The 57671-nt window shown below is 68.1% G+C and carries 50 protein-coding genes and 1 pseudogene (1 of these 51 running past the window's edge); 20 read left to right on the top strand and 31 right to left on the bottom strand.

Features of this window, described 5'->3' with window-relative positions:
- A pseudogene (locus tag EPO52_RS13595) lies at positions 1–119 on the top strand (aquaporin); the annotation flags it as partial.
- 76 nt (positions 120–195) lie between these two features.
- Positions 196–1710 (top strand): glycerol kinase GlpK, encoded by a 1515-nt coding sequence (gene glpK / locus EPO52_RS13600; RefSeq protein ID WP_290807386.1) that lies wholly within the window; start codon positions 196–198, stop codon positions 1708–1710.
- Positions 1711–1786: 76 nt separating this feature from the next.
- Here glpK and trpD read toward each other — a convergent pair whose 3' ends face one another.
- On the bottom strand, positions 1787–2839 hold the full coding sequence (trpD, locus tag EPO52_RS13605; RefSeq protein ID WP_290807388.1) for an anthranilate phosphoribosyltransferase: 1053 nt from the start codon (positions 2837–2839) through the stop codon (positions 1787–1789).
- A 142-nt stretch (positions 2840–2981) separates the two neighbouring features.
- Between trpD and EPO52_RS13610 the strand changes: the two genes are divergently transcribed.
- The 4 genes from EPO52_RS13610 (at position 2982) to EPO52_RS13625 (ending at position 7224) form a co-directional block, all read left to right on the top strand.
- Complete coding sequence (locus EPO52_RS13610; protein WP_290807390.1) at positions 2982–3572, top strand: heme-copper oxidase subunit III; 591 nt, start codon at positions 2982–2984, stop codon at positions 3570–3572.
- 64 nt (positions 3573–3636) lie between these two features.
- On the top strand, positions 3637–4434 hold the full coding sequence (locus EPO52_RS13615) for a cytochrome c (RefSeq protein WP_290807392.1): 798 nt from the start codon (positions 3637–3639) through the stop codon (positions 4432–4434).
- 55 nt (positions 4435–4489) lie between these two features.
- Complete coding sequence (locus EPO52_RS13620; protein ID WP_290807394.1) at positions 4490–5560, top strand: Rieske 2Fe-2S domain-containing protein; 1071 nt, start codon at positions 4490–4492, stop codon at positions 5558–5560.
- Entirely contained in the window at positions 5557–7224 is a 1668-nt protein-coding gene (locus EPO52_RS13625) for a ubiquinol-cytochrome c reductase cytochrome b subunit (protein WP_290807395.1), read from the top strand. Before EPO52_RS13620 ends, EPO52_RS13625 begins: the two co-directional genes overlap by 4 nt.
- 1098 nt (positions 7225–8322) lie before the next feature.
- Here the strand turns inward: EPO52_RS13625 and EPO52_RS13630 are convergent.
- From EPO52_RS13630 to EPO52_RS13650, 5 genes are all read right to left on the bottom strand, one after another.
- Positions 8323–8742 (bottom strand): cytochrome c oxidase subunit 4, encoded by a 420-nt coding sequence (locus tag EPO52_RS13630; RefSeq protein WP_290807396.1) that lies wholly within the window; start codon positions 8740–8742, stop codon positions 8323–8325.
- Between the two features lie 3 nt (positions 8743–8745).
- Entirely contained in the window at positions 8746–10482 is a 1737-nt protein-coding gene (gene ctaD, locus EPO52_RS13635; RefSeq protein WP_290807397.1) for a cytochrome c oxidase subunit I, read from the bottom strand.
- Between the two features lie 9 nt (positions 10483–10491).
- Complete coding sequence (coxB, locus tag EPO52_RS13640) at positions 10492–11361, bottom strand: cytochrome c oxidase subunit II (protein WP_290807399.1); 870 nt, start codon at positions 11359–11361, stop codon at positions 10492–10494.
- A 160-nt stretch (positions 11362–11521) separates the two neighbouring features.
- Complete coding sequence (locus tag EPO52_RS13645; protein ID WP_290807401.1) at positions 11522–11908, bottom strand: iron-sulfur cluster assembly accessory protein; 387 nt, start codon at positions 11906–11908, stop codon at positions 11522–11524.
- Between the two features lie 68 nt (positions 11909–11976).
- A complete protein-coding gene (locus tag EPO52_RS13650) occupies positions 11977–13398 on the bottom strand; it encodes a dipeptidase (protein ID WP_290807402.1) in 1422 nt (473 codons plus the stop codon).
- A gap of 36 nt (positions 13399–13434) precedes the next feature.
- On the opposite strand from EPO52_RS13650, the gene EPO52_RS13655 reads away from it, so the two are divergent.
- A complete protein-coding gene (locus EPO52_RS13655) occupies positions 13435–14010 on the top strand; it encodes a DUF3043 domain-containing protein (RefSeq protein ID WP_290807404.1) in 576 nt (191 codons plus the stop codon).
- Between the two features lie 18 nt (positions 14011–14028).
- On the opposite strand, the gene EPO52_RS13660 is transcribed toward EPO52_RS13655, so the two are convergent.
- The 6 genes from EPO52_RS13660 to EPO52_RS13685 all read right to left on the bottom strand — a co-directional run bounded on the left by EPO52_RS13660 (position 14029) and on the right by EPO52_RS13685 (position 21345).
- On the bottom strand, positions 14029–15078 hold the full coding sequence (locus EPO52_RS13660) for a quinone-dependent dihydroorotate dehydrogenase (RefSeq protein WP_290807407.1): 1050 nt from the start codon (positions 15076–15078) through the stop codon (positions 14029–14031).
- Positions 15079–15084: 6 nt separating this feature from the next.
- Complete coding sequence (gene nrdR / locus EPO52_RS13665; RefSeq protein WP_290807408.1) at positions 15085–15591, bottom strand: transcriptional regulator NrdR; 507 nt, start codon at positions 15589–15591, stop codon at positions 15085–15087.
- A gap of 55 nt (positions 15592–15646) precedes the next feature.
- Positions 15647–17971 (bottom strand): penicillin acylase family protein, encoded by a 2325-nt coding sequence (locus EPO52_RS13670; protein WP_290807409.1) that lies wholly within the window; start codon positions 17969–17971, stop codon positions 15647–15649.
- Between the two features lie 82 nt (positions 17972–18053).
- The gene (locus tag EPO52_RS13675) at positions 18054–19538 is read right to left on the bottom strand and encodes a cryptochrome/photolyase family protein (protein ID WP_290807410.1); all 1485 of its coding nucleotides are present in this window, start codon (positions 19536–19538) and stop codon (positions 18054–18056) included.
- Positions 19535–20161 carry a response regulator transcription factor gene (locus tag EPO52_RS13680; protein ID WP_290807411.1) on the bottom strand — a complete coding sequence of 209 codons (627 nt, stop codon included), beginning with the start codon at positions 20159–20161 and terminating at the stop codon, positions 19535–19537. The genes EPO52_RS13675 and EPO52_RS13680 overlap by 4 nt, the downstream gene beginning before the upstream one ends.
- Positions 20158–21345 (bottom strand): sensor histidine kinase, encoded by a 1188-nt coding sequence (locus EPO52_RS13685; RefSeq protein WP_290807413.1) that lies wholly within the window; start codon positions 21343–21345, stop codon positions 20158–20160. Before EPO52_RS13685 ends, EPO52_RS13680 begins: the two co-directional genes overlap by 4 nt.
- Before the next feature lie 166 nt (positions 21346–21511).
- Between EPO52_RS13685 and EPO52_RS13690 the strand changes: the two genes are divergently transcribed.
- Both EPO52_RS13690 and EPO52_RS13695 read left to right on the top strand, forming a co-directional pair.
- Positions 21512–22582, top strand: a complete 1071-nt coding sequence (locus EPO52_RS13690) for an ABC transporter permease (RefSeq protein WP_290807415.1) — start codon at positions 21512–21514, stop codon at positions 22580–22582.
- Positions 22579–23256, top strand: coding sequence for an ABC transporter ATP-binding protein (locus EPO52_RS13695; RefSeq protein ID WP_290807417.1), 678 nt, complete (start codon positions 22579–22581; stop codon positions 23254–23256). The genes EPO52_RS13690 and EPO52_RS13695 overlap by 4 nt, the downstream gene beginning before the upstream one ends.
- Before the next feature lie 34 nt (positions 23257–23290).
- Here EPO52_RS13695 and hisD read toward each other — a convergent pair whose 3' ends face one another.
- The 10 genes from hisD to EPO52_RS13745 form a co-directional block, all read right to left on the bottom strand.
- Positions 23291–24607 carry a histidinol dehydrogenase gene (hisD, locus tag EPO52_RS13700; protein WP_290807419.1) on the bottom strand — a complete coding sequence of 439 codons (1317 nt, stop codon included), beginning with the start codon at positions 24605–24607 and terminating at the stop codon, positions 23291–23293.
- A 12-nt stretch (positions 24608–24619) separates the two neighbouring features.
- The gene (locus EPO52_RS13705) at positions 24620–25945 is read right to left on the bottom strand and encodes a glycosyltransferase (RefSeq protein WP_290807421.1); all 1326 of its coding nucleotides are present in this window, start codon (positions 25943–25945) and stop codon (positions 24620–24622) included.
- Entirely contained in the window at positions 25942–28098 is a 2157-nt protein-coding gene (locus tag EPO52_RS13710) for a glycosyltransferase (protein ID WP_290807423.1), read from the bottom strand. The genes EPO52_RS13705 and EPO52_RS13710 overlap by 4 nt, the downstream gene beginning before the upstream one ends.
- Before the next feature lie 106 nt (positions 28099–28204).
- Entirely contained in the window at positions 28205–28528 is a 324-nt protein-coding gene (locus EPO52_RS13715) for a hypothetical protein (RefSeq protein ID WP_290807425.1), read from the bottom strand.
- Positions 28525–29202 carry a hypothetical protein gene (locus EPO52_RS13720; protein ID WP_290807427.1) on the bottom strand — a complete coding sequence of 226 codons (678 nt, stop codon included), beginning with the start codon at positions 29200–29202 and terminating at the stop codon, positions 28525–28527. Before EPO52_RS13720 ends, EPO52_RS13715 begins: the two co-directional genes overlap by 4 nt.
- A gap of 52 nt (positions 29203–29254) precedes the next feature.
- Entirely contained in the window at positions 29255–30271 is a 1017-nt protein-coding gene (locus EPO52_RS13725) for a WXG100 family type VII secretion target (protein WP_290807429.1), read from the bottom strand.
- A gap of 100 nt (positions 30272–30371) precedes the next feature.
- Positions 30372–30893, bottom strand: coding sequence for a hypothetical protein (locus EPO52_RS13730; protein WP_290807431.1), 522 nt, complete (start codon positions 30891–30893; stop codon positions 30372–30374).
- 151 nt (positions 30894–31044) lie between these two features.
- On the bottom strand, positions 31045–31857 hold the full coding sequence (locus EPO52_RS13735) for a GNAT family N-acetyltransferase (RefSeq protein ID WP_290807433.1): 813 nt from the start codon (positions 31855–31857) through the stop codon (positions 31045–31047).
- Complete coding sequence (gene dnaE, locus EPO52_RS13740; RefSeq protein ID WP_290807435.1) at positions 31854–35369, bottom strand: DNA polymerase III subunit alpha; 3516 nt, start codon at positions 35367–35369, stop codon at positions 31854–31856. The genes EPO52_RS13735 and dnaE overlap by 4 nt, the downstream gene beginning before the upstream one ends.
- Before the next feature lie 125 nt (positions 35370–35494).
- The gene (locus EPO52_RS13745; RefSeq protein ID WP_290807437.1) at positions 35495–36451 is read right to left on the bottom strand and encodes an SDR family oxidoreductase; all 957 of its coding nucleotides are present in this window, start codon (positions 36449–36451) and stop codon (positions 35495–35497) included.
- Positions 36452–36577: 126 nt separating this feature from the next.
- Between EPO52_RS13745 and EPO52_RS13750 the strand changes: the two genes are divergently transcribed.
- From EPO52_RS13750 to EPO52_RS13780, 7 genes are all read left to right on the top strand, one after another.
- Complete coding sequence (locus EPO52_RS13750; protein WP_290807439.1) at positions 36578–37420, top strand: helix-turn-helix transcriptional regulator; 843 nt, start codon at positions 36578–36580, stop codon at positions 37418–37420.
- Between the two features lie 57 nt (positions 37421–37477).
- Complete coding sequence (locus EPO52_RS13755; protein ID WP_290807441.1) at positions 37478–37918, top strand: MerR family transcriptional regulator; 441 nt, start codon at positions 37478–37480, stop codon at positions 37916–37918.
- Complete coding sequence (locus EPO52_RS13760; RefSeq protein ID WP_290807443.1) at positions 37915–38886, top strand: NAD-dependent epimerase/dehydratase family protein; 972 nt, start codon at positions 37915–37917, stop codon at positions 38884–38886. Before EPO52_RS13755 ends, EPO52_RS13760 begins: the two co-directional genes overlap by 4 nt.
- Positions 38887–38949: 63 nt before the next feature.
- A complete protein-coding gene (locus tag EPO52_RS13765) occupies positions 38950–40383 on the top strand; it encodes a cytochrome ubiquinol oxidase subunit I (RefSeq protein WP_290807445.1) in 1434 nt (477 codons plus the stop codon).
- Positions 40384–40392: 9 nt separating this feature from the next.
- Positions 40393–41394, top strand: coding sequence for a cytochrome d ubiquinol oxidase subunit II (gene cydB, locus EPO52_RS13770; protein WP_290807447.1), 1002 nt, complete (start codon positions 40393–40395; stop codon positions 41392–41394).
- A gap of 59 nt (positions 41395–41453) precedes the next feature.
- A complete protein-coding gene (locus tag EPO52_RS13775; protein ID WP_290807449.1) occupies positions 41454–41693 on the top strand; it encodes a hypothetical protein in 240 nt (79 codons plus the stop codon).
- A gap of 3 nt (positions 41694–41696) precedes the next feature.
- The gene (locus tag EPO52_RS13780) at positions 41697–42047 is read left to right on the top strand and encodes a DUF1801 domain-containing protein (protein WP_290807450.1); all 351 of its coding nucleotides are present in this window, start codon (positions 41697–41699) and stop codon (positions 42045–42047) included.
- Between the two features lie 24 nt (positions 42048–42071).
- On the opposite strand, the gene EPO52_RS13785 is transcribed toward EPO52_RS13780, so the two are convergent.
- From EPO52_RS13785 to EPO52_RS13810, 6 genes are all read right to left on the bottom strand, one after another.
- Positions 42072–43079 carry an FAD-dependent oxidoreductase gene (locus tag EPO52_RS13785; protein WP_290807452.1) on the bottom strand — a complete coding sequence of 336 codons (1008 nt, stop codon included), beginning with the start codon at positions 43077–43079 and terminating at the stop codon, positions 42072–42074.
- 70 nt (positions 43080–43149) lie between these two features.
- Entirely contained in the window at positions 43150–45159 is a 2010-nt protein-coding gene (locus EPO52_RS13790; protein WP_290807453.1) for an AarF/UbiB family protein, read from the bottom strand.
- 6 nt (positions 45160–45165) lie between these two features.
- Positions 45166–47241 (bottom strand): DUF2156 domain-containing protein, encoded by a 2076-nt coding sequence (locus EPO52_RS13795; protein WP_290807454.1) that lies wholly within the window; start codon positions 47239–47241, stop codon positions 45166–45168.
- Entirely contained in the window at positions 47238–48869 is a 1632-nt protein-coding gene (locus tag EPO52_RS13800) for a bifunctional aspartate transaminase/aspartate 4-decarboxylase (RefSeq protein ID WP_290807456.1), read from the bottom strand. Before EPO52_RS13800 ends, EPO52_RS13795 begins: the two co-directional genes overlap by 4 nt.
- Before the next feature lie 14 nt (positions 48870–48883).
- The gene (locus EPO52_RS13805; protein WP_290807458.1) at positions 48884–50590 is read right to left on the bottom strand and encodes a hypothetical protein; all 1707 of its coding nucleotides are present in this window, start codon (positions 50588–50590) and stop codon (positions 48884–48886) included.
- A gap of 54 nt (positions 50591–50644) precedes the next feature.
- Positions 50645–51376 (bottom strand): hypothetical protein, encoded by a 732-nt coding sequence (locus tag EPO52_RS13810; RefSeq protein WP_290807460.1) that lies wholly within the window; start codon positions 51374–51376, stop codon positions 50645–50647.
- A gap of 80 nt (positions 51377–51456) precedes the next feature.
- Between EPO52_RS13810 and EPO52_RS13815 the strand changes: the two genes are divergently transcribed.
- The 3 genes from EPO52_RS13815 (at position 51457) to EPO52_RS13825 (ending at position 53532) form a co-directional block, all read left to right on the top strand.
- The gene (locus EPO52_RS13815) at positions 51457–51897 is read left to right on the top strand and encodes a VOC family protein (RefSeq protein WP_290807462.1); all 441 of its coding nucleotides are present in this window, start codon (positions 51457–51459) and stop codon (positions 51895–51897) included.
- A gap of 16 nt (positions 51898–51913) precedes the next feature.
- Positions 51914–52555 carry a winged helix-turn-helix transcriptional regulator gene (locus tag EPO52_RS13820; protein ID WP_290807464.1) on the top strand — a complete coding sequence of 214 codons (642 nt, stop codon included), beginning with the start codon at positions 51914–51916 and terminating at the stop codon, positions 52553–52555.
- A 155-nt stretch (positions 52556–52710) separates the two neighbouring features.
- The gene (locus tag EPO52_RS13825) at positions 52711–53532 is read left to right on the top strand and encodes a nucleotidyltransferase domain-containing protein (protein WP_290807466.1); all 822 of its coding nucleotides are present in this window, start codon (positions 52711–52713) and stop codon (positions 53530–53532) included.
- Positions 53533–53600: 68 nt separating this feature from the next.
- Here EPO52_RS13825 and EPO52_RS13830 read toward each other — a convergent pair whose 3' ends face one another.
- Positions 53601–53879, bottom strand: coding sequence for a GlsB/YeaQ/YmgE family stress response membrane protein (locus EPO52_RS13830; RefSeq protein WP_290807468.1), 279 nt, complete (start codon positions 53877–53879; stop codon positions 53601–53603).
- A gap of 149 nt (positions 53880–54028) precedes the next feature.
- Between EPO52_RS13830 and EPO52_RS13835 the strand changes: the two genes are divergently transcribed.
- On the top strand, positions 54029–54703 hold the full coding sequence (locus EPO52_RS13835; protein WP_290807470.1) for a response regulator transcription factor: 675 nt from the start codon (positions 54029–54031) through the stop codon (positions 54701–54703).
- A gap of 124 nt (positions 54704–54827) precedes the next feature.
- Here the strand turns inward: EPO52_RS13835 and EPO52_RS13840 are convergent, their stop codons facing one another.
- Entirely contained in the window at positions 54828–55865 is a 1038-nt protein-coding gene (locus EPO52_RS13840; RefSeq protein ID WP_290807472.1) for an LLM class flavin-dependent oxidoreductase, read from the bottom strand.
- Positions 55866–55968: 103 nt separating this feature from the next.
- A protein-coding gene (locus EPO52_RS13845; protein ID WP_290807474.1) for a glycogen debranching protein crosses the window boundary here: on the bottom strand, positions 55969–57671 show its 3' portion. The gene runs 22 nt beyond the window's last position; only the last 1703 of its 1725 coding nucleotides appear in the window; its start codon lies beyond the right edge, outside the window — the gene reads right to left on this strand; its stop codon occupies positions 55969–55971.

A 57671-nucleotide genomic window follows, 5' to 3' on the forward strand; every position in this document is an offset into this window, starting at 1 on the left:
CGATCAAGGGCAAGGGGTCTTCCGACTGGTCGTACTCGTGGGTTCCCGTGGTGGGCCCGATCATCGGTGGTGTGCTCGCGGGGCTGCTCGCCATCCCGCTGCTCCCCATCCTCACCTAGCACTCAGCGGGCCGGTCCACAGTGAAGTGGACCGGCCCGAATTCTTTTCACGCCGTCTCATAACGAAGGAGTTGCCATGACGGACTACGTAATCGCCATCGACCAGGGAACCACCAGCACCCGGGCCATCGTGTTCGACCACTCGGGGTCGATCGTCTCGCAGGGTCAGCTCGAGCACGACCAGATCTTCCCCAAGGCCGGCTGGGTCGAGCACGACCCTAAGCAGATCTGGGACAACACGCGCGAGGTCATCGGCCAGGCGCTCTCCAAGGCCAACATCACCCGGCACAACGTGAAGGCCGTGGGCATCACGAACCAGCGGGAGACCGCTGTCGTCTGGGACAAGAACACGGGCGAGCCCGTCTACAACGCCATCGTGTGGCAGGACACGCGCACCCAGGACATCGTCGACCGTCTTGCCGCGGATGGCGGCGTCGAGCGCTTCAAAGACATCGTGGGCCTCCCCCTCGCCACCTACTTCTCGGGCACCAAGATCGTGTGGATCCTGGAGAACGTCGAGGGCGCGCGCGAGAAGGCCGAGGCGGGCGACCTCCTGTTCGGCACCACCGACTCCTGGGTCCTCTGGAACCTCACCGGCGGCGTCGACGGAGGTGTGCACGCCACGGATGTCACGAACGCCTCACGCACGATGTTCATGGACCTCGAGACCCTCGAGTGGCGCGACGACATCCTCGAGGCCTTTGGGGTCCCGAAGTCGATGCTGCCCGAGATCCGCTCCTCCTCCGAGGTGTACGGCACGGTCCACACGTCCTCGCTTCTCCGCGAGGTACCCGTCGCGAGCATCCTGGGCGACCAGCAGGCGGCCACCTTCGGCCAGGCGGCGTTCGACGCCGGCGAGGCCAAGAACACCTACGGCACCGGCAACTTCCTGATCTTCAACACCGGCACGGAGATCGTGAAGTCGAAGAACGGGCTGCTCACCACCCTCGGCTACAAGATCGGCGACGAGGCACCGCACTACGCCCTCGAGGGGTCGATCGCCGTCACGGGTTCGCTCATCCAGTGGCTGCGCGACAACCTCGGCATCATCTCGTCCGCTCCCGAGGTCGAAGACCTCGCCAAGACGGTCGACGACAACGGCGGCGCCTACTTCGTGCCCGCGTTCTCGGGACTGTTCGCGCCGTACTGGCGATCGGATGCCCGTGGTGCGCTCGTGGGCCTCACCCGCTACGTGAACAAGGGCCACATCGCCCGCGCCGCGCTGGAGGCCACGGCTTTCCAGACCAAGGAGGTGCTGGATGCGGTCAACGCCGACTCCGGCGTCGACCTGACGGAGCTCAAGGTCGACGGTGGCATGATCGCGAACAACACGCTCATGCAGTTCCAGGCCGACATCCTGAACGTACCCGTCATCCGCCCGGTCGTCGCCGAGACGACCGCGCTCGGTGCGGCCTACGCGGCCGGCCTCGCGGTGGGCTACTGGGCGAACCTCGACGAGCTGCGCGCCAACTGGCAGGAGGACTCCCGCTGGACGCCCGACCTCGACTCGGCCGAGCGCGACCGCCTCTACCGCAACTGGAAGAAGGCCGTCACGAAGACCCTCGACTGGGTCGACGCCGACGTGAACTAGCCGCCGCGACCGCAGATCCGTCAGTTTTTGTTCGAAATTCGAGAGATTCGAACAAAAACTGACGGATCTCGTGGTTTCAGGCTCGGGTGGCGGCGATCCACTCGGCGAGCTTGGCCGTCGCAGCGCCCGAGTCGATCGCCTCGGCCGCGATCGTCATCTTCTCCGCGAGCCTCTCGACCATGGTGCGGTCGACCTCGCTCGGGTCGGACGCCAGCTCGAAGGCCACGAGGCCGGCGGCCGCGTTCAGAACCACCATGTCGCGCACCGGCCCGGTCTTTCCTGCGAGTGTCTCGCGAACCACTCCGGCGTTGTACTGAGGGTCTCCCCCGCGCAGATCGTCGATCGAGGCCGTCGGGATGCCCAGCTCCCGGGGATTCAGGTCGTGCTCCTTCACCGATCCCCGCGACACCTCCCAGATGTGACTGTGCCCCGTGGTGGTGAGTTCATCCAGCCCGTCGTCGCCGCGGAACACCAGTGCGGTCGCCCCGCGGGTCTGGAACACGCCCACGATGAGCGGCACCCTGTCGAGCTGCGCCACTCCGACCGCTGAAGCCTCGGTGCGCGCCGGGTTGCACAGCGGCCCGAGGAAGTTGAACACCGTCGGTACGCCGAGCTGCGACCGCACAGCGCCCGCATTCTTGAAACCGGGGTGGAACTTCGCGGCCCAGGCGAACGAGATCCCGGTATCGAGCAGCACCTCGGCCACTCGCTCGGGCTCCAGATCGAGGTCGAGCCCCAGAGCACTCAGAACATCGGATGCACCGGAGAGCGAGCTGGCCGCCTTGTTGCCGTGCTTGATGACGGGCACACCGCTCGCCGCGGCGACGATCGACGCCATCGTCGACACGTTCACCGTTCCGAACGAGTCGCCGCCCGTGCCGACGATGTCGAGTGCGAACGGGTCGACCTTCAGCGGAAGGGCGTGGTCGAGGATCGCGTCGCGGAAGCCCACGATCTCGTCGACGGTCTCCCCTTTGGCCCTCAGCGCCACCAGGAATCCGGCGAGCTGGGCCTCCGTCACGGCGCCTTCCATCACCTGATTCATCGACCAGGTGGCCTCCGAGATGGAGAGATCACGCCCCGCCAGAAGGTGAGCGATCATGCCGGGCCAGGAGTGCGTTTCAGCCATATCAAGGATCCTATGGGGCCACGACTCACCGAGACACGCCGGTGCTCTCGGCCCTAGACCCCCAATTGCAAAAACCAGCTGTGAATTCGGACATAATGGAACAGTGACGAGCAGCTCATTGACCCATTCTCAGAGTGCCCCCATGGTTCAGCGCCCCAACATCGTGGCGGTGGGAACCATCGTGTGGCTCGGCAGCGAGGTCATGTTCTTCGCCGGCCTGTTCGCCATCTACTTCACCCTGCGGTCCACGAACCCGGGAGCGTGGGCCGAACAGGCCACCATCCTCAACGTGCCGTTCGCGCTCGTGAACACGATCATCCTGGTCATCTCCTCGTTCTGGGTGCAGTTCGCGGTGTTCGCCGCCGAGCGCGGCCAGACGAAGCGCACGGGATGGAGCCCCTTCAAGTGGGGCATCACCGAGTGGATGTTCCTCGGCTACGCCTTCGGCGCCATCTTCGTCTCGGGCCAGGTGCTCGAGTACGCCACCCTCGTCTCCGAGGGCATCACGATCGACGCCAACGCCTACGGCTCGGCTTTCTACCTCACCACCGGCTTCCACGCACTGCACGTGACCGGCGGTCTCATCGCCATGCTCCTCATGCTCGGCCGCGTCTTCTCCGTCAAGAACTTCGGCCACAAGGAGGCGACGTCGATCATCGTCGTCTCCTACTACTGGCACTTCGTCGACGTGGTCTGGATCGGCCTGTTCCTCGTCATCTACGTGCTGAAATAGCACGGCCGCCCCGCTCCCCCGACGTCTTCACCACCAGCGTCTTCCCGAAAAGAGAGTAGAGAGAATGGCCCGCAAGAGCAGGAAAGCCAACAGACGCCATCCCTTGGCAACTGTCGTGCTGATTGCTATCGGTCTGGTCGTCACGGGCGGTGGTTACGCTCTCTTCAGCAGCACCACCACCGCATCCGCCGACACGAACACCGCCGCAAGCCAGAGCGTCATCGACGAGGGCGAGAAGCTGTTCGCCGCCAACTGCGCCTCCTGCCATGGCCTCGACATGCAGGGCACAGCGGATGGCCCGAGCCTCATCGGCGTCGGCGCCGCTGCCGTCAACTTCCAGGTCGGCACCGGACGCATGCCCATGGCGATGCAGGGCCCCCAGGCCATGCAGAAGCCGGTGCAGTTCACCGACGAGCAGACAGCCGCACTCGCCGCATACGTCGCCTCCATCTCCCCCGGCCCGGCCATCCCCGATGAGAGCCTCCTGCAGGCCGACGGAGATGCCGCGAACGGTGGCGAACTGTTCCGCGTCAACTGCGCCATGTGCCACAACGTCGCCGGCGCCGGCGGCGCGCTCACCGAGGGCAAGTTCGCCCCGGAGCTCACCGGCGTGCTCGCCACCCACATCTACGAGGCCATGCTCACCGGCCCGCAGAACATGCCGGTCTTCAACGACGACAACCTGTCGCCCGAAGACAAGCGCGACATCATCACGTACCTGAAGTACATCGAGAACAACCCCTCGCCCGGTGGAAACGAGCTCGGCTCGCTCGGTCCGGTCGCGGAGGGCCTGTTCGTCTGGATCTTCGGCCTCGGGGCGGTCATCGGCCTGATGGTCTGGATCACGGCCAAGTCGAACTAGCCGAAAACGTCTTCAGGTACTGCACACAGCATCAGCAAGCTCGAAAGGGAACACAATGGCACATGACGAGGTGAGCGGTCCGCATTCGGCCGCCTCCGATTCGTCGGCCGTCGAGACGAGTCGAGGCGCATCGACCGGCACCGCGGTCATTGGGTCCGATGTCGTCAATCCGGGAGAACCGCCGCACCGCAAGCGCGTGACGGATCTCGACCCCAAGAAGAACAAGCACGCCGAACGCACGGTCTACACGCTCTTCTACCTGTCGATCGCCGGCAGCATCTTCGCCGTCGCGTCGTACATGGCGTTCCCGATCGAAGACGGCGATCCCGCGGCCCTGCGGCTCAACACCCTCTTCATCGGTGTGGGTATCGCGCTGGCACTGTTCGGAATCGGTCTCGGTGCCGTGCACTGGGGCAAGGCCCTCATGGCCGACAAGGAGGGCATCGACCTCCGCCACCCCGTCGCCGGTTCGGCCGAGACGCAGGCGCGTGCGATCGAGATCTTCGACGAGGCCGACCGCGAGTCGGGCTTCGGTCGCCGCACCCTCATCCGCAACAGCCTGATCGGCGCCATCATCGCCTTCCCCCTCCCCGGACTGGTGCTGTTCCGCGGCCTCGGCCCGCAAGACCAAGACCCGGTGGAGCTGCTCAGCCACACGATGTGGAAGAAGGGCTCGCGCCTCACGCTCGACCCCTCCGGCACACCGGTCAAAGCGGCCGACGTCACCATCGGGTCGGTGTTCCACATCATCCCCGAGGGCCTCAACGAGCGTGAAGACCGGCTCGAGCAGAAGGCCAAGGCAGCCGTGCTGCTCATGCGTCTGAACCCCGCCGACCTCAACATCAGCCCTGGTCGCGAGAGCTGGTCGTACGACGGCATCGTCGCCTACTCCAAGATCTGCACGCACGTCGGCTGCCCGGTGGCGCTCTACGAGCAGCAGACCCACCACCTCCTCTGCCCGTGCCACCAGTCGACCTTCGACGTGGTGAACGAGTGCGAGGTCATCTTCGGTCCTGCCAAGCGTCCGCTGCCCCAGTTGCCCATCGAGGTCGACTCCGAGGGCTACCTCGTCGCCCAGAGCGACTTCCACGAGCCCGTCGGCCCTAGTTTCTGGGAGCGTCCATGACCAGCACCATCGATCGAACGGATGCACCGGCCGGATCGGCCGACGCGACCCCGGTCGTGCGTAAGAGCGGCGGCTTCACCGCGGCCGCGGCGAACTACCTCGAGGAACGCACCAGCATCTCGGGTGTGGTCAAGGAGTTCGGGCGCAAGATCTTCCCCGACCACTGGTCGTTCCTCCTCGGTGAGGTGGCGCTCTACAGCTTCGTCGTCATCATCCTGTCGGGTACGTTCCTGACGTTCTTCTTCCAGGCCTCGATGGTCGAGACGCACTACGACGGCTCCTTCGTGCCGCTCAAGGGCGTCGAGATGTCGGCCGCCATGGATTCGGCGCTGCACATCTCCTTCGATGTGCGAGGTGGCCTGCTGGTTCGCCAGATCCACCACTGGGCAGCTCTTCTGTTCATCGCCGCCATCGGTCTGCACATGCTGCGCGTGTTCTTCACGGGCGCGTTCCGCAAGCCGCGTGAGCTCAACTGGGTCATCGGCTTCACGCTCTTCGTGCTCGCCATGGCCGAGGGCTTCACGGGCTACTCGCTCCCCGACGATCTGCTCTCGGGCAACGGTCTGCGCATCATCGATGGTCTGATCAAGGGCATCCCGTTCATCGGCACCTGGACGTCGTTCCTCCTGTTCGGTGGCGAGTTCCCGGGAACCCAGATCGTGGGGCGCTTCTACACGCTCCATATCCTGTTGCTCCCCGCGATACTCGTGGCGGCGCTCGCGCTGCACCTCGTTTTCGTGGTGGTGCACAAGCACACCCAGTTCGCGGGTGCGGGTCGCACCGAGCAGAACGTGATCGGTTATCCGATCCTCCCGGTGTACGCCGCCAAGGCCGGTGGATTCTTCTTCCTGGTCTTCGGTGTCATCGCCCTCATGGCGTCGTTCTTCACGATCAACCCGATCTGGAACTACGGTCCCTACGATCCATCGCCGGTCTCGGCGGGTACCCAGCCCGACTGGTACATCGGCTTCGCGGATGGGGCTCTGCGTCTCATTCCGCCGGGCTGGGAGTTCGTCTGGCTCAACCACACCTGGTCGTTCAACATCATCGTTCCGGTGCTGGCGTTGGTGGGCCTGCTGGTTCTCGTGGCCATCTATCCGTTCGTCGAGGGCTGGGTCACGGGCGACAAGCGCGAGCACCACATCCTCGACCGTCCGCGCAACGCTCCCACCCGCACCGCCATCGGCGCCGCCGGCGTCACGTTCTACGCGGGCCTTTGGGCTGCGGCGTCGTCCGACCTCATGGCCACGCACTTCCAGCTGTCGATCGAGGGAGTCATCCACACGATCCAGGCCTGGGTGGTGCTCGGCCCGTTCATCGCCTACTTCGTCACGAAGCGCGTCTGCATCGCGCTCATGAAGAAGGATCGCGAGATCGTGCTGCACGGTTACGAGTCGGGCCGTATTGTGCGCCTCCCCGGTGGCGAGTACATCGAGGTGCACGAGCAGGTCGACGAGTACGAGCGCTGGAAGCTGGTCGACTACGAGGTCTACGAGCCGATCATGTTGCGGCCCAATGCGCAGGGCAAGATCACGGGCGGCATGCGCTTCCGTGCTCGCATGTCGCGGTGGTTCTTCGAAGACCGCATCGCTCCGGCCTCCAAGGCCGAGCTCGAGTCGGGCCACCACGGCCACGGCGAGATCGAGGGTGGCTCGAACCACTAGCCCTCTCCCCCACGCGAAAGCGCCCGTCCCTCCGGGGGCGGGCGCTTTCGCGTGTCGGGTTGGGGATGAGGCCTGTGGTCTAAGGAGCGCCCTCACCTGCGGCACCACCCAGCGTGACCGCCAGCCTGCCCGCCGAGCCCGTTGCCGCCAACTGTCGGCTGGAGGGATGACTTGCCACAAGATGTGGCAACCTGCACCGGCGCCGGCGCCTCAAGCAGGCCACATCCCCACGGCCAAACTCACCCGCCACTCCCACCCACCCACTTGCCACCAAGTGTCGGCCGGGGACGTGACTTGCCACAAGATGTGGCAACCCGCACCCGCGCCCACCTGCCAAGCCCTCACGCCCACACTCGCCCCCGAGGTCGGCTCCCCCACTTGCCACCAAGTGTTGGCTGGGGACGCGACTTGCCACAAGGTGTGGCAACCTGCACCCGCGCCTCAGCCCGGCCACACCCACACGCCCGCGCTCGCCCCGGCGGTCGGCTCCCCCACTTGCCAATAAGTGTTGGCCGGGGACGCGACTTGCCACAAGATGTGGCAACCTCTGCACCCGCGCCCAAACCGGCCACACCCACACGCCCACACTCGCCCCGCCGGTCCGCTCCCCCACTTGCCACCAAGTGTTGGGCGGGGACGCGACTTGCCACAAGATGTGGCAAATCGACGTTGGTGGGGCGATCTCCCCGGGCGGCCAACCCGGCATGCCAACATCCCCGGCATGCCAACATCCCCGGCATGCCAACACTCCCGGCATGCCAACACTCCCGGCATGCCAACACTCCCGGCATGCCAACACTCCCGGCATGCCAACACTCCCGGCATGCCAACACCCTTGGCTGCCAACGCGCCCGGGTGCCAACGTCCCCGGCGGCCGGGTGCCGGTTGCCGGGTGCCGGTTGCCGGGTGCCAACGTCCCCGGCGGCCGGGTGCCGGGTGCCAGGCGGCCGGGTGCCGGGTGCCGGGTGCCAGGCGGCCGGGTGCCGGGTGCCGGGTGCCGGCAAAGCCCGGCTCGCCGGCGTAGCGCCATCGCGGCAGAAACGACAGAGGCCCGCAGCCCCGAAGGGTGCGGGCCTCTGAAGAGGGCTGTGCGTGGGTCTAGCGGGCGAAGTAGCCGCGGTAGTACTCGTAGACCCAACCGACGATCGCGATGAGCAGCACGGCCACCGCGATGAAGCAGAGCCAGAAGCCCACAGCCAAGCCGAGAACCATCAGCGCGCCGGAACCGGCCAGGATGATGGGCCACCAGCTCCACGGGCTGTAGAAACCCATCTCGGGGTCGCCGTCGTCGATGTTCGAGTCGAGGAGGTCTTCGGGCAACTCCGCACCCTGGGCCTTGTGCACGCGGCTGAGGTAGAACGCCAGGAACGCCGACAGCATGGCACACAGGGCGATCGCAACGGTGCCCACCCATTCGAGTTGACCGTCGTACCAGATGAGCGACCACACGGTGTACACGGCCGCCATGAGCGCCAAGAAGACCGTGAGGATCCAGAAGAGGTTGGTATTGACTCTCATGGGCTACTTCACCTTGTCTTGCGCGATGTCGTACGTGGGGGCATCCGGAGCGTCTTTCGCCGGACCCACTCCGACCGGGATGCCGGCCTCGGGGTGGTTGAGGTCGAACGCAGGCGACTCCGACCGGATGCGCGGGATCGACGTGAAGTTGTGCCGCGGCGGCGGGCACGAGGTGGCCCACTCGAGCGAGCGTCCGTAACCCCACGGGTCGTTCACCGTGACCTTCGGAGCACGTCGCGCCGTGATGTACACGTTGAGGAAGAACGGGATGAGCGAGGCGGCCAGGATGAACGCACCGATCGTCGACAACTGGTTCATCCAGGTGAAGCCGTCTTCAGGCTGGTAGGTGGCGTACCGACGCGGCATACCGAGCACACCGAGCCAGTGCTGGATGAGGAACGTGGTGTGGAAGCCGATGAAGAGCAGCCAGAAGTGCCAGTGACCGAGACGCTCGTTCAGCATCTTGCCCGTCCACTTGGGCCACCAGAAGTAGAAGCCCGAGAACATGGCGAACACCACGGTACCGAACACCACGTAGTGGAAGTGCGCCACCACGAAGTAGGTGTCGGAGACGTGGAAGTCGAGCGGCGGCGACGCGAGGATGACACCCGTGAGCCCACCGAACGTGAAGGTGATCAAGAAGCCGATGGCCCAGATCATGGGTGTCTCGAAGGTCACTGACCCTCGCCACATCGTGCCGATCCAGTTGAAGATCTTCACACCCGTCGGCACAGCGATGAGCATGGTCATCAAGGCGAAGAACGGCAGCAGAACCGAGCCGGTGACGTACATGTGGTGCGCCCACACCGTGACCGACAGCGCAGCGATGGAGATCGTGGCGTAGATCAGTGTCTTGTAGCCGAAGATCGGCTTACGGCTGAAGACAGGGAACACCTCGGAGACGATGCCGAAGAACGGCAGCGCGATGATGTAGACCTCCGGATGGCCGAAGAACCAGAACAGATGCTGCCAGAGCAGCACACCGCCGTTCGCCGCGTCGTAGACGTGAGCACCGAACACCCGGTCGGCACCGAGGGCGAACAGGGCCGCGGCCAGAACCGGGAAGGCCATGAGCACGAGGATGGACGTGACCAGGATGTTCCAGGTGAAGATCGGCATGCGGAACATCGTCATGCCGGGGGCACGGAGCGTGATGATCGTGGTGATGAAGTTCACCGCACCGAGAATGGTGCCGAAACCGGAGAGCCCGAGCCCGAACACCCAGAGGTTTCCACCGTCACCCGGTGTGAACGTCGTACTCGACAGCGGCGCGTAGGCGAACCATCCGAAGGAAGCCGCACCCTGGGGGGTGAGGAAGCCGGAGACCGCGATGAGCGAGCCGAAGAGGAAGAGCCAGAAGGCGAAGGCGTTCAGACGCGGGAACGCGACATCCGGAGCACCGATCTGGAGCGGCATGATGACGTTGGCGAAGCCCGCGAAGAGCGGCGTCGCGAACATCAGCAGCATGATCGTGCCGTGCATCGTGAAGAGCTGGTTGTACTGGTCTTTCGTCTGCAGCAGCTCGAGGCCGGGCTCGAACAGCTGGGCGCGGATGACGAGTGCCATCACTCCACCGAGGCAGAAGAAGATGAACGAGGCGATCAGGTACATGTACCCGATGGTCTTGTGGTCGGTGGACGTGATCCACTTCACCACGATGTTGCCCTTGCGGCCCACGGTCTTCGACGGTGTCGGAACCGGAGGCGGCGTGACGGGCGAGACGTCAACTGTGGCAGTCATGTCGCGTTCCTACTCTTCTTTCGCGGGCTGACCGATGCCCGGAAGGTTCTGGTTGCGGTCGTACTCGTGACCCAGCTGACCGGTGTTGCCCGCGTCTTTCAGGGACTGGATGTAGGCGTCGTACTCGTCTTGGGAGACGACCTTCACGTTGAAGAGCATCATCGAGTGGTACTCGCCGCAGAGCTCGGCGCACTTGCCGCTGAACGTGCCCTCACGCTCGGGCGTGACGTACATGTCGTTGGTCTTGCCGGGCAGCATGTCTTTCTTGTAGAGGAAGTCGATGACCCAGAAGGAGTGGATGACGTCACGCGACTCGAGCTGGATGTGCACCTGCTTGCCCACGGGCAGGTAGAGCACCGGCAGTTCGGACTCGACGAGGTTGCCGTTGTCGTCGGCCGGGTCGGCCTGACCCTGCACACCGGCGTAGTAGACATCGGAGTCGACGTAGTTGAAGTCCCACGCCCACTGCTTGCCGAACACCTGGATGGTGACGTCGGGGTTGTCGTACTTCGCCTCGATCTGCGCCTGGTCGCGGGCCGTGAATGCGAAGAAGCCGAGCACGAGGATGAGGGGGACGATCGTGTAGAAGATCTCGATCGGCATGTTGTAGCGCAGCTGAGCCGGCAGACCGGTCTGGCCCTTGCGGCGTCGGTACACCACGATGGCCCAGATGGTGAGGCCCCAGGTGATGACTCCCACGATGAGCAGCACGATCCAGGATGTGACCCAGAGGCCGATGACCGAGTCGACGTTGTTCGTGGTACCGGGCTCCGTGGGAAGCCAGCCTTGGAGCTGGTCCTGCGTGCACCCGGCGAGAACAACGGACATGAGCGCCGCGACAGGAATCGCGGCCCATCGGAGACGTCTGTTAGAGCGCACCAGAGACCTTTCGGGAAGCTACACCTCAGTGTATTTGACCTTCTCCTAGCCTACTGTGTCGATTTCCTCGCCGTTGCCACAGGCACACCGGATGAAGGTGTGTTAGGGCACGAAAAAGGGGCCGTTCCCGGAGGAACGGCCCCTTTTTCGACGAGGGAAATCAGTGGAACGAGTCTCCGCACGCGCAGCTGCCGCCGGCGTTCGGGTTGTCGATCGTGAACCCCTGCTTCTGGATGGTGTCTTCGAAGTCGATCGTGGCACCTTCGAGGTACGGCACGCTCATCTTGTCGACGATGACCTCGACGCCGTCGAAGTCGACCACACCGTCGCCGTCGAGCATGCGCTCGTCGAAGTAGAGCTGGTAGATGAGGCCCGAGCATCCGCCGGGCTGAACGGCCACGCGCAGACGGAGGTCGTCGCGCCCCTCCTGCTCGAGCAGGCTCTTCACCTTGGCGCCCGCGGCCGGGGTGATGCCCACCTTGTGCTCGGGGGCCACCGTGTCGGCGTCCACCTTCGCGTTGGGCGAGGTGAGGGTGATGTCGCTCATGTGCACTCCATTCGCTCGGAAGCTCGTAAGTATGACGGAAGTCTAACTCTCAGAACCGGGGGTGCCGGCTATTCATTCCCGGTTCGCAGATCGAGCCGCGACAGCAGGAGCGCCTCGGTGGCGATGGCGCGCGCGAACACGCCGAGATGGAGGGACTCGTTGGGGCTGTGCGCGCGCGTGTGCGGGTCTTCGACCCCGGTGACCAGGATCTGTGCCGCGGGGAATTCGCGCACGAGGTCGGCGATGAACGGGATCGAGCCGCCGATTCCCGCGGAGACGGGCTCGGCACCCCAGGCATCGCGCATCGCCGAGAGCGCCTCGGTGACGGCCCAGCCGCTCGTGTCGACGAGGAAGGGGCTGCCGGTGTCGATGTCGTCGATCTCCACCACGGCACCGAACGGCGTGTGCGAGCGGATGTGCGCCGCCAGCGCCTCATAGGCGGCAGCCGGGTCTTGGCCCGGGGCGATACGGCAGCTGACCCGAACCGCGACCTTGGGGATGAGCGTGTTCGAGGCATTGGCGACCGTGGGCGCGTCGATGCCCGTGATCGTGACGGTGGGCTTGTTCCAGAGCCGCGACAGGATGGTGCCGTCTCCGATGGGCTGCACACCGTCGAGGAGGCCGGCCTCCGCACGGAGGGTCTCCTCGGTGTACTCGGGCGTGTCGGCCTCGCGGGTGACGAGACCCTCGACTGCCACGGAGCCGTCGTCGTGGTGGAAGCTCGCGAGGAGACGGAAGGCCGCCATCATCGCATCCGGAACAGCTCCCCCGAACATGCCGGAGTGGGAGGCGTGCGCGAGCGTCGACACCGTGAGGCGGAAGGTGACATTGCCGCGGAGGCTGACCGTGAGCGAGGGGGTCGCCTCGTTCCAGTTGTCGGAGTCGGCCACCACGATGACGTCGGCGGCGAGGCGCTGCTTGTTCTCGGCGAGGAAGTTCGCGAAGGAGCGGGAGCCGAACTCCTCCTCCCCCTCGATGAACACCACGAGTCCGAGGTCGAAGTCGTCACCCGCCACCTCGCGCAGCGCTCGCACGGCGGCGAGGTGCGAGACCACACCCGCTTTGTCGTCGGCGGCTCCACGGCCGTAGAGGCGGTCGCCCCGGATGGTGGGCTCGAAGGGCGGGGACTGCCAGTCGGCATCCTGACCGGGGGGCTGCACGTCGTGGTGGGCATAGAGGAGAACGGTGGGCCGGCCGTTCCTGGCGGCGCGGGTGGCGAGCACGGCCGGCTGGCCGCTCTCGCCCGATGACGTCGTGGAATTCAGGATGTCGACCGCGTCGAACACCCCGGTTTCGCGGAAGAGGCCCGCGACGGCATCGGCACTGGCCGCCACATGGGCCGGGTCGAACGCACTCCAGGAGACCGAGGGGATGCGCACCAGGTCGGTGAGATCGGCGATGCTCGCCGGCAGGGCCAGCCGCACCGACTCGGCGATGGCCGCCTCCCGGCCGGAAGCCTGGGAGAACGGAGGGACGTCTTGGTCGATCATGCAGGTAATCTTAAGAGATCAACGAACGAGGACACCGTGGCTAAGAAATCATCTCCGACCGACGCCGTCATCGAACCTCCTGTGGAGGAGCAGACGATCACCGGCAAGGGACACGCGACACCCACCCGCAAGGAGCGCGAAGCCGCGAACCTGCGCCCGCTCGTGCCCACCGACCGCAAAGAGGCGTCGAAGGACTACAAGCGCCGCCAGCAGGAGGCGCGCGAGAAGGCCCGCATCGGCATGGCCAACGGTGACGAGAAGTACCTGCCCGCCCGAGACAGGGGCCCGCAGAAGAAGTACGTGCGCGACTACGTCGACGCGCGTTTCAACATCGGCGAGATCCTCATCCCCGTCATGTTCATCGTCATCCTGCTGACGCTCATCCCGTCGCAGGAGCTCCAGTCGGGCGGCATGCTCGGCCTGTACGCCTTCGTGGTGCTCGTGATCGTCGACTGCGTGCTCCTCGGCTTCCGGCTGAACAAGAAGCTGCGCGAGAAGTTCGGGGCCGACAAGGTGGAGCGCATCCGCTGGTACGCCACCATGCGCGCCGTACAGTTCCGTCGTCTTCGCCTGCCGAAGCCGCAGGTGAAGCGCGGCGAGTTCCCCAAGTAGCGCGCTGCGCTCGCGGGGTCAGAGCTCGGGCGTCCTCGTCGTGCGGAGCCGGGCGAGCCCGAGATTGATCTGGCGCGCCCAGAACGGGCCCCGGTAGAGGAACGCGGTGTAGCCCTGCACCAGGGTCGCGCCCGCAAGGAGCCGCTGATCGACGTCGTAGGCCGTGTCGACGCCGCCGACGGAGATCACGCAGAGCTCGCGGGGCACGACCGACCGGATGATGCGGAGCACCTCGAGCGCCCGGCTCGCCAGTGGGGCTCCCGAGAGCCCGCCGGCACCGGCCGCCTCGACGACCGCGGCATCCGTCTTCAGACCCTCCCGGGAGAGGGTGGTGTTCGTGGCGATGATGCCATCGAGGCCGAGTTCCACGGCGAGGGCCGCGATGGCACGCACCTCGTCGTCGCTCAGATCGGGAGCGATCTTCACGAGGAGGGGTGTCGCACGCGCCTCCGCCTTCACCGCACTGAGGAGCGGCGCGAGTTTGTCGATCTCCTGCAGGCCGCGCAGGCCGGGAGTGTTGGGCGATGACACATTGACCACGAGGTAGTCGGCCATCGGGGCCAGCGCGCGAGCGCTCTGCAGGTAGTCGTCGATCGCATCCTCGACGTCGACCACGCGGCTCTTGCCGATGTTGACGCCGATCACGGGACGCTCGTGGCGCAGCGATCGTACCCGGGCGAGCCGGAGTGACGCGGCCGCCGCTCCCCCGTTGTTGAAGCCCATGCGGTTGATCACGGCACGATCGGGCACGAGCCGGAAGAGGCGGGGCCGCGGGTTGCCCGGCTGGGCACGCGCCGTGATGGTGCCCACCTCGACGTGCCCGAATCCGAGTGCCCCGAATCCGCGGATGCCCTTGGCGTCTTTGTCGAACCCGGCGGCGAGGCCGAACGGGGTCGGGAACCGACGGCCGAGGGTGTGCACCGACAGGTCGACCGGAGCCTTCGTCAGGCGCGTGAACACGCCGTCGAGCCGGAGCTTCGGGATGGCGGTGATGACCGAGAAGGCGAGGTGGTGGGCGCGCTCGGGATCCATCCGCGACAGCACGTGCCGGAAGAGGAGTTCGTACATCGGCGGCTAACCGGCCGAACCGGATGCACCGGTCGAGCCGCCTGTCGCCTCATCCTGCTCGGCGTGCTGATGCTCCACCCGAAGCAGCGTGATGGCCGCCTCGAAGTCGTCGAGCGAGTCGAACCCCTGGTAGACGCTGGCGAACCGCAGGTAGGCCACCTCGTCGAGCTCACGCAGTGGCTGAAGGATGGCGAGGCCGATGTCGTTGGCCTCGATCTGTGCCGCGCCGGAGAGCCGTACCGTCTCTTCGACGCGCTGGGCGAGAACGGCCAGGTCGCTGTCGGTGACGGGCCGCCCCTGGCAGGCCTTGCGCACACCGCTCACGATCTTCTCGCGCGAGAAGGGCTCGACCACACCGGAGCGCTTGATGACGTTGAGGCTGGCGGTCTCGGTGGTGCTGAACCGCCGGCCGCAATCGGGACACTGGCGGCGTCGGCGGATGGCGAGACCGTCGTCGGTGGTGCGCGAATCGACGACGCGGGAGTCGGGGTAGCGGCAGTAAGGGCAATACATGGCGTGCCAATCGTACCGGGCCGTCGTGGGGTGTCGGCCGACGCACGCTGCTGACTCAGACTTCGGGCAGGAGAACCGTCTCCGCCACGGCCGCTGCGGCGATCGCCGACGCCGAGAAGAGCAACGGGCGAGTGGCGTCGGCGAGCCACTCGGCGAACTGGTCGCGGGCTGCAGAGCTCTCGAGGTCGCCGTGCTGCCCGGGTGAGTTGATGTAGACCGAACGGTCCCAGTCGCCCACCTCCATCACCACGCGGGTGTTGGCGCCGAGAGTCTGCACCCCGTCGGCGCCGAAGGCCACACCCACGGTGTCGGAGCTGCCGTTCTTCGGGTGGCGGCCCGTGTCGGTGAGTTCTGCCGCGATGCCGGGTACGCCGTGCAGCGGATGCTTCAGGTGCGACACGTGGGCCGCGCCCCACGCCCACCCTGCAGCGTCACCGAACTCCGAGCTCAGCTCCCGCACGGTCGCCGCCAGGGTCTGCTCGATGAGGTGCCGGGTCGAGCGGAACGTGGTGGAGGGCGCCCAGGAGGCGCTCTCGGCGAGGAGCGCGATGTCGGGACGGGGGTCTCCGAGGGTCATCCGGCGCACGTCGAGGAGGATGGCCGTGGCCTGGTCGGCAGCGCCCGGCGCGAGGCGACGGCCCGCCTCCGCGCGGATCCGGCGGGGCAGGTGCCGGTAGAGCCACCGGTCGAAGATCAGGGCGGCGCGCGAGTCGATGGTGGTCTGCCGGTTCCAGGCGACGATCTCGGCGCGCGCGAATTCGGCGTCCTCCTCGGCGAACGGGGTGGCGAGGTGGCCGATGACGTCGGCGACCGACTCGGTGAGGTAGTCGTTCTGCAACGCGGCAGACGACTCGACGTCCCAGTCGGAACGTTCGCCGAGAGCGGCGGCGAGGCGACGGGCCCGGAAGCCGGAGTACCACTCGTACGACGTGGGCCCCCCGGTGTGGTCGGGGTCGTCGGTCAGGTTGTACTGGTTCGCCGACCGTACCCAGCCCGCCTCCGGGTCGACGATCCGCGGAAGGGTTGCGGCGGTGCGATAGCCGGCCCACTCGTAGCGACCGTCGCCGGGAACCGGCAGGAGGCCGTCCCAGTTCGGCCGGATCGGCACTCGTCCGGCGCACTGCCAGGCGATCGACCCCGCGGTGTCGGCCACGACGTGATTGAGCACGGGGTTGCCCCAGCGGTCCAGGCGTTCGAGATAGTCGGCCGTGCTCGTCGCCGACGCCACCGAGATGCTGGCCAGATACGGGGTCATGCCGGCCTCGAGCCATGCCGCACGCAGGGCGAACGCCCGCCGAGCGGCCGGGTCGACCCTCAGAACCGGGCCGTGCCGGGTGAACCGCAGCGTGACGGGTTCGGGCTCGGCACCGGCGACGGGGATCATCTCGACAACGGAGCGGATGCGCTCCCAGCCTCCGTCATAGCGGTAGAGGTCATCGTCGGTGGGGTGCAACTCGTAGACGTAGACGTCCTCGAGATCGGCGGGGGCGATCGTGATGCCGAACGCGACGTGCGCGTTGTGGCCCGCGGTGACACCGGGCATGTACGGCTCGTTCATGCCGATCACGTCGAACTCCGGGCAGGAGAGATGGATGACCGTGCGGAGCGACGGGAACGTCATGATGCGGTGCGGGTCGCTCGCCACCACCGGCCGGCCGGTCGCGGTGCGCGATCCGGCGATGGCCCAGTTGTTGCTTCCGTCGAGCGGACTCGACGCGGGCACCGTCACCCCGGCGGCGGTCGGGAAGACCACCGGGAGGCGAGCGGCCCGGTAGACCTCGAGGATGCTCTCATCGATGGCCGTGAGGTCGAGGCCCTCGGGGACCACGGGGCTGACCGCGGGCTCCAGAGGGCGGCGCAGCCGCTCGACATCCGGCGTCGTCGTGGCGAGGGTGATCGCGCGAGCGACCTCCTCCTCCGCGTTCGCGGTGAGGCCGTGGATGCGGATGCGGGTCACGTCGTCCGGGCTCCAGAGCTCCGGCCGGTAGCCGAGCGCTCGGAATTCCACCGGCAGATTGGCGGGATCGGCGAGCACCTCCGCGATGCGGGCGTTCACCCCGCGCACGAACGAGTCGATGGCCTCGCGTGCTCCCGCGCCGAACTCCGCGGCGCTCTCCCCCGCTTCGTCGCGGGCCAGGAACAGTCGAGCGGCGGCGTCGAGCTCGACGTGGTCCGCTCCGAGCACGGCGGAGAGCCGTCCGAGACCGCGACGACGCCACAGGTCGATCTGGAAGAGCCGGGCGCGGGCCTGGGCGTACCCCTGGCCGTAATAGACGTCCGCCGCGCTGTCGGCCGAGACGTGCCAGACACCCCACCGGTCGGTCACGATCCGCACGGGAGACGTGATCCCGGCAACCGTGATGGTGCGATCAGTGGGCATCGGTTATCACGATATCGAATCTGCTTCTCATCCGGTGCGGATCTGCGCGATCCGTGCACCGCGCAGGCAGCCAAGCCGCCGCTCACCAGCGGTCGCGGTTGTTCTCCTGGTCGACAATGGCGGCGCGATCGGCGAGCCGTCGCAACCCGGCGAGCGGCTGAGCCATGCGGCTGTTGCTCCGGATGCGCGGCTCCACCCGGTCGAGAAACGCCCAGTAGCCCGCCGTGAACGGGCAGGCGTTCTCGCCGAGGCGCACCTTCGGGTCGAACGCGCATCCGCCGCAGTAGTCGGACATCTTCGAGATGTACGCGCCGCCGGAGACGTAGGGTTTCGTGGCGACGACGCCACCGTCGGCGTGCTGGGACATGCCGATGACATTCGCCGGCATCACCCACGGAGTGCCATCGACGAACATGTCGACGAACCAGTCATTGAGCGCGACGGGATCGTAGCCGTGCTGCAATGCCCAGTTGCCGAGCACCATGAGCCGCTGGATGTGGTGCGCCCAGCCGTGCCGGCGCATCCCGTCGATGGTCTCGCGGAGGCAGTTCGATTCGATCGCCGCCGGGTCGAGTCGGGTGAACGCCTCCGGGAGCGGGTTGTGCGCCCCGAGTGCGTTGTTGGTGGTGCGGTACGGCTCGCCGAGATACCAGTAGAGGTGCCAGACGTAGTCGCGCCAGCCCATGATCTGGCGCACGAAGCCCTCAACGCTCGAGAGCGGCGCCCGCCCGGCGGCGTGCTCGGCGGCGACGGTCTGGATGGCCTCGACGGGGTCGAGCAGCCCGAGGTTGAGGGGCACGCTGAGGAGCGAGTGCGCCATCGTCCAGTCGCCACTGAGCATCGCGTCTTCGAACGGTCCGAAGTCGCCGAGCCGCGCCTCGACGAAGTCGGCGAGGGCCCGCTCGGCCTCCGCGGGGGTGACGGCGAACCGGCGGGGACCGTCGTCGCCCACCAGCTGCACCAGCCCGTCGGCCTGCCAGCGGTCGAGATCGGCGCGCACCTGCTGGTCGATCTCGTCCTCGACCGGCCAGCACGGCTCCGGCAGCCCCAGGCGGGCCGCATTCTTCGGCGGCGGGTTGCGATTGTCGTGATCGAGGTTCCAGCGGCCTCCCTCGGGCTGATCGCCGCGCATGAGGATGCCGGTGCGCTCCCGCACCCCGCGGTAGAAGTCTTCCAGCAGCAATCTCTTTCCGGTTCGCGAGTCCGCCCAGGTGCGGAAATCCTCCTCCGCGGTCACGAACCCCCGGCTCGGGAGGATCGCGATGGGACGCCGCCGCACGAAGCGCCGGGCGGACCAGGATGTCGGGTCGATGACCTCGAGGTCGGTTCGGCCGTCGACGACCTCGGAATACCGCTCGACCTGGTGATACTCCACGCGGTCGCCGAGTTCGGCCGCACGGTGCCTCAGGGCCGAGAGCACCAGGTGGGCCTTCGCGCGGTGCATCGGCCGGCGGCCGAACACCGATCTCGCCTCGACGATCATCATCGGACCGCCGTCGTCGAACAGGGGTCCGAGCTGGCCGGCGACGATCCAGCGGGTGGGGGCCGGAGAGATCGGCGCGCTCACCGCAGGATGCCTCGCGCCCGCGCCTCGGAGACGGCCGCGGTGCGCGACGACACGTCGAGCTTCGAGAAGATGTGGGCGAGGTGCGACTTCACGGTCGTCTCGCTCACGAACAGTGCCGCTGCGATCTCGGTGTTCGAACGGCCCGCGGCCACGAGGTCGAGCACCTCGATCTCGCGTGAGCTGAGACTCACGCGCGGTGACCGCATCCGGTCGAGCAGCCGCGTGGCGATCACGGGGGCGAGCGCGCTCTCGCCGGCCGCCGCCGCGCGCACGGCCGCGATGAGCTCGTGCGGAGGCGCATCCTTCAGCAGGTAGCCGCTCGCCCCCGCCTCGACCGCACCGAGGATGTCGGCATCCGAGTCGTAGTTCGTGAGCACCAGCACGTAGGGCGGCGCGTCGAGCTGCCGGATGCGACGGGTCGCGTCGGCGCCCGTGACCCCGCCGCGGGGCCCGAACTGCAGATCCATCAGCACGATGTCGGGATTCTCGGTGGCTGCCGCGCGCACCGCATCATCGGGAGTCGCCGCCTCCGCGACGACCTCGATGTCGTCTTCGAGAGCGAACAGTGCCGTCAAGCCGGCGCGCACGATGGGGTGGTCATCGGCCACCACGAGCCGGATCACGGCGCCGCCTCGAGCGACAAGGCCACCGACAGCGTCGTGCCGGCACCCGGCGCCGTGTCGACCGAGACGACTCCCCCGAGCTGCTCCACACGTTCGCGGGTGGCCCTCAGGCCGAACGAGTCCGACGAGCTGCCACCCTGCTCGGCGGCGACGGGATCGAAGCCGTCTCCGTCATCGGAGATCGTGAAGTGCAGCTCATCCCGGTGGATCGTCATCGTGATCGTGGCCGACCGGGCGTGCGCGTGCTGGATCACATTGGCGACCGCTCCCTGCGCGATGCGAAGCAGCGCGGTCTGCAGGTGCATGGGCAACGGGATCGCATCGGAGACGCGCACGGTCACGTCGAGACCCTGGGCCGCCCACTGCGACGACGAGAGCCGGCGCAGAGCACCCCCGAGCCCCTCGTCGTCGAGCTGCGGAGGGGTGAGTTCGCGGATGAACCGGCGCGCGTCGGCGAGACTCACCGCTGCGGTCTCGCGGGCGAGGCGGATGTGCTCGATGCCGGGCCTCTCGGGGTCGGCGCGCTCGGCGGCGTGGAGCAGCATCTGGATGCTCGACAGCCCCTGGGCGACGGTGTCGTGGATCTCCCTGGCCAGTCGGGCGCGCTCCGCGAGCACCCCCGCCTCGTGCTCGGTGGCCGCCAGTCGGTCGCGGGTGTCGAGCAGCTCCTGCATCAGCCCCTCGCGCTGAGCCGCTTCGCGCGCCAACGCCTGGTAGCCGAGACCGATCAGCAGGGCGACCCCGGCCCCCACGAGCGGCCCGACGACGCCGCCCACCGTGAAGCCCCCGTGCACGCCGAGCGCACCGATCGCCACCGCGGTCGCCACCACGATGGCGGCGGAACCCCACCAGCGCCCGAGCAGGTGCAGGAAGAGGAAGAAGAGAGGGAACACGAGATACGCGGCCTCGGGCGTCAGCCACACCAGGACGATCCATTCGACCGTCAGCACCCCCAGCCAGAGGAGTGCGAGTCGACGGCCGCGGCCGCGACCCGGGCGCGCGGCGACGGCCCCGAACGCGTAGGTGAGCAGGAACACCACCGAGAGCGCGATGACGAGACCCGCGTGCCCGCTCGGCGGCACCACGATCGCACGAACGATCACGAGCGCCGTCAGCGCCACCACCAGCACGTGCAGGCCGGTGCGCAGACCCACGAAGACCGGGGTCAGCGCGGTATGGGTCATGGGCTGAATTTTACGCGTCCGGCCTCCGCCACCCATCCTCCGAAAGGACGAGAGACGGATCGGCCGTTCGGGCGCGCGACACCGTGCAGAGGGGCGATGACCGCGGCGGCGGCGCACGAGACCGTGGGGTGTCGCCTCATCCGGCGACCGGAAAGGACCCCCACCCATGTTCGTCGCCCTTCGCGACCTCCGTTTCGCCCGCGGCCGCTTCGCCTTGATCGCCTCGGTGGTGGCACTCATCACCGTGCTCGTGGGCTTCCTGAGCGGGCTGACGGGAGGACTCGCCACGCAGAACGTCTCCGCCGTGCTCGATCTCCCTGCCGATCGTCTCGTCTTCTCGGCACCCGGACCGGGCGACAGCGGCCCGTCGTTCTCCGACTCGTCCGTGACGGAGCAGCAGACTGAGGCATGGGCCTCGACCCCCGGCGTGCTCGCCGCCGAACCGATCGGCATCAGCCAGACCCGCGCCGAGGCCGGCGACACCCGCGCCGCGATCGCCGTGTTCGGGGTGCCCCCGGGGTTCAGCGGAACGGGGCCGACCGACGACGACGCATTGTCCCTCTCCGTGCCTGCCGCCGATGCTCTCGGGGTGACGCTGGGCGACGAGGTCGTGATCGCCGGAACCACCTACACCGTCGAGTCGGTGGCGGGAGACGGATGGTACAGCCACACGCCCCTGGTGCAGATGACGCTGCCCGCCTGGCAGGCCCTCGCGGCCTCCACCGGCAGCCCGGACGCCTACGCCACCGTGCTCGCGGTCACGGGCGATCCCGACTGGAGCGCGACGGATGCCACGACCACGACCATGTCGCAGACCCCGCTCGCCTCGCTCACGGCGTTGAGCGCCTTCCGGTCGGAGATCGGATCGCTGCTGCTCATGGTGGCCATGCTCTTCGGCATCTCCGCGCTCGTGATCGGCGCCTTCTTCACCGTCTGGACCATGCAGCGTCGCGCCGACATCGCCGTGCTCAAGGCCCTCGGTGCCAGCACCGCCTCCCTCGTGCGCGACGCTCTCGGGCAGGCGCTGGTCGTGCTCGTGCTGGGCATCGGCGTCGGCCTGCTCGTCGTGGCGGGTGCCGGTTCTCTCGCAGGATCGGCCCTGCCGTTCCTGCTCAGCCCTCTCACCACTCTTCTCCCCGGCGCGATCATGATCGTGCTGGGACTCGCCGGGGCAGCCTTCGCCCTCCGTTCCGTCACCTCCGCCGACCCCCTCACCGCCCTCGGGAGCAACCGATGATCCGCCTCGACCACATCACACTGACCTTCCCCGACGGCGACTCGCGGGTGACCGCTGTCGACGACGTGACTCTCACGGCGCATCCCGGCACCGTGACCGCGATCACGGGTCCGAGCGGCTCCGGCAAGTCGAGCCTGCTCGCGGTGGCGGCCACGCTCATCCGGCCCGATTCGGGCCGCGTGCTGATCGACGATGTCGACGCCGCCCAGCTGAGCCGCGGTGCGGCGGCGGTACTGCGGCGGGAGAAGGTGGGCATCGTGTTCCAGCAGTCGAACCTCGTACCGTCGCTCACGGCGCGCGAGCAGTTGCAGGTGATGAACGAGCTGGGCGCTCCTCATGGCCGTCGCCGGCGCCGAGGAGTCGCCGCGCACGCCGACGACCTGCTCGACGCCGTGGGGCTCTCCGCGCAGGGCGACAAGCGCCCCCACCAGCTCTCCGGCGGTCAGCGCCAGCGGGTGAACATCGCCCGGGCTCTCATGAACGAGCCGAGCGTGCTGCTGGTCGATGAGCCCACGAGCGCACTCGACCAGGCGCGCGGCGCGAGCATCATCCGGCTCATCTCCGAGCTGACCGAGCGTCTGGGCACGTCGACCCTGCTCGTGACGCACGATCTGGTGCATCTCCCCCGGATGAACGGCGTCGTGAATCTCGTCGACGGACGGCTCGCCGCCTGACCGTGGCGGCCGCGGAACCGGCTGCGGCGGCGCGTCAGCCGGCCGGCTGGGCGAAGCGGGCCGTCACCGCGTCGCCGTGGGCCGGCAGGTTCTCGGCGTTCGAGAGCGCCACGATGCGATCGGCCACGGCTTCCAGCGCCGCCCGGTTGTAGCGGATGAGCTGCTGCGGACGCAGGAAGGTGTAGGCGCCGAGGCCCGAGGAGAAGCGCGACTGGCCGCCCGTGGGCAGCACGTGGTTGGAGCCCGCGAGGTAGTCGCCGAGGCTCACGGGCGAGTAGGCGCCGACGAAGATGGCACCGGCGTTGTGGATGTGCGCGAGCGTCGCATCTGGATCCGCGGTCTGCAGCTCGAGGTGCTCGGGGCCGTACACGTTGCTCACGGCAGCCGCGACCTCGATCGAGTCGACGAGAACGATGGCCGACTGGGGCCCGTCGAGGGCCACGGCCACGCGCGCCGCGTGAGCGGTGTCGGCGGCCACGCGCGACAGGGCGGACAGCACGTTCTGTGCCAGCGCCGCGGAGTCGGTGACGAGCACCGCGGCCGCCAGTTCATCGTGCTCGGCCTGGCTCACCAGGTCGGCGGCCACGAACTCGGGTTCGGCCGACTCGTCGGCGACGATGAGGATCTCGGTGGGACCCGCCTCGGAGTCGATTCCCACCACTCCGCGCACGAGCCGCTTCGCGGCGGCCACGAACACGTTGCCCGGACCCGTGATCACCTGAACGGCCTCGAGACCGATCTCGTCGACCCCGTAGGCGAGTGCGCCGATGGCTCCCGCTCCGCCGATGGCGTACACCTCGGTGACTCCGAGAAGGCCTGCGGCGCCGAGGATCGTGGGGTGGATGCTGCCGCCGAACTCGCTCTGCGGCGGCGACGCGATGGCGATCGAGCCGACACCGGCGAGCTGTGCGGGCACCACGTTCATCACGACGCTGGAGGGATACACGGCCTTGCCGCCCGGCACGTAGAGGCCCACCCGCTCCACGGGGTGCCAGCGCTGCTCCACCACGGCGCCGTCGTCGAGGGTGGTGGTGCGGGCATCCGGGATCTGGGCGGCGGTGGCCTGACGCACCCGCACGATCGCCTCGTCGAGGGCAGCGCGCACGGCTGGCTCGAGCCCGGCGACGGCGGCGTCGATCTCGGCCTGCGGCACGCGCACGTGCTCGGGCACCACCTTGTCGAAGCGCTCGGCCTGGTCACGCAGGGCCACGAGGCCCTCTTCGCGCACGGCATCGATGAGTGCCGCAGCCGCCTCGGAGGCGACCGACACGTCGGTGTCGGCACGCGGAACGAGAGCGATGAGCTCGTTGCGGGTGGGCGTCTGGCCGCGGAGGTCGATGGTTCGGATCATGGCTCGTCAAGCCTACCGAGCGAGCGGCACCCCGGCTGTCGCCGCCGCGACCGCGCGGAAGGCCCGCTCCGGGCCGGGCACCTGCTCCAGGCCTTCCGCGACGGCTTCGAGTGCCGCACGGCCCGGGTAGGAGGGGGCGATCAGCCGACGCACCGCCGCCTCGATCGTGCCGGCCGTGGCCGTGTTCGGATCGAGCGCCTCGCCGAACCCGGCCCGCTCGAGCGCGGCCGCGGCGGCGAACTGGTCGGTGGAGAAGGGCAGCACGAGCAACGGCACCGCGAAGGTGACGGCCTCGGTGACGCTGTTGTTGCCACCGTGGGTCACGGCGGCGGAGGCGCCTCGAAGCAGTGACACCTGCGGCAGGTACTCCCGCACGAGCCACCCGGGCGGGATGTCTCCGAGCCGATCCCGTGAACCCGACCCCGTGGCGATGGCGGCGCGCACGCCGGCGTTGCGGAGCGCATCCGCGACCACTCCGAGCACGTCGTCGCGCACCGAGAGGAAGCTGCCGAAGCTCACGTAGACGTAGGGATCGGACGAGGATTCCAGCCAGGCCTCGACCTCGGCGTCACCGGAGTCGTCGCGGAGCGTCGAACCGAGGTGCGTGTGATCGGGGAGCCCTGCGGCGCGGTTCGGGTCGCTGAGCTCGACGGGATAGTTGAAGAGCAGCAGATCCCCGGTCTCGGCGAAGGCCGAGCGAGTGGGCGTGGCCGAGGGGTTGAGGTCGGCCAGTGCGGCGTTCCACTCCGCGGTGAACGAGGCGCTGACCCACTCGCAGAGCGCGCGCAGTTCGTCGACCGAGCGTGCGGCGGGATCGAACACACGGGGCCAGGCCGGAGGGAAGCCGTAGAGCTCACCCTCGACCGGCAGCGCCGACGGATGCCCGAGCACCACATCGACATACGGGATGCCGGCGGAGACGAGACCCAGCCGCGCACTGAACGCCAGGTGGTCGACGATGACGGTGGTCGGCTGTACGGACTCCACCACGGCGATGGTCTCCATCGCCTTGATCACGGGCTGCCACATCAGATCGGTGAGGCGCTCCTCGGCCTGGTAGCGGAGCGTCGGCACCATGCCGAGGCGGGTGGCGTCGAAGAACCCCCGGAGCGAAGCACCCTCCTCACGCGGCTGCTCCCCCGGTCGGATGACACCCGGATTCGATCCGCGGCCCAACTGCAGGTGCGCCCGTTCGTAGCCGAACTGCTGCACGATCGAGTCGGTGGCCTCGCCGGTGGCGACGACGACGCGTTCACCGCGCCGCTGCCACGCGCTCGCGATCGACGCGAGGGGCAGGAGATGGGAGGCGTAATCGGGGCTGATCACGAGCACGGTCATGACAGCACCGGCCACTCCGCGCCCGCGCTCTCCCGACGGATGCCCTCGTAGACCGTGCCGAGGGATGCCGCCATGGCCTCGATCGTGAAGCTCTCCTCGACGACGGCTCGCGACCGATCCGCGCGCCGGCCCGTGGGCTCCTCCGCAGCCGTCGCGAGAGCGCGGTCGATGGCATCGATCAACGCGGACTCGTGCCAGGTGCGGGTGAGGATGCCGGTGACCCCGTCTTCGACGTACGTCGCCGGGCCGCCGCCATCCGGTGCCACGACGAAGAGTCCCGTGGCCATCGCCTCCAGGAGGGCGATACCGAACTCCTCCTTCACGCTCCCGCAGACATAGACGCCATCGGCTGCGTTCCACCCGGGCAGGCCCGTGCGAGCCGCGGCCACCCAGCGGGCGACCGTGTCGTTGGGGCGATGACCCGGCATCAGAAGGCCGCGCCCGGCCTGCTCGGACCGAGGGATGAGGGAATCGATCTCGTCGAGCTGCTCCCGCTCGTCGGCGGACGGGGAGGTGAGGTTCCCGCCGATCAGGAGCAGGTTCGCGCGCTGCGCCGCCGAGCTCCCCTGCCAGGCGCGCACGATCGCGGCCATCCCCTTGACCCGGTGGAAGCGGCCCACGCTCACGAGAAGCGGAAGGTGCCGGCGCGACTCGGGCACGGCGTCCAGGAGGCCGTGCAGCTCCTCGAGCTCTGCGCTCGGCGCGGCACCCGCGAGGTGTGCTTCCGCCTCCTGCACCGCGCGATCGACCACGCGCAGGTCGATGCCCTCCGGCACGATCGTGTGCCGCTCGGGGTGCGAGTCGATGTCGATGCCGACGAGCATCCGCATGTCGTGGCGGAGTTCGGGACGGGGAAAGAGCACGGTGTGATTCGCGTTCGAGGCGAGCCGTTGCACGAGACGGGCTCGGAACCAGAAATGCTCCCGCTCGTCGGCCGTGCCGAAATTGGTCCGCGTGAGGGTTCCTGCGGAGTCCATCGACTGGATGACGGCGTGCGGATCTGGGGCGACCGTGAACACCACCGGGATGTCGAGGTCGCGCGCCACATCGGACGCGGCGAGACTGCCGACCTCCGCCATGCGGAGGTGCAGCAGGTCGACATCGCCGGCCGCCCGCAGGATGCGCCGGATGCCGCGCCGCGCGGCCACGCGCTGCGGCCAAGCCGACGACGAACTCACCGTGGGCGTGAGGAGCGGGATACGACCGTATCGGTGACCCGAGGAATGGGCGGCGATATCGGCCACGCTGTCGATGGCGCCGCTCACCGAGCCGCGGGACATCGTGATCACCCGGCCGATACCGGGTGACGCGTCGCCGCTGACGAGTGCGTCGCCGAGGCGCACCAGGAGCGTCGCGACGCCGCCGTTGTCGCCGCTTCCTGCCGCGCTCAACTCGGCATCGACATCGGCGTGCAGGAACAACTGCGCCACGGTGAGGGGGCCGGAGGCCGTGCGCGTGTTGACCGCACCGCCTGCCAGGTCGATCAGGGCGAGTCGGGCCACCTCCGCGAGGGAGTCGTGCGACGACCTGGCCAGGTCGTCGAGCACCTCGGCGACGCGGCTGTCACCCCGACGCTGGCCGAGGCCGGCGATCGCGGCGGTGCGCACGAGATCGTCCTCACCGGGGTCGACTGCCGAGGTGAGGAGCAGCTGCGATGGACCGCTGCCCCGGATGAGGCCGAGCGTCTCGATGAGGCGGTAGCGGGCATCCGGCTGCTCCACTCCGAGGAGGGCACCCTCGAGTCCGATGGCGATGTGATCGGGCGCGAGGAGCGCCCACTGCTCCAGGCTGCGCTGAGCGATCATGCCGCCGAAACCGCCGGCGTTCACCATGCGGATCAAGCCGCCCACGGCTTGGAAGTGCGGCATACGCGAGCCGAGCACCCAGGCGGCGTGCTCGCGGAGGAACCCGCGATCGTGCGAGAGGAGCCCGGAGAGCACGTCGGTGGCGTCGTCGTCGACGATCTGCCCGAACGCGTGGGTGGCGGCGATGGCCACGAGATCGTCGTCGGAGTGCAGCGCGCTCGTGAGCACTCGGAGGGTGCGGAGACCGGGCTCCCGACTGGCTTCGAACGCCAGGTCGTCGGCCAATCGCATGGCTTCGATGATCCGGCCGGCGTCGCGGACCTCGTCCAAGGATGTCTGAATACCCACCGGCACAGTCTAAGTGGATTGGTCACTAGTTTGTCGAGGTAAAGCCGTTCTCGTCCGGCGCGCTGCTCCCGGCAAGCCCGGTGCCGGCCTGCGCCAGCACCGCCGCCTAGTACGGTTTGCGGCCGTGCAGCGCCCGATAGGCGCGCACCCAACGGGCCCGGGAGGCCGCCATGACCAGCAGGAAGATGCCCAGCCCGCCGAAGACCACGATCAGCAGCACGGCCAGGGCGACCGCTCCGCCCGCGCCACGGCCGAACAGGATGACCGAACACAGGATGCCGGCGAGGAGAAGCAGGGTACCCGTGATCGCCTCGCTCGTCGGCGACTTGAGCGTGAATTTGTAGCGGCCCTCCATCGCCCCCTTGCTCATCCACGGGAAGGGCTCGACGAGTTCTCCCCGAGCCGGATCCGTGGGGCGTGTGCCGCTCATGCGGCGGGCAATGCCACGAAGGAGGCGAGGCGCTCTCGCATCGCCGCGGAGTCCACGCCGTCGGAACGGCCGTCACCCGGTGCTTCGACGTCGGCGAGATCCCAGGCGCCCTCCCCGGTGGGTCGCACGAACAGGTGCGTCTTCTCCGAGCCGTCGAGGGCGAATCCGGTGAGTTCGGTGCCGAAGTACACCGTGCCGAGCGGATGACGCACGGCGTTACCCGTGATGATGGTCTCGAGCAGGTCGGCGTCGGCGACATCCGGAGCCTTGACCACCATCGACCAGGTGCTGAGGGCGGCCGGCTGGAGGAAGACCGAGAGCTCGGGCGACTGGAGGTAGAGGGCCGCCTCGATGCCGTCTTCGTTGACCAGCCCGATCTCGGTCCAGCGCTCGGCGGTCTGCAGGATGGCGATCAGCAGGCGGATCGCGCCGCGCGGCTGCAGCGCATCGCCCTCGAGGATCAGCTCGCCGCGCGCGAGGAGGCTCGATGCGCCGAGGGCCGCGATCTGCTCGGTGATGAAGCCGGGGGCGATCTGGAGGGCCCTCTCGGCCCGCTGCCGTGCGACTCCGGAGCTCAGAGAGACGGCATAGGCGACCTCCGCGGCGCCGAAGGCCGGTGTGTCGGCGGGCGATACGGCCTTCTCGAAGGTGATCCAGGATCGGGTGTCGGTCATTCGTGCTCCCAGGAGAATCGGTGCGGCTGGAGGAGGTCTCGGCGACGGTTCATCAGAACGGCCACAGGTCTTCGGCGACGTCGGCGACCCCGCCGGCGAAGTCGGCCGCGGCATCGCCGACGGCGCCCGCCGCATCGCCGATGAACTCGCCGGTCGCGTCGACGGCGTCGTGGAAGACGGGAACGTTGTCGTAGAGCAGGCCACCGAGCGCCATCCCGCCGGCCGCGAGGCCGAGAGCGACGTTCGCCGGAGGGGGCGTGACGAGAGCGGCGATGCCGAGGCCCGTGGCCACCCCGTCGTAGGCGGCCCGGCCGTAGTCGCCTTCGGCGACATCGCCCACCACGGTGACCACGCCCAGCACCGCTCCGACGGGGCCGAGAACCTTGCCCGCTGTGCCGAGGAACTCCGCCGCGGTGCCGATGCGGGCCGCCCACGCACTGTCGGTGACGACGTTGCTGAGGCTCTGGGTGAGCGAGCCCCAGTTCTGGCCGCCGAGGAAGTCGTTCAGGGTGTTGAAGCCGTTCGCGAACCGGCTGAAGCCGATCGCGCCCTCGAGGGTGGAGAACTGACCGGCAAGGCGCAGCTGCGTGAGGGTGTTCATCAGGTCGACCACGGCTGCGCTGTCGAAGAAGTCCTCGGCGAGCAGCAGCGCCGGGTTGTTGAGGATCTCGAGCAACAGGTCGTTCTGCTCATCCGTGCCGCCGGGGACGGCCGGGCCGTCGCCCCCGCTGCCGTCGCCGCCCGATCCGTCGCCGCCCGGGCCGCCCGGGCCGCTCCCTCCACCGAACGCTCCCCCGTCGGTGCTCGTCTGCTCCTGGTCGTCGGCGTTCTTCACCAGGGCCGTCGAGGCCGTGCGGAGGATCGTGGTGGCGTTCGTCAGCGACTGCCGATACCCCGAGTTCCACTCCTGCCGGAACGTGTCGGCATCCGGCCCCTTCCACGCGGTCGTGCCGTTGATGGCCGACGTGAGCGTGCTCATCAGGGTCGTGAGCTGAGCGGCCTTCTGGTCGAAGTCCTTCGCGAGCGTGCGGAGTTCGCCGACATCCGCACCCCAGTAGCTGGAGGCCATCGCCCACCCTTCCGTCATCGAGCTAACGACAGCTTTTCACGCTCGGCCTGCATCCGCAGTCCACCGACATGGGGACCTCTCCCCATTGCGCCGGCTCGCCTCAGCTCACCGGCAGAATCACCGGGCCGGCCTCCATCGGCCCACCGCACTCCGCGGTTCCCCCGACGCGCTGCCAGGTGAGCGGGCTCGACACCTCACCGGCCACGGTGCCGTCGCCACGGTACGCGGTGGCCGTCACGACATCGGACGCGCCGACGTACATCACGAACACCCACATCCGCCCGTCGAACCTCCCGGTGGCGAGCATCGGCTGGACTTCCACCGGATCGTCGAACTCCGGGCTCGCGTACTCGAGCGGTTGCGGCTGCGACACCGCGGTCGAGGGCGAGGTCGCCGCGGGGACCAGAGAGGCTTCGGGCACCGAGCAGAGCCCCTGCAGATCGCACACCCGCACCTCCTCGATCGCACTGGCGTCGCCCTGGAGCTGCACGGACAGCGTGCTGACGTAGCCGACCGCCGGGCACGCCGCGAGCGGCTGCCCCACGCAGCCTGCAAGTCCGCCGAGCGCCAGCACCCCGCTTCCGACGAGCCACGCCCGAGCACTCCCCCGGCGACCGATCATGCTCCGACGGTGCCACACGCTCGGCCGATGGGGCCAGCCTTCAACCGCGTTCGTTACCGACCGGTGATCCGTGGTGCTTCGTCGGGGTGTCGGCCGAAGCGCAGAGGAAACAGCACCCTCATCGACACTCTGGAGACGAAGGGGCGTTCTCTCATGCGGTTCGGCGATAAGGAGTGGTGGTCGAGATCGGGTGCAGGCCCGCGCGCTCGAGGATGGGGCGCGAGAAGTCGGTGGAGTCGCTGTGGATGAGAGTCTTTCCGAGCGCGATCGCCGAACGGGCTCGCGCCGCCGTCAGAGCGCGATAGACGCCCCGGCCACGCCACTCGGGCAGGGTCGCGCCGCCCCAGATACCCGCGAACTCGGAGTCGCGCACCGGCTCGAGTCGGCCCGCGCACACGATCTGGCCGCCGCTCTCCGCCGCCCACAGCTCCATGCCGTCGCCGAGCGCCAGCCGCCGGAGGAGGGCGTCGGCCATGTCGTCGGAGACGGGATCGCCGAAGGCGACATCCTGCATCGCACTGAGGGCGCGCACATCGACTTCCGACGTCATGCGGCGCAGCCTCACACCACCCGGGAGCGGCACGTCGACCGCGAGAGCGGATGCCTCGCCGATCATGATCGTCTCGGGGTCATCGGGCACGAAGCCGTTGTCGACCAGCGCCTCGTGCAGACCCGGAGCGGCATCGTGCCCCCGCGTCTTCCACTCGACCCGGTCGACCTCGGGCAGGGCACTGAAGTGAGCCACGGCACCGGCGACGAGGGACCGGATGCCCGCCGCATCCGACCCGCCGAGGTCGCGATACGTGATGAAACCGCGCCCTCCGGCGAAGGTGACGAGCCGCAGGGGGCCGAGACGCGTCACGGCGATCGCGCTCGGCGTCTCCGAGTCGGTGCGCAGCTGCTCGTCATAGGCGGCGAGCAGACGCGCCCTGAGCCCACCCCGCTCCGGCTCCTCGGATGTCACGCCAGGCAGTTGGGCCCCAGCAGCGACTTGAGCTCGCCGAACAGATCGGCCGTCACACTCACCGGGAACGGCACCTCGAACACCCGCACGTTGTCGTTCTTGATGAGCTTCAACCGCACCTCGGTGTCGCCCGCGTGCCGGATGAGCACATCGTTGAGCGCCTGCACCGTGTCGGTGGTGGCCTTGAACTCGGCCATCGAGATCTGCAGCGGCCCCGACGATCCCGCCGCCTGCCCGAGATCGGGCTGGAAGAGGCTGAAGGCGTGCAGGTTCATGCCGTCATCGCGCAGCGACACGCGACCCCGCACCACCACGATGGCGTCGTTCGTGAGCGCCGGGCCGAACTCCTGGTAGGTCTTGCCCATGAACATGGCCGTGATCTCGCCGTTGAAGTCTTCGACCGTGATCATGCCGTACTGGTTGCCCGAGTTCTTCGCCACCCGGTGCTGCACCGACGTGATGAGCCCGGCCACCGTCACCTGGTCGCCGTCTTGCGTGTGCTCGCTCTCGAGCAGGTCGAGGATCGACGTCGACGCCACCTTCGCCAGCGGGATCTCGAGCCCGGCGAGCGGGTGATCCGACACGTAGAGGCCGAGCATGTCGCGCTCGAAGGCCAGCTTGTCGCGCTTCGCCCACTCGGGCCGCACGGGGATGTCGTGCACCTCTTCGGGCGCGTCCCACAGCGAGTCGAAGTCGAAGCCCACCTGGCCGTTGGCCTCGTTGCGCTTCTCGGAGACGGCATTGTCGATCATCGCCTCGTGCACCTCGATGAGTGCGCGCCGGGTCGAGCCGAGCGAGTCGAACGCACCCGCCTTGATGAGCGACTCGATGGTGCGCTTGTTCGTGGCGGCGAGCGGGATCTTCTTGAGGAAGTCGCCGAACGAGGTGAAGGCACCCTTCTCCTCACGCGCGGTGCGGATGAGCTCCACCACGTTCATGCCGACGTTGCGCACCGCCCCCATACCGAAACGGATGTCGGTGTCGACGGCGGTGAAGAACCCGATCGACTCGTTCACATCAGGCGGCAGCACCTTGATGCCCATGCGGCGGCACTCGGAGAGGTACAGCGCCATCTTGTCTTTCGAGTCGCCGACGCTCGTCAGCAGCGCCGCCATGTACTCGGCGGGGTAGTGGGCCTTGAGGTAGGCGGTCCAGTACGAGATGACGCCGTAGGCCGCCGAGTGCGCCTTGTTGAAGGCGTAGTCGGAGAAGGGCAGCAGGATGTCCCAGAGCGTCTTCACCGCCGCCTCCGAGTACCCGTTGGCGTGCATGCCGGCGCTGAAGCCCTCGTACTGCTTGTCGAGCTCCGACTTCTTCTTCTTGCCCATCGCGCGGCGCAGCAGGTCGGCTTGGGCGAGCGTGAAGCCGGCGAGCTTCTGCGCGATCGACATCACCTGCTCCTGGTACACGATGAGGCCGTACGTACCGCCCAGCACCTCGAGCAGCGGCTCCGCGAGCTCGGGGTGGATGGGCGTGATCGCCTGGATCCCGTTCTTGCGCAGCGCGTAGTTGGTGTGCGAGTCCGCACCCATCGGCCCCGGCCGGTAGAGCGCGAGCACGGCTGAGATGTCTTCGAAGTTGTCGGGCTTCATCAGCCGCAGCAGCCCGCGCATGGGGCCGCCATCCAGCTGGAAGACGCCGAGCGTGTCGCCGCGCGCGAGCAGGTCGTACGACGCCTTGTCGTCGAGCGCCAGGTCTTCCAGAACGAGGTGTTCACCGCGGTTGGCCCGGATGTTGTCGAGCGCGTCGTCGATGATCGTGAGGTTGCGAAGCCCCAGGAAGTCCATCTTGATGAGGCCGAGCGACTCCGCGGCGGGATAGTCGAACTGCGTGACGATCTGGCCGTCCTGCTCGCGCTTCATGATGGGGATGATGTCGATGAGCGGGTCGCTCGACATGATGACGCCGGCCGCGTGCACCCCCCACTGGCGCTTGAGGTTCTCGATGCCGAGCGCCGTGTCGAACACGGTGCGCGCCTCGGGGTCGGTCTCGATGACCGTGCGGATGTCGACGGCCTCTTTGTAGCGCGGGTGGTTCTTGTCGAAGATGCCGGAGAGCGGGATGTCTTTGCCCATGATGGGCGGCGGCATCGCCTTCGTGAGCTTCTCCCCCATGCTGAACGGGAAGCCGAGCACGCGCCCCGAGTCCTTCAGCGCCTGCTTGGCCTTGATCGTGCCGTAGGTCACGATCTGGGCCACGCGCTCGTCGCCGTACTTCTCGGTGACGTACTTGATGACCTCGCCGCGGCGACGGTCGTCGAAGTCGACGTCGAAGTCGGGCATGGAGACGCGGTCGGGGTTGAGGAACCGCTCGAAGATCAGCCCGTGCACGAGCGGGTCGAGGTCGGTGATCTTCATGGCGTAGGCGGCCATCGATCCGGCACCGGAGCCACGGCCCGGCCCCACCCGGATGCCATTGCGCTTCGACCAGTTGATGAAGTCGGCCACCACGAGGAAGTAACCGGGGAAGCCCATGCTCTTGATGACGCCCACCTCGTAGTCGGCGCGTTCGCGCACCTCCTGCGTGACGCCGTTCGGGTAGCGCTCCTTGAGCCCCGCCTCCACCTCCTTCTCGAACCAGGTGGCCTCGGTCTCGCCCTCGGGCACCGGATAGCGCGGCATGTAGTTGGCGTTCGTGTCGAAGGCCACCTCGCAGCGCTCGGCGATGAGCAGAGTGTTGTCGCAGGCATCCGGATAGTCGCGGAACAGCTGCCGCATCTCCTGCGCGCTCTTGAGGTAGAACTCGTCGGCGTCGAACTTGAAGCGGTTGGGGTCGCTCAGCGTCGAACCCGACTGCACGCAGAGCAGCGCGGCGTGGGATGTCGCGTCGTGCGCGTGCGTGTAGTGCAGGTCGTTGGTGGCCACGAGCTTGAGGTCGAGCTCTTTGGCCAGCCGCAGCAGATCGGGCATGATGCGCCGCTCGATCTCGAGCCCGTGGTCCATGATCTCGGCGAAGAAGTTCTCTTTGCCGAAGATGTCGCGGAAGTCGGATGCGGCCTGCTTCGCAGCCTCGTACTGCCCCAGCCGGAGCCGGGTCTGGATCTCGCCCGACGGGCATCCGGTGGTGGCGATGAGCCCCTTGCCGTACTGGCTGAGCAGCTCGCGATCCATTCGGGGCTTGAAGTAGTAGCCCTCGATCGACGCCTTCGAGCTCAGGCGGAAGAGGTTGTGCATGCCCTCCGTGGTCTCGGAGAGCAGCGTCATGTGGGTGTAGGCACCCGCGCCCGACACGTCGTCTCCCCCGCCGTTGCCCCAGCGCACGCGCGTCTTGTCGCTGCGGTGGGTGCCGGGGGTGAGATAGGCCTCCGTGCCGATGATGGGCTTGATGCCCGCCTCGGTGGCGGTGCGCCAGAAGTCGAACGCACCGAAGACGTTGCCGTGGTCGGTGACGGCGACGGCCGGCATGCCCTGCTCTTTGGCCGCCTCGATGAGCGGTTTGACTCTCGCGGCGCCATCCAGCATCGAGTATTCGCTGTGGACGTGCAGGTGCACGAAGGAGTCGTTCGAGGGCACTGATTCTCCGGGAGTCTCGGCGTGGGTACCAAGTCTAAACGGCGCCGGAGGGCCTGCGTCGGCGTGTCGCGATCACGTCGCCGACCAATTCGGGTGGGCAGCGCGACATCCGTCACACCGGCCACTCAGGCCTCGGGTGAGGTGCCGGGGAACGAGCTCCCCGTGAGCTCCTGGGAGACCTGCCAGACCCGGCGAGCCTCGTCCTCGCTGCGCAACCGGGAGTAGAGCGGCTGCTCTGCGGGGGCGCCGCCCAGGTGGCCGAAGCCCTTCGGTCCGTAGAACGCTCCCGAGCGGGCCTCCGGCGCCGTCGCCGCGTACAGGGCCGGGAGTGCTGCGCTCTCGGGGGTGCCGAGGAGGAGGCCGCGCGCCGACAGCCAGCGGATCAACCGCACACCGCTCGTGTCGTTCGCGCGCCCCAGCTCGGGTCGCGCCGCCAGCAGGCTCGTGGGTGCGACTCCCGGATGGGAGAGGTTGCTGCTGATCCCCCACCCGCCGGCCGCACTGCGCCGGTCGAGCTCGAGGCCGAAGAGGCCCAGCGCGATCTTCGACTGGCTGTAGGCGCGCCCTCCGTTGTAGCTGCGTTCCCAGCCGAGGTCATCCCAGTTGATCGACCCCTGGTTCGCCGACACGCTGAGCTGCGACGTGACGCGTGCCCGGCCGGCACGGAGCAGCGGCATCAGCTCGGCGACGAGCGCGACATGCCCCAGGTGATTGGTGCCGAACTGGAGCTCGAAACCGTCGGCCGTGGTCTGGCGTTCGGGCGGCGTCATCACGCCGGCGTTGTTGACGAGCAGGTGGATGGGCGCTCCCTCCGATCGGAGCGTCTCCCCGAGTGCGGCCACGGACTCGAGCGACGAGAGGTCGAGCCGGCGCACCGACACCGCCGAACCGGGGGCGTGCTCCCGGATTCGTCCGATCGCCGCCTCGCCCTTGGCAGGGTTGCGCACCGGCAGCACCACCTCCGCGCCGGCAGCAGCCAGTGCGACGGCGATGCGGAGGCCGATGCCGTCGCTTCCGCCGGTGACCACGGCACGCGTGCCGGCGAGGTCGGGGAGGGTGATGTCGATCGGGATGCGGGCCATGAGTGCTCCTGTCGTCGGTGATGCATCGACTCTCGCCGACCTCGTGCGACTCATCCAGGACTCGCCAAGTCACTGTTCAGCGGTGCCGCCCGGCTGTATGAAGGAAGAACAACCCGAGGAGGAGCCGTGCCGATCGACAGAGCAGGCCTGTCCGAGTTCCTCGTGCGCCGACGCAGCGCGCTGCAGCCCGAGGATGTCGGCCTGCACCGTGGTCCGCGACGCCGCACCGAAGGCCTCCGCCGTGAAGAGGTGGCGCTGCTCGCGCACATGTCGACGGACTACTACGCCCGACTCGAGCGCGGCACAGGCCCGCATCCCTCGGAGCAGATGATCGCCTCGATCGCGCAGGGTCTGCATCTCTCCGTCGACGAGCGCGACCACCTGTTCCAGCTCGCCGGCCACCGGCCGCCGGCGCGGGGCGCGTCGAGCGATCACATCAGCCCCGGACTGCTCCGCATCCTGGATCGCTTGCAGGACACCCCGGCCGAGATCGTGACCGAGCTCGGTGAGACGCTGCGCCAGACCCCTCTGGGCGTCGCGCTCACCGGGGAGACCACCCGTTTCAGCGGGCCTTTCCGCAGCATCGGCTTCCGCTGGTTCGCCGACCCGGCGAGCCGGCGGTTGTATGCCGAGAGCGATCACGAGTTCCTGTCGCGACTGTGGGTGTCGGGTCTCCGCGAGGTGATGACCCGTCGCGGGCCCGGATCGCGCGCCGCGAGGTACGTCGAGCAGTTGCTCCCCCTCAGCGAGGAGTTCCGCGCGCTCTGGGAGCGCCACGAGGTGGGCATCCGCCCGCAGGTGGGCAAGAACTTCGTGCACCCCGAACTCGGAGCGCTCGAACTCAGCTGCCAGACCCTGATCGATCCCGTGCAGTCGCACGCGCTGCTCGTCTACACGGCCGTTCCCGGCTCGGAATCCGATGAGAAGCTGCGACTCCTCTCCGTGATCGGCGCCCACCCGTTCGCCTGACCTCCTCCACAGCAGCCGCCTTGACTTCAAGCGCTTGAAGTATGGTCGACTCTCTCCATGACACGAATGACCATTCAGGAGGCGTCCCGGCAGAGCGGGCTCCCCGAGCCCACACTGCGGTACTACGAAGAAGTGGGCCTCGTCGGCCCGATCGCCCGGGACGAGTCGAGCGGTCACCGCCGCTACAGCGACCACGACCTCGACACGATTCAGGCGCTCGCGTGCCTCCGCGCCATGGGCGTCGGCATCGACGACATGCGCACCTATCAGGCGAACCGCGCCCTCGGCCAGGCCAGGGCCGGCGAGCAGCGCGATCTCCTGCTCCGCCACGCGGCGCGTGTCGAGCAGGAGCTCGAGACCTTGAGAGTCCATCTCGACTACCTCCGCTCGAAGGCCGACCTGTGGGATGCCCGGGATCGCGCGGATGCCGCCGCCGAAGCCGAGGCGCACCTGCGCGTCGAGGCGATCCTCCCCGACCTGCAGGCGGCGCTGCGATGACCCGCGTTCTCGTCACCGGCGCGTCCGGCTACCTCGGCACCCGCCTCATCGCCGATCTGCTCCTCAGCGGCACCGAGGTGCGCGGCACCGTGAGGTCCCGCGACAGCGAGGCCGAGATCCGGATGGCCGTGCGCCGAAGTGGAGCCGACGACAGCGGCCTGCAGTTCGTCGAGGCGGGTCTGCTCTCCGACGACGGCTGGTCCGAGGCCGTCGCCGGCATCGAGGAGGTCTACCACCTCGCCTCCCCCATGGTTCTGACCACCGGCCTCGATGAGGTCGTGCGCCCGGCCCGGGACGGCGCGCTGCGGGTGCTCCGCGCGGCACGCGCGGCATCCGTTCGCCGGGTGGTGCTGACCTCGTCGTTCGCGGCGGTGGGCTACTCACCGAAGCCCGTGCGCGACTACGACGAGAGCGACTGGACCGATCCTGAGACCCCGGGCCTGGCGCCCTATCCACTCTCGAAGACGCTCGCGGAGCGCGCCGCGTGGACCTTCATCGACGAGGAGGGCGACGGCATGGAGCTCGTCGTCGTGAACCCCACCTGGATCGCCGGCCCCACCCTCACGGCCACCGCGAGGTCGTCACTGCAGATGTTCACGGCGATGCTCGATGGGACGATGCAGGCCGTTCCCCGCCAGCTCTTCGGGATCGCCGATGTGCGCGATGTCGCCGCCCTGCACATCGCTGGGATGGCGACCCCGGATGCGGCCGGCAAGCGCTATCTCGCCCTCGCCGACGGGCCCACGATGTCGTTCCTCGACGTGGCCACCGTGCTGCGCGACCGGCTCGGACCCCTCGCGCAGCGTGTGCCGACGACGGAGCTGCCGGGCGACGAACCGGCGCCCCTCGTCATCCGCAACGAGCGCGCCAAGCGCGAGCTGGGTTTCCGCCCCCGTCCGGCCGAGGACACGATCGTGGAGACGGCCGAGAGCCTGCGCGACCTCGGGATGCTGATGCGGTCGGAGTAGTACCTCGGACCTCGTGGGCCCAAAGTCCCATCGAACCTGACAGCGAGCCGAGAGTCTGGCTCCGTGCAAGATCTCCTGGACCCCCTCATCCTGTCTCGTTGGCAGTTCGGCCTCACCACGATCTATCACTTCTTGTTCGTGCCGCTCACCATCGGTCTGGCCACCACCACGGCCGTCTTCCAGACCGTGTGGGTTCGTACGAACAAGGAGAAGTACCTCAGACTCACCCGCTTCATCGGCAAGATCTTCCTGATCAACTTCGCCATGGGCGTCGTGACCGGCATCGTGCAGGAGTTCCAGTTCGGCATGAACTGGAGCGACTACTCGCGTTTCGTGGGCGATGTCTTCGGTGCCCCGCTCGCGATGGAGGGCTTGCTCGCATTCTTCCTCGAGGCCACCTTCATCGGGCTCTGGATCTTCGGCTGGAACCGATTGCCGAGGCGCGTGCACCTGGCCACGATCTGGCTCACCGCCGTCGCATCGATCCTGTCGGCGTACTTCATCATCGCGGCCAACGCGTTCATGCAGAATCCGGTGGGCTATCAGATCAACGAGGGCCGGGGAAGGGCCGAGCTCACCGACATCTGGGCGGTCGTCACCAACAAGGTGGCGCTCGCCGCCTTCCCGCACACGATCGTGGCGTGCTTCATGGTGAGCGCCGCTCTGCTGATCGCGGTGGCCTGCTATCACCTCTACCGCAACCAGCACCTCGACGTCATGCGGCCGCTGCTGAAGTTCAGCCTCTGGACGATGGTGGGCGCCGGCATCCTCACCGTGCTGACCGGCGATCAGCTCGGGCTCGCGATGGTGCAGACGCAGCCGATGAAGATGGCGGCGGCTGAGGCGCTCTACACCACCTCGACGGGGGCGGATGCATCCTTCTCGATCTTCACGCTCGGCACTCCGGATGGCACGAGCGAACTGTTCTCGATCCGCATCCCCTACCTGCTCTCGTTCCTCTCGACGCACACGCTCGACGGCACGGTGGAGGGCATCAACGACCTCCAGGCGCAGTACACGCAGCTCTACGGGCCGGGTGACTACTCGCCGACGATCTGGGTCACCTACTGGGCCTTCCGGTGGATGATCGGCCTGGGACTCGTGTCGGTGGTGACCGCGATCACGGGACTGTTCCTCACCCGCAAGGGCCGCAGCCCGAAGCACCGCTGGATGTGGCGGGTGGGCATCTGGGCCTTCCCGCTGCCGCTCGCGGCCATGATCATGGGGTGGATCTTCACCGAGATGGGGAGGCAGCCGTGGATCGTGTTCAGCCTGCTGAAGACCTCGGATGCCGTGTCGCCGAACATCACCGGCGTCGACGTGCTGATCTCCCTCATCGTGTTCACCCTTCTGTATGGGGCTCTCGCGGTCGTCGAGTTCGGGTTGATCAAGCGTGCGGCCCAGAAAGGTCCCGAGCCCGCCGCCGTGGACGACCCGGATCACGACGACGCCTCTGCCTCCGGCGACCGCCCGCCCCTGCCCTCGACGGTCTACTAGGAGATTCCGATGGATCTGACAATTCTGTGGTTCTGTATCGTCGGCTTCTTGTTCGTGGGGTACTTCGTGCTCGATGGGTTCGATTTCGGCGTGGGGATGTCGTTGCCGTTCCTCGGCAAAGACGACACCGACCGGCGGGTGCTGATCAACACGATCGGGCCGGTGTGGGATCTGAACGAGACCTGGGTGATCGTGGCCGGCGCGGCATTGTTCGCAGCATTCCCCGAGTGGTACGCGACCTTGTTCAGCGGCTTCTACCTCCCACTGCTGCTGATCCTCGCCGCCCTCATCCTCCGCGGCGTCTCGTTCGAGTACCGCCACCAACGCCCCGAAGCGGCGTGGAAGAAACGCTTCGACCGGATGATCGTGATCGGCTCGGCCGTACCCGCGTTCCTCTGGGGAGTCGCGTTCGCGAACATCGTGCGCGGTGTCCCGCTGGATGCCGGCCACAACTACACCGGCACCCTGTTCGACCTGCTGAACCCCTACGCCCTCCTCGGCGGCCTCACGACACTGCTGCTGTTCTTCACCCACGGGGTCGTGTTCGTGTCCCTCAAGACCGACGGCGACATCCGCACCCGGGCCCGCACCCTGGCCGTGCGGTCGGGGGCGGTCACGATCGTGGTCGCGGCCTCGTTCCTGCTCTGGACCTCCCTGGCCTACGGAACTCTCGCATCGATGCTGCTCTCCGCCGGCGCCGCGGTCGCGTTGATCGCGTCGTTCGTCGCGAACCTCCGCGGCCGCGAAGGACTCGCGTTCGGCCTCATGGCCCTCACCATCGGGGTGGCGGTGCTGAGTTTGTTCTTCGCGCTGTTCCCCGACGTGATGCCCGCCTCCAACGACCCCGCGAACAGCCTCACCATCCAGAACGCGTCCTCCTCGCCCTACACTCTCTCGATCATGAGCTGGGTCGCGTTGATCGCCCTGCCCCTCATCCTCGCCTACCAAGGCTGGACCTACTGGGTCTTCCGCAAGCGCGTGACACGCGCCCACATCGCGCAGAGCGCCTGATGAGTGCCGGCCAACAGACGGTAGATTCGAGGCAAGCCACCCGCCCCCGATTGGAAACGATGCCGACCACTCCCCGTCCGTCCGGCGAAGGTCGACGCACCTGGACCTCGATGCACTTCTCCTACGCCGCGCTCGCCCTCAACGGGCTCGGGCTGGTGGTGCTGTTCGCCAACCTCCTGAGCGGCAACTCCTGGTGGGAGACGGCCATCGCGATCGCTCTCGGCTGTTTCGCCCTGGGCGGCCTGTGCGCCCTCCGCGCGCGCATCCTGCGCACCAGAGAACGACGCGTGGGCGGCTGAGCCATGGCCGGCGAAGTGCAGGACTACATCACGGGGCTCGGCGAGCCCGAGCGGTCGGTGATCGCCGAGATCTATGCGCGCGCGTCGGAGCTGGTTCCCGATGCCGTCGAGGGGCTCTCATACGGAATGCCCTCGCTGCTCTACAAGGGCAAGGGGCTGATCTCGGTCATGAGCACCAAGAAGCACATCGGCATCTACCCGTTCGGAGCACTCGGCGAGTACACCGCGGTGGCCGAGGGCGCGGGACTCGGAACCACGAAGGGCTCCATCCACCTCGGATCGGGTCAGCACCTCCCCGACGGACTGCTCGACCAGCTGATCCTGCGGAGAGTCCGTCAGCTCGACGAGAGCTGACTCGCGCGATTCCTGCGATCGGAATCATCGCCGGAGTGCGAGAGCCTGTCCGAGCGCATCGCCCGACTGCCACGCGGTGGCGACCGACGACCGTCCTCCCCAAGCATCCCCGCACACGCCGACCGTGCCGGACAGGGCGAAGGGTTGCGGATGCGGCGCGCTGGTGCGGGCGGAGGTCCAGCGGTGCGCGTGGGTCCAGTCAGGCCGGATGCCCGGATCGAGACCGAGCACCGCTCCGACTTCGGCGGTCACCGGATCGACCGCGCTCTCCGGGCGCTCGAGATGGTCGCGCGCGAAGCCGGCCGAGGTGTGCGCGACGATCACCGCTGCGCCGTCTCCTCGGCGGTCTCCGTCGTCGGCCAGGAAGGTGAGCACGGAGGAGCCGTGCACGAACGCACCGTGGAGATCGGCCGGCCAGAGCACGCGCGGGTAGCCGAGCGCCACGGCCACCACGGGATCCCAGGCATCCGGGCGTAGCTGCGCGCGCGACGGTGAAGACGCACCCAGAAGCCGGGCGGCCTGGGGTTCCGGCATCGCGAGCACCACGGCGTCGTAGAACTCGCCGTCGACGGATCCGTCGTCGTCGACGTGCTCGACGGTGCGCCCAGTCTCGACCTCGACACCCTCGGCGAGGTCGATCACGAGGGAGCGCAGACCGTGAGGGGCGGCATAGCGCAGGGTTCCGGCGGTCCGGTCGGCGCGGCGGGCCTCAGGATCCTCGATCGGATCGCGCCCGAGTACCGCGAACGACTCGGTCCAGGGTCGGGCCAGGCCCTTCTTCTCCCAGCCGGTCACCACCGCCGCGAACCCGGAGCCCTCGGGAACAGTGAAATACGAGGCCCCCAGATCGACGATGCGCCCGTGCAGGGTGCGTCCCGACATCCGGCCCCCGGGTCTGCGCCCGCGATCGACGACCCGCACGCTCACGCCGGTGGCGAGGAGCGCTCTCGCACAGGCGAGTCCGGAGATCCCCGCGCCCACGACGAGCACCGACTTCCGGGGAGAGGACGCGCGATCGGGCGAGGAGGTCACCGTCTCATCCTGCCCCGCTTTCGCGAGCGCCGCGCCCGATCGCGGCCATCGTGCCCGTTCGCTCGAACACCTACCGGCGGGAACGGCGCACGAAGATCTGCCGCACCACGCGGAGCAGACCGAGGAACCCGAAGAAGCCGATCAGAGCTCCCAGAAGGTCGAAGAGCCGCAGGCCGGTCGCCAGTTCCGGACTCGTGTCGGTGACGAGGAGCACGACGGCCACCACCACGGCGGCGATGGAGATCAGCGTTCCCACGATCTCCGATGTGATCTCCCGAAGGAACCGTTGACCGGACTCGTCGCGGAACGCCCGCAGCGTGATTCCCACAGATCCCTTTTCGAGGCCCGACAGCAGCGTGTCCAGTCGTCGGGGCAGACCGCGCACCAGGGAGGCGGTCACGGCCGCCTGCGCCTGGGCGCTCGTGGCCACCTGCTTGGCCGAGACCATGTGCCGCAGCACCCGGGGAACCACCGGAATCGCCCGCTCGACCAGATCGAAGTCGGGCACGATCACCGTGAGACACCCCTCCAGAGTGGCGAAACTGCGAAAGGCCGACGCGAGATCCGCCGGGAGGGCGATGCGATGGTGACGGATGACGTCGACCACACGGGTGAAGATCGAACCGTCACCCGACGGGAGGTGCCGCTGCGAGGTCAGGACGACCCCGATGTCGTGGCGGAAGGCGTCGAGGTCGACATCGTCCGGAACGTCGACGATGAGCAGCAGGGCGTCGGTCGCCGCGACATCGTCTTCGCTCGTCGCGGCCAGCATCACTGCGGCCAGGTGCTGGCGCTGGCTGCGCTCGATGACGCCGACGGCGCCGAAGTCGATCAGACCGAGCGAACCGTCCTCGCGCAGGATGACGTTGCCCGGGTGGAGGTCCGCGTGGAACACGCCGTGCACGAGGATCTGCTCGATCACGGTCGTCATGAGCGAGACGGCCAGGTGCTCGCGCGCCCCGGCCGTCAGATCGCTCAGTCGCGACGCGGCGCGGCTCAGTGGAACTCCGTCGATGAGGTCCATCGTCAGCATCCGTGGCCCGGACGCCTCGCGATGGATCTGCGGAACCGCGATCGGGATGCTCCGCCCGTGGTCGTCCTCCGCGATGAGAGCGAGCACGCTTCGGATCATCTCCGTGTTCGATGCCTCGATCCCGTAGTCGAGCTCGTCGAGGAGCGTGGTCGTGAATCCCTTGGCCATGTTCTCGAGCCTCAGATCGTGACCGGCCCGCGTGCGCGATTCCGCGCGGTGCGCCAGACGCAGGATGATGTCGACATCGGCTTCGACCTGCGCCCGCGCGGCGGGCCGCTGGATCTTCACGACCACCGCAGTGCCGTCGTTCAGCACGCCCGCGTGAACCTGGGCCACGGATGCGGCGGCCAGCGGCTCCGGGTCGATCGACCTGAAGACGGTCTCGAGTGGAGCCCCGATGCTCTCCTCGATGAGTGGCCGCACCGTCTCCCACGGCAGGGTGCTCGCGCCCGACTGCAAGGGGGCCAAGGCCCCGAGATACGGCTCCGGAATCAGATCTCGCCGCGTCGAGAGCACTTGGCCGAGCTTGACGAAGCTGACACCGGACTCGTTGATGGTCGAGACGATGGCCTGCGCCCGCTGCGCGCTCGTGCTGAGGTCGCCGGCGTCTCCCGACCGGCCGTGGAACAGCCAGCCGGCGCCGTGCCTCGACGCGATGGAGAGGATCTGGAAGTAACGCCGGGTGCGCCGACGCTGCCGCACCGCGGCTCGCACCACGGCGACGGGACTCCTCAGCGGCCGGGTGGGGAAGAGCGCCTCGAGGGCGACCAGCACGGCAAGCCCGAGCGCGAACACCCAGGCCACCGAAAGCACCAGGACCGCGAGCACGATCAGCGCGTGCCGGGTGCCGGAGACGGTGCCGTCGTCGAGGAGTCCGGTCTGATCGACGACCCAGGAGGCGAAGGGCAACCCCGACACGAAGACGAGCAACCCCACGACGATGCTTCGGGGCCAGCCGACGGGTGTGTCGAGGATGCGCCGCGCGACGAATCCCACGAGCGCCGCCGAGATCACGGCGAGCAGCACGGTCGCGACATCCGTCAGCATCACGGCTCAGTCTCGCCGGAGCATGTCGATGCCCGCGCCCGCGAACTGCCGGAGCGTCGCATCCGGCAGGAAGGCACGGGTGATCGCCGCGCCGATGCGTGTGAGGTCGCCTTCGTCACGATAGAGCAGGTAGATCGGCTCGGATCGCGGATTGAATTTCTGCTTGAACGTGTGGAGTGATGAGAACCCGTAGACCGGTTCGAGGATGCCGCTGAGCTGGCCGAGGAGATGCGCGATGCGCCCCTCGTCGTCGGCAGCCACGTGCGCGAGCGGAGCGCCCGACAGCGAGAGGATCGCGGCACCCTCGTCGGCGAACACGCGCGCGGACGAGCCGATCAGGAATTCCATGACCGACCCGAACCCGCCGTCGCGGCGCCGCATGAGATCGAGTGTCCAGCCGTGGTGCTCGCCCTGCGGGCCGAACATCGGCAGCCAGCTGAGAAAGCCATCGACGTCGCCCGCCGGCGACACAGCGAGTGCCAACCGCACCTCGGGGTCGTCGGCTTCCTGCAACGTACCGAGCGTGAAGCGCATCTCGGGAAGGTCTTTCTCCCCCACCCAGCCCTCCGAGATGGCTCGGAGCTGCTGGCGCACACCCCAGCTCTCGCTCGCGAAGGTGGTGAGCCGGAACGTCATGCCCTCGCGCTCGGCCTTGTTGAGCGCCGTGCGGATACTCGCCCACGCCTTTCCCGTGAAGGCCAACCCGGGAAGGTCGACGATGGTGTCGTCGGCGATGATGAGCTCGCGCCAGCCGTCCGGCAGGGCGTCCCTCGTGCGGGCGCTCGAGCTGAAGAAGCAGGGAACCAGCGAATCGCGCTCAGCCGCCTGCACGAACTCCGCGACACTGACGTGCGTCGCCTCCGGTGGTCCGAGCGGATCAGCCAGCACGATGGCGACTCCCGCGTGCTTCTGGTACGGCACCAACCCTCTCGAGGTGCGGTAGTACTCCATGCCCTCCCAGGTCGCCATCCACGACAGGGTGCCGCCGCCTTCCGCTTTGATGATCGCGCGCGCGTCGTCCGCCGTCGGCAGGGCACCCGCTGCAGAGTCCTCGCTGCGGCCCGACCCCACGACTCCGAGCGGCCGCCGGCGATGCGCGCGGAAGGCGTGCCGGGTGGCGACGAGATACACGAGGAATGCGAGCCAGAGAACGGATGTCGCCACGGTCACGTCGGCGTCGCCCCACGTCAAGGGCAGCTCGACGGGGTCGAGCTGCGAAAGTGCGACGTAGAGCACGGCGACTGTCACGTTGACCCCGGCCCAGATGACGCTCAGGGTCCAGGCCCAGCGCTGCCCGAGGCGGAGCCCGTTCGTCACCGACAGGATCACCACGGTGTCGATCAGCACCTCGATCCACGGGCCGTCGGCCGCGGCGGTGGGCCCGAACGGCCCGTCCGTGGGAACGAGGAGTGTGACGATCTGGATGACGCCGAGCGCGAGACTGGCGGCGAAGGCGAGCAGCCGACGCTCCCGGATGCTGGCGCGCTGCACGCGGAAGGAGCGGTCGACCGCCAGGACCGCGACCACCGCGAACGCGTGCTCGAGGTCGGCCAGGGTGCCGAGGAAGAGCAGGCCGATCGCGGCGTAGCCGACCACAATGATCCAGCCCCGCTGTCTCCAGGGTGAGGCGAAGAGGGAGACACACGCCGCGAAGCATGCCATCGTGCCCCCGGATGCTCCGACGTCGAGCTGGCCGGCGAGGTTCACCGCCCACGGCCACGGCAGCTGGCCGGCAGCCCAGAGGAACGCGGCCGTCGCGAGCACCGCGACGAGCTGGCCGGCGCCGAAGTAGGCCAGGGCGACTCGCGATCCACGTCGCCACTCGAGCAGGCCCATCCAGAAGAAGCCGACGATGGCGAAGACATAGCCCACCGGATGCGCCACGAAGAAGGTGCCGGTGAGGGGAGTCCACCACCGACCGTCCTGGAACGCCGGCAGACCGAAGGCCACCTGCTCCCACCAGGGCTGATCGATCGTCGCCGACCAGAGCCCCTGACCGACGAGGCCTACGACGAGCACCACCGCCACGACGGTGAGAGTGGCGGGGAGGCGTGAGACCGCGCGGCCGACGATGCGCTTCATCCTCTGGTCGTCTCCCATTCTTCGACGTACTGCAGGGCGACAGCGCGCAGGCTTCTGCCGATGTGAGCGTAATCAACGTCGCGGAGGTTCGCCAGCGAGATGCGGATCGACCATTGCGGGCCTTCGAAGCCACCGCCGTTCAGGAGGATGATCCCTGTCTGTTCGGCGAGCCGGAACAGGATGTCGGTCGGCTCGTAGTTCGCCTCGAGGAATTGCGCGAATTCCGGCTCCCAGTGGCGGCGGGCGTAGCCCAGCAGATCGAGCTCGACGTAGTAGCCCACCCGGTTCGGGTCCTCGGGGAACTCGACTCCCATGCCCGCCGTCAACATGGCGAGCCGCCGGCGGATGAGTGCTTGCACGGCGCGCCGGTAGTCCGACTCGGTATCGAGCACGCAATAGGCGGAGAAGAGGAGCATCATGCACTGCTGCGGCAGGGAGAGACCCGCGGTGTGGTTGAGGGCCACGGAGCGGCTATCGGCGACGAGACGGTCGATGAAGCGGATGTGTCGAGGCGCGAGGGAGAGTGTGCCGTAACGCTCATCGAGCTCGGCCTTGTCGTGCTCGGGCAGGGCGGCGATCGCGTCGTCGATGATGTTGTCCGAGCTGAGCGCGATGGCACCGAGCCGCCATCCGGTTGCGCCGAAGTACTTGGAATAGGAGTACACCCCGATGGTGTTGCGCGGCAGTTCCGCGAGGAGTGAACGGAAACCGTCGATGAACGTGCAGTACACGTCATCCGTGATGATCGTCAGGCCCGGATTGTGGTGACGCACGACGTCGGAGATCTGCTGGATCGTGGAATCGGCGATGCGCACCGACGGGGGGTTCGACGGATTGACCACGAAGACGGCTCTGACGGAGGGATCGCGGAGCCGGTCGATCTCGCTGGTGGGGTACTGCCAGAGGTTCACCCCCCGCTCGTCCACCTCGCTGGCGGCGAGGTGGACGACGTCGAAGTCGTAGTCGGAGAGGCGCGGTATCTCGAGGTAGGGCGTGAAGATCGGCGTCATGATCGCGATGCGATCGCCCCTGCGGAGCACCTTGTTCGTGATCAGCGAGTCGAAGATGTAGCAGATGGCGGCGGTGCCGCCTTCGACGGCGAACAGATCGAACGGTGTCGACGGCTCGACTCCGGCACACAGCTCCTGCACGAGATAGCGGTGCGTGATCGCCTCGGCGTGAGCGAGCATCCGGTCGGGATCCGGGTAGTGGTCTCCGATGACCGAGTCGGCGAGCTCCCACACGAACGAGTCGGGTTCGAACCCGAGCTGATCGATGCCGTAGTCGAGCACGCGGCGCAGCAGCGCCGACCCCGGCACGTCGTCATTGTGTTCGAGCCACTCGGCGAAACGCTCGGCGATGCCGTCCTTCTCCGGCACCCCGATGAGATCCGGATGCCACTCCCGGTTCTCACGACTGACCGTGAGCGCGAATCGGCCGAGGGCGAAGAACGCCTCACGCGGTGCGGATGCGATGAAGTTCGGATTGCCGCGCCCGGCGTTGAGCATCTGGAACGCCGTGCGCGACTCGTGTTCGCCGGCGATGCGCTTCAGCTCCGCCTTGAGCTCGAACGGGGAAAGGGTCTGCAACCTCACGATCTCGTCGCGCGAGAGACGGGAAATCGGCACGTGAACTCCTCCGGTCAGCCTGCGGTCGCAGCGACGACGACGACGCCACCGATGGTCAGGACGATGTTGCCCACCGCGTAGGGGATCGTGAAGCCGAGAAGTGGAATGCTGCTTCGAGCGCGTTCTCGCACGGCGCCCACGGCGGCCGTGGTGGTGAGCGCACCAGCCAGCATGCCGAGAATCAGCACCGGCTCCGTCCTGCGGAAGAGGAATCGGCCGGCGACGGTCATGACGAACAGCGGTACCAGCGTGACGGCGGCTCCCGCGATGAGCAGGCCCACGCCGTACTGGCTCAGCCCTTCGATGAAACCCGGCCCGGCATCGATGCCGACGATGGCGACGAACATCGCAAGGCCCACGGTCTCGAAGAACCACTGCGCCCCCGGAGGGATGTTTCCGAAGGTCGGACGCTTCGAGCGCCGCCATCCGAGCACGAGCCCGACGAGCAGCACTCCGACGCTCGAGGTGAGCGAGAGCGGTACGTCTCCCACCAGGAGGCTCGGCACGCCGATGAGCGCACCGAGAGCGATACCGAATCCGATGGTGACGATGTCGGTCTTGGGATCTGTGCGCTCGGGCCGGCCGACGGCCGCGATGCCGCTCTCGAGCAGCTCCACGGGACCTTGGACGCGCAGTTCGTCGCCTGCCCGGAGCACCGTCGTCGACGTGACCGGAATGACCTGGCCGGCCCGGGTGATCCGGGTGGCGAAGATGCGGCGTGAGCGCGAGTCGCCGCGGAGGTCGGCGACCGTACGGCCGATCGCGTCCTCGCTGGTCACGACGATGTCGAGCTCCTCCACAGGGAAATCGAGGAGCTCCTGGTCGGCGACCTCGACCCCGCTGGTCTCCCGGTACTGGGCGATCACGGCGGGCGTGGATCCGGTGATGACGATCACGTCATTCGGAACGAGGACCTCCGCGGGGTCGGGTTCGACCACGGACGCCCCTCGCCGCAGTCGTGCGACGTAGATGTGCGAACCCGCGGCCTCATAGGCAGCGTCCTCGAGTTCGCGCACCGTTCGTGGCACGAACTCCGGGGCCAGGCGGTACGACCGTCGCGCGACAGGCTCGAACGCGCTCCGGACATCCGGCGCATCCTCGCGGAACCCGAGCTTCTGTTCGAGATCCCGCGCGGCGAGAGGAAGATCTCTGATGCCCAGAAGGCGGGGTGCGAGGAGGGAGATGAACAGCGCCGCGCCGACGGTGCCGAAGATATAGGTGACCGCGTAGGCGACGGGCACGAGGTCGCTCCACTGCGCGGCCGCACCGGCATCGACCGGCAGTCCGCCGATGGCGTCTTGCGCCACTCCGATGATGGCGGACTGGGTCAGGCCGCCGCTGGCGAGCCCCGCTGCGACACCCGGGTTGTACCCCAGCGCAAGACTGATGCCGATTGTCACTGCCAGACCCACGACAGCCGTCAGTACGGCGAACAAGGCCTGCGGGAGACCGGAGCGTCTGAGGCCCGAGAAGAACTGGGGTCCGAGTTTGTAGCCGAGCGAGAAGAGGAAGAGGAGGAAGAAGGTCTGCTTCCTCACCGGCGCGACCTGGAGATCGCCCCCGATGAGCACCCCGAAGACGACCCCCACCAGCAGCGTCGAGGTCACCGTGCCCAGACCGATCCCGCGCACGGTGACGCGGCCGAGGAGGAATCCGAAGCCGAGGGTGGCGAACACCACGATCTCCGGGCGGGCGACGAGCGTGTCGTGGATCCAGTGCATCCTGCGCCTCCTCCCCGGGGCAGGATCTCTCCGAATCACGCCTTCCCCAAAAAATTACGAGGAGTGCTCCGATTGCGCAAGGGTCGTGCCGTGGGTGTCTCGAAGGGCTGCCGCACCGACGCAGACGACCCAGATCAGCCAGGGGAACGTCGCGAGCAGCACCGTCGCTCCCCCGCCCGCGGCGAAGAACGAATCAGGACTCGTTCCCCCGAACATCGTGGGCAGCGAGAGCAGGTTCAGGGCGGCGACGCCGTAGGCGAGATGGCCCGTCCAGCGCGGCAGCGCTCCGGAGGCGATGATGACATAGGCGGCCGATGCGGTGACAAGCGCTGTCAGCGTGCATCCGATCGTCCCGAACATCAGTGTGTCGCCGACGGTCAGGGCGCGGAGTGACGACGGATCGGGCGCGAGTCCGATCGTGTCGAGTGCGGTGGCACCCTCGAAGGCGTCGCCCGCCAGGGTGACCCCTACCAGGAGCAGCCCCGAACCGTACATGATGCCCGTCACCCACTGCAGGTCGGGCCGGATCCTCGTGATGAGCTGACGGAAGCCAGAGATGAACACGATGATCGCCGACAGGAGGAACGTGTCGAACAGCGCGGTGAACAGGAGACGATTCGCCGCCGACGACACGGATGCGCTGAGCGCGTCGGCCGAGTCGATCGGCGGAGCAGGCGAGAACAGCACGAGCTGCAGCACGAACTCGGCGAGCGTCAGCACGCCGACCGCTATGGCGGCGATCCCGGTCCAGCGTCGCACATCGGGCCCGGGACGACGATCGTTCATGTCATCGGCCTTGACGGCGTGCTTGTTTTTTGCAAGTGTGTACAGCGTCCACATACGGACCCTACGTCGAGGAGACCACGATGACCACCATGATGTTCGTCAACCTGCCGGTGACCGACCTGGAGCGCGCGAAGACGTTCTACACGGCCATCGGATTCACCGTCAACCCGAAGTTCACCGACCACAACGCCTCCTGCGTCGTGGTGGAGCCCGACCACAGCGCCTTCATGCTGCTGACCCGCGAGTACTTCCAGACCTTCAGCTCGCGGCCGATCGGTGACCCCTCGAAAGAGGTCTCGGTGTCCACCGCGATCTTCGTCGACACGCGCGACGACGTCGACAGCGCCGTCACGGCAGGGCTCGCCGCCGGCGGCACCGAGGCGCAGGAAGCATCCGACTACGGATTCATGTACCAGCGGCAGCTCACCGACCCCGACGGCAACATCATCGAGTTCGGCTGGATGGACCCGGTCGCCGCCGAGCAGGGCCCCGAGGCCTTCGCCGAGCAGCAGCAGGGCTGAGGACGGCGGGACGCCGATGGCCGCACGCGATTACGGGCAGTACTCCGGCATCACCCGCGCCATGGAACTCGTGGGTGAGCGCTGGGCGCTGCTGATCGTGCGCGATCTGCTGGTGGGACCGCGCCGGTACGGAGAGCTCGCGGCGGGGCTGCACCGCATCCCGAGCAACATCCTCGCGGCGCGCCTGAAGGAGCTGCAGGCGGCGGGCGTGATCAGGCGGGCACCGCGGTCACGCGTGATCGTGTACGAGCTGACGCCGTACGGCCGCGAGCTCGAACCGGTGGTGCTGGCACTGGGCGCCTGGGGCTTCAAGGCCCTCGACGATCCGCGACCCGAGCAGCTCATCACTCCGGAATCGATGACGATGGACCTCCGCAGCGCCTTCCGCCCGGATGTCGCCCTCGAGCTGCCGGCCACGGCCTACGCGGCGCGGCTCGGCTCCACGGAGCTGCTCATCCGCGTCGATGGCTCGAGTCTCGACGTGCGACCGGGCGACGGCCCGGTCGACCTCGCCTTCTCTTCCGACGCCGGTATCCGCCACCTCATCTCGGGCGAACTCACCCCGCAGCACGCCCTCGATTCGGGCACGATCGAAGTCCTCCGGGGCCACGAACACCTCCTCACCCGCTTCGCGACCACCTTCCACCTGGCCGCCTGAGCTGGCGTCATTGAAGCTGATCATTCCTCGCTGTGGGCATGTTCGCGGCATCCGAAAACAGGAACCGGTCGTCCCGAGACACGCCTGCCTCATCCGATAGCCGCGTCGGCCGGCGCGCCTAACCTGAAGAGCACCACCACGAGCGAGGAGGGGGTGTGCCGGTGCGTGCTGTTCCCGAGTCGCTCGATTCCGGCGTGGTCGCGGAGATCGATCGGCGTCTCCACTCCGTGGGCTCCGCCCACGACGTGACCATCCTCTGGGCCATCGAGAGCGGAAGCCGTGCGTGGGGCTTCCCGTCGCCCGACAGCGACTACGACTGCAGGTTCCTCTTCGCCCGGCCGGCCGACCACTACCTCTCCCTCTGGCCGGATCGCGATGTGATCGAGACCCCGCTCGACGAGATCTTCGACGTGAACGGGTGGGATCTCGCGAAGGCAGTGAAGCTCGTCGCGAAGGGAAATGCCACGGCGATCGAGTGGCTCCGGTCACCGATCATCTACGAGGGCTCGCCGACGTTCCGCGACGACATGCTGGAGTTCGCCGAGGCGGTCGTGGAGCGCGCATCCATCGGTCGTCACTACCTGCACGTCGCTCAGCAGCAGAAGACCGGCAGCCCGTCACTCAAACGCGTGTTCTACGTGCTCCGGCCCGTGATGGCACTGCGGTGGCTGCGCGTGCACCCGTCGGCGGTCATCCCGCCCATGGATCTTCCGACCCTGCTGGCCGAGAGCGACGTCGAGCGCTCGGTGAGCGATGCCATCACCGACCTCGTGGCGGCGAAGGCGATCACGCGCGAGCTCGGCGCGGGATCCGCTCCCCCGCTGCTGGAGCGATTCATCGAGGAGGAACTGCGTCTCGGAGAGCAGTTCGACCAGCTGCCGCGGGAACGCGATGCGGCTCACGTTCGACGAGAGGCCGACCGCTTCTTCCGCACTCAGCTCACCACTCGACCGGACACTCCCGCGCAACCCCGCTGATCCGTCACTTTCGGCCCTAAAACCACGCGGGAAGGGCCGGAAGTGACGGATGGCGAGGAGGGAGGGGGTCAGCGGCGCACTGCGCGCCGGCCGGCGAAGCGGGTCCAGATGAGCAGCACGATGATCGCGCCGATGATGGAGCCGATGATGCCGGCGGGCTGGAAGAAGCCGTCCATCGGGTCGTGCTGGAAGATCAGGAAGCCGAGGAAGCCGCCCACGAACGATCCGACGATCCCGAGCACGATGGTCATCAGGATCGACAGGTCCTGCTTTCCGGGAACGATGAGACGGGCGAGCGCCCCGGCGATGATGCCGATGACGATGAGGCTGATGATGAGACCGATCATGGTGGGATTCCTTCTGGAGTTCAGGATGCACGGAGTGCGCATCTCGCCGCCGACCTGGGCCGACTCATCTCAGCGAAGCACGGCGCGCGGGTGGCCGGGTCACCCCTAGGGGTGGTCTTCCCCTCCCCTCGCAGGTGTACCGTCAAGGCATGAGCACCGTCACCAGCGAAGGACGACCCATCCGGGTGGCCCTCGTCGACGACTACGACGTGGTGCTGGCGGGGCTCGCCCACATGTTCGACCACTATCGCGACCGCATCCTCGTGTGCGAGATCGACGCGAACGCCACCCTCGACGACCAGGTGGACATCGTCTTGTACGACTCGTTCGCCCAGCCCGAGTCCGACCAGCAGGAGCTCGGTGCCCTCGTGCGCAACCCCCGCGCGAGCCGCGTCGTGGTCTACACCTGGAACTTCCACCCCGAGCTCGTGCAGAGCGCCCGGCAGCAGGGCGTGCACGGCTACCTCTCGAAGACCCTCGCCGCCCGCGACCTGGTAGCCGCGCTCGAAGCCGTGCACGCCGGCGACACCGTCGTCAGCACACCGCCGCGACGGGCGAGCAGCGCGCTCGGTCTCGACTGGCCGGGCCGGCACGAGGGCCTCACCGACCGCGAGTCCGAGATCCTCGCGCTCATCACACAGGGCAAGAGCAATGCGGATGTCGCAACCCTCACGTACCTGAGCCCGAACACCGTCAAGACCTACATCCGCAGCATCTATCGCAAGATCGACGTCACCAGCCGCACGCAGGCGGTGATCTGGGGAATCGAGCACGGGTTCGCCCCCGACCACCACCGCATCGACCACTGGCTCGGCGGTCCGTAGCCACCTGACGGCGGCGGCGGATGAATCCGGGTCATTCCTCCGCCGGCGCCCGCGTGCCCTGGTTCACCGGGTACGCAGGCGCTGCACCCGAGAGGGACCCGCGAGGTCGACCGGCAGTGAGCCCTTACCGCCAGCCGAGGGCCGGAGCCACCTCCGTGAGGATCGATTCGATCACGTGGGCGTTGTACTCGACGCCCAGCTGGTTCGGCACGGTCAGGAGGAGGGTGTCGGCCTCGGCGATCGCCTCGTCGTCGGCCAGCTGCTGCACCAGGCGCTCCGGCTCCGCCGCGTAACTGCGACCGAAGATGGCCCGCATGCTCGCATCGATGTTGCCGATCTGGTCTTTGCCCTCCCCGGTGCCGCCGAAGTACGCGCGGTCGAGGTCGTTGGTGATGGCGAAGATGCTGCGGCTCACCGAGACACGCGGCTCGAAGCCGTGTCCGGCTTCCTTCCAGGCGTCGCGGAACTCGCGGATCTGCTTCGCCTGCTGCACGTGGAACGGCTCGCCCGACTCGTCGACCTTGAGCGTCGACGACTGCAGGTTCATGCCGAGTTCGGCCGCCCAGCGCGCGGTGGCGTTCGACGCGGCACCCCACCAGATGCGCTCGCGCAGGCCCTCGGAATGCGGTTCGATGCGCAGCAGACCGGGCGGATTGGGGAACATCGGGCGCGGGTTCGGCTCGGCGAAGCCCTCGCCCTTCAGCACCTCGAGCAGCACCTTGGTGTGCTCACGGGCGAGGTCGGCATCATCCTGGCCCTCCCCCGGCTGGTAGCCGAAATAGCGCCATCCTTCGATGACCTGCTCGGGTGATCCCCGGCTGATTCCGAGCTGGAGTCTGCCCCGCGAGATGAGGTCGGCTGCGCCGGCATCCTCGGCCATGTAGAGGGGGTTCTCGTAGCGCATGTCGATCACGCCGGTACCGATCTCGATGGTCGAGGTGCGGGCACCGACCGCGGCGAGGAGGGGGAACGGGGAACCGAGCTGCCGGGCGAAGTGGTGAACCCGGAAGTACGCGCCATCCGCCCCCAGCTCCTCAGCGGCGACCGCGAGATCGATCGACTGGAGGAGGGTGTCGGATGCGCTGCGCGTCTGGGACTGCGGCGACGGCGTCCAGTGCCCGAAGGAGAGGAAGCCGATGCTCTTGCGATTCGTTGCGGTCACGCCGTGTGCAACGCCCGGGGCCGGGCGCGCATTCCATGCATTCGCAAGAAGTTCTCCCCTCGGTTGCGGGCGAGCATCGGTCAGGCTGTGAGCACGGACACGATCAGGCTTCCGCGTGCACCCGGGCGCGCTCCACGGCCTCCCGCGCCAGCACGAGATAGCAGCTCGCCGTCCAGGTGTAGGCCCGGTCGCGGAGGGCTTCTCCCGTGAGCGCATCGAAGTTCTCGGCGAAGCCCGAGCGCTCGCAGAGGCGCAGGAAGCGGTGGCTCACGACATCCGCGAGCTCGGCGTGGCCGCTGTGCCGCAGCCCGTGCTCGACGAGGGCGGTGGACGGCGCCCAGATCGGCCCTCGCCAGTAGCCGTCACCCTCGTACTCGTCGGTGTCGACCCGCTGGGTGGCCGGCCCGAACTCGGTGAGATGCCCCGCGATCGTCTCCGCCACCCGCCGCACGACCTGATCCGGCAGGTGGTCCGCCGCGACGATCGGCAGCGCCGTGAGAAGCGACGTGGTCTTGCTCGCCCGACCGCTGAGAGCGCTCCGGGCGACGAACGCGTCGCCTTCCCAGAGGTGCAGCAGCGCACGGCCCATGGCGGCGCACTCCGCCTGCCACCGCGCAGCGTCGTCCTCGAGCCCGAGCTCGGTCGCGAGGTCGGCCAGCACGTCGAGCTGCACGGTGAGGAAGGCCGCGAGGTCGGGAGCCTCCACCACGCGATCGCGGTCGAACATGGTCGCGTTGTCCCACCCGCTGTCGTTGCCGTGCTGGTAGTGGGCGAGCGGATGGCCCGGCACGCGACGGTTCTCGAGCCAGAACCCGGTCCAGCGAGCCAGTGCGTCGTAGATCGTGCGGAGCACCCCGAGATCGAGTGGGGCCGGCAACGAGGCCCGGAGCCGGCGCAGCGCCCAGCCGTGGATCGGCGGCTTGACGAAGTTGTAGAGCACCTCGGAGTGCGTGACGGAGTCGGGGAGAGCCCCGCGGCCATCCTGGAGGTCGAAGACCACGAGGAACTGGTCGAGGGCCTCCGCCGGCAGCCCGGGTGAGAGCGCCAGGGCGTTGAAGCAGTGGTCCCAGCTCCAGACCTTGTCCATCCAGTGCTTCGACATCAGGATCGACTCGCGCTCGAGGAACCCCCGCGGCGAGACGGTGGCCGACCAGAGCACGTAGCAGGCGCCGATCGCGGCGGGAGTGCTCTCGGTCCGCCAGGGGGCGATGCGGTCGACGTAGTCGTCGAACTCCGCCGCCACCGCGTCGCGCGCGGAGTCGAACGAGCGGTGCGGCACGAAGGGTGCCCGGGCCGCCTCGTACTCCTCGATCACGATCTCCCACTCGTCGCCGCTCGCGGTGACCGCGCGCTCGGCTGCACCCAGCAGCTCGGCGCCGACGATGGTCAGTGCCCCCGACAGCGCCGTCACCCGGTACCGTCGGCCGGTCTCGTAGGAGGTGAACACGGCCGCGCCGTCGACCGGATCCTGGAAGAGGTAGGTGCCGGTGAACGGTGTGAGTTCGGTCGCCGCCTCGCCGATCCGCAGGTCGAGCGAACGACCTCGCACCCGAAGAGTGCTCTCGTCGTCGAAGACCGCCTCGATCGTGCCGTCGTCGGCGATCCAAGTCAGCGCAGCGGCACAGACCTCCGTGGTCGTGGAGACGAGGACACCGTCACGACAGGGCTCGAACCCCAGAACCGCGTGCATGCCCGTCTGGTGGGAGACGAGGTGCAGGTTCTCCCGGGTCTCGTGCAGGGCCACCACGGGCGACAGGTCGAACCACGCGCCCCGGCGGCTGAACGGGATGTCGCGGATGTCGAATC

This window comes from Herbiconiux sp. (assembly GCF_004297105.1).
In the GTDB taxonomy this organism is placed as follows: Bacteria; Actinomycetota; Actinomycetes; order Actinomycetales; family Microbacteriaceae; genus Herbiconiux.

What these genes read in the sequence shown, in the direction of transcription:
- EPO52_RS13830 (WP_290807468.1), bottom strand. Translation starts at nt 53,879, where the DNA reads ATGATCGGTCTCATCATCAGCCTCATCGTCATCGGCATCATCGCCGGG.
- EPO52_RS13620 (WP_290807394.1), top strand. Translation starts at nt 4,490, where the DNA reads ATGGCACATGACGAGGTGAGCGGTCCGCATTCGGCCGCCTCCGATTCG.
- EPO52_RS13685 (WP_290807413.1), bottom strand. Translation starts at nt 21,345, where the DNA reads ATGACCCATACCGCGCTGACCCCGGTCTTCGTGGGTCTGCGCACCGGC.
- glpK (WP_290807386.1), top strand. Translation starts at nt 196, where the DNA reads ATGACGGACTACGTAATCGCCATCGACCAGGGAACCACCAGCACCCGG.
- EPO52_RS13630 (WP_290807396.1), bottom strand. Translation starts at nt 8,742, where the DNA reads ATGAGAGTCAATACCAACCTCTTCTGGATCCTCACGGTCTTCTTGGCG.
- EPO52_RS13650 (WP_290807402.1), bottom strand. Translation starts at nt 13,398, where the DNA reads ATGATCGACCAAGACGTCCCTCCGTTCTCCCAGGCTTCCGGCCGGGAG.
- EPO52_RS13690 (WP_290807415.1), top strand. Translation starts at nt 21,512, where the DNA reads ATGTTCGTCGCCCTTCGCGACCTCCGTTTCGCCCGCGGCCGCTTCGCC.
- hisD (WP_290807419.1), bottom strand. Translation starts at nt 24,607, where the DNA reads ATGATCCGAACCATCGACCTCCGCGGCCAGACGCCCACCCGCAACGAG.
- EPO52_RS13670 (WP_290807409.1), bottom strand. Translation starts at nt 17,971, where the DNA reads ATGCCCACTGATCGCACCATCACGGTTGCCGGGATCACGTCTCCCGTG.
- EPO52_RS13780 (WP_290807450.1), top strand. Translation starts at nt 41,697, where the DNA reads ATGGCCGGCGAAGTGCAGGACTACATCACGGGGCTCGGCGAGCCCGAG.
- EPO52_RS13725 (WP_290807429.1), bottom strand. Translation starts at nt 30,271, where the DNA reads ATGGCCTCCAGCTACTGGGGTGCGGATGTCGGCGAACTCCGCACGCTC.
- EPO52_RS13805 (WP_290807458.1), bottom strand. Translation starts at nt 50,590, where the DNA reads ATGCACTGGATCCACGACACGCTCGTCGCCCGCCCGGAGATCGTGGTG.
- EPO52_RS13760 (WP_290807443.1), top strand. Translation starts at nt 37,915, where the DNA reads ATGACCCGCGTTCTCGTCACCGGCGCGTCCGGCTACCTCGGCACCCGC.
- EPO52_RS13645 (WP_290807401.1), bottom strand. Translation starts at nt 11,908, where the DNA reads ATGAGCGACATCACCCTCACCTCGCCCAACGCGAAGGTGGACGCCGAC.
- EPO52_RS13755 (WP_290807441.1), top strand. Translation starts at nt 37,478, where the DNA reads ATGACACGAATGACCATTCAGGAGGCGTCCCGGCAGAGCGGGCTCCCC.
- EPO52_RS13795 (WP_290807454.1), bottom strand. Translation starts at nt 47,241, where the DNA reads ATGAAGCGCATCGTCGGCCGCGCGGTCTCACGCCTCCCCGCCACTCTC.
- EPO52_RS13715 (WP_290807425.1), bottom strand. Translation starts at nt 28,528, where the DNA reads ATGAGCGGCACACGCCCCACGGATCCGGCTCGGGGAGAACTCGTCGAG.
- cydB (WP_290807447.1), top strand. Translation starts at nt 40,393, where the DNA reads ATGGATCTGACAATTCTGTGGTTCTGTATCGTCGGCTTCTTGTTCGTG.
- EPO52_RS13820 (WP_290807464.1), top strand. Translation starts at nt 51,914, where the DNA reads ATGGCCGCACGCGATTACGGGCAGTACTCCGGCATCACCCGCGCCATG.
- EPO52_RS13610 (WP_290807390.1), top strand. Translation starts at nt 2,982, where the DNA reads ATGGTTCAGCGCCCCAACATCGTGGCGGTGGGAACCATCGTGTGGCTC.
- EPO52_RS13660 (WP_290807407.1), bottom strand. Translation starts at nt 15,078, where the DNA reads ATGTACGAACTCCTCTTCCGGCACGTGCTGTCGCGGATGGATCCCGAG.
- EPO52_RS13790 (WP_290807453.1), bottom strand. Translation starts at nt 45,159, where the DNA reads ATGCTGACGGATGTCGCGACCGTGCTGCTCGCCGTGATCTCGGCGGCG.
- EPO52_RS13775 (WP_290807449.1), top strand. Translation starts at nt 41,454, where the DNA reads ATGCCGACCACTCCCCGTCCGTCCGGCGAAGGTCGACGCACCTGGACC.
- EPO52_RS13810 (WP_290807460.1), bottom strand. Translation starts at nt 51,376, where the DNA reads ATGAACGATCGTCGTCCCGGGCCCGATGTGCGACGCTGGACCGGGATC.
- EPO52_RS13705 (WP_290807421.1), bottom strand. Translation starts at nt 25,945, where the DNA reads ATGACCGTGCTCGTGATCAGCCCCGATTACGCCTCCCATCTCCTGCCC.
- EPO52_RS13745 (WP_290807437.1), bottom strand. Translation starts at nt 36,451, where the DNA reads ATGGCCCGCATCCCGATCGACATCACCCTCCCCGACCTCGCCGGCACG.
- EPO52_RS13695 (WP_290807417.1), top strand. Translation starts at nt 22,579, where the DNA reads ATGATCCGCCTCGACCACATCACACTGACCTTCCCCGACGGCGACTCG.
- nrdR (WP_290807408.1), bottom strand. Translation starts at nt 15,591, where the DNA reads ATGTATTGCCCTTACTGCCGCTACCCCGACTCCCGCGTCGTCGATTCG.
- EPO52_RS13720 (WP_290807427.1), bottom strand. Translation starts at nt 29,202, where the DNA reads ATGACCGACACCCGATCCTGGATCACCTTCGAGAAGGCCGTATCGCCC.
- ctaD (WP_290807397.1), bottom strand. Translation starts at nt 10,482, where the DNA reads ATGACTGCCACAGTTGACGTCTCGCCCGTCACGCCGCCTCCGGTTCCG.
- EPO52_RS13815 (WP_290807462.1), top strand. Translation starts at nt 51,457, where the DNA reads ATGACCACCATGATGTTCGTCAACCTGCCGGTGACCGACCTGGAGCGC.
- trpD (WP_290807388.1), bottom strand. Translation starts at nt 2,839, where the DNA reads ATGGCTGAAACGCACTCCTGGCCCGGCATGATCGCTCACCTTCTGGCG.
- EPO52_RS13730 (WP_290807431.1), bottom strand. Translation starts at nt 30,893, where the DNA reads ATGATCGGTCGCCGGGGGAGTGCTCGGGCGTGGCTCGTCGGAAGCGGG.
- EPO52_RS13835 (WP_290807470.1), top strand. Translation starts at nt 54,029, where the DNA reads ATGAGCACCGTCACCAGCGAAGGACGACCCATCCGGGTGGCCCTCGTC.
- EPO52_RS13615 (WP_290807392.1), top strand. Translation starts at nt 3,637, where the DNA reads ATGGCCCGCAAGAGCAGGAAAGCCAACAGACGCCATCCCTTGGCAACT.
- EPO52_RS13625 (WP_290807395.1), top strand. Translation starts at nt 5,557, where the DNA reads ATGACCAGCACCATCGATCGAACGGATGCACCGGCCGGATCGGCCGAC.